This is a genomic window from Propionispora vibrioides (assembly GCF_900110485.1).
Lineage (GTDB): Bacteria > Bacillota > Negativicutes > Propionisporales > Propionisporaceae > Propionispora > Propionispora vibrioides.
The window spans coordinates 57,672-115,342 of record NZ_FODY01000012.1 but is presented as its reverse complement, the minus strand read 5'-3'; the positions used below and the strand labels follow the sequence as shown (position 1 = coordinate 115,342).

At 45.7% G+C, this 57,671-nt stretch carries 55 protein-coding genes and 2 CRISPR repeat arrays (2 of these 57 cut by a window edge); of the genes, 43 read left to right on the top strand and 12 right to left on the bottom strand.

Going from position 1 to position 57,671, the window contains the following annotated elements:
* Both BMW43_RS11340 and BMW43_RS11335 read left to right on the top strand, forming a co-directional pair.
* A protein-coding gene (locus tag BMW43_RS11340; protein WP_091747260.1) for a M48 family metallopeptidase crosses the window boundary here: on the top strand, positions 1-1,267 show its 3' portion. Its footprint begins 194 nt before the window's first position; only the last 1,267 of its 1,461 coding nucleotides appear in the window; the start codon falls outside the window, past its left edge; it ends in the stop codon at positions 1,265-1,267.
* A gap of 168 nt (positions 1,268-1,435) precedes the next feature.
* Entirely contained in the window at positions 1,436-1,978 is a 543-nt protein-coding gene (locus BMW43_RS11335) for a PsbP-related protein (protein ID WP_091747257.1), read from the top strand.
* A 434-nt stretch (positions 1,979-2,412) separates the two neighbouring features.
* Here BMW43_RS11335 and BMW43_RS11330 read toward each other — a convergent pair whose 3' ends face one another.
* Positions 2,413-3,309 carry an AraC family transcriptional regulator gene (locus BMW43_RS11330; RefSeq protein WP_177173563.1) on the bottom strand — a complete coding sequence of 299 codons (897 nt, stop codon included), beginning with the start codon at positions 3,307-3,309 and terminating at the stop codon, positions 2,413-2,415.
* Positions 3,310-3,429: 120 nt separating this feature from the next.
* Between BMW43_RS11330 and BMW43_RS11325 the strand changes: the two genes are divergently transcribed.
* The 3 genes from BMW43_RS11325 (at position 3,430) to ytaF (ending at position 7,491) form a co-directional block, all read left to right on the top strand.
* Positions 3,430-4,398: an ROK family protein gene (locus tag BMW43_RS11325; RefSeq protein WP_177173562.1), complete on the top strand. Its 969-nt coding sequence runs from the start codon at positions 3,430-3,432 to the stop codon at positions 4,396-4,398.
* Positions 4,399-4,890: 492 nt separating this feature from the next.
* Entirely contained in the window at positions 4,891-6,450 is a 1,560-nt protein-coding gene (locus BMW43_RS11320) for a DUF4127 family protein (RefSeq protein WP_245732376.1), read from the top strand.
* A gap of 396 nt (positions 6,451-6,846) precedes the next feature.
* Complete coding sequence (ytaF, locus tag BMW43_RS11315) at positions 6,847-7,491, top strand: sporulation membrane protein YtaF (protein ID WP_218140658.1); 645 nt, start codon at positions 6,847-6,849, stop codon at positions 7,489-7,491.
* Between the two features lie 270 nt (positions 7,492-7,761).
* On the opposite strand, the gene BMW43_RS11310 is transcribed toward ytaF, so the two are convergent.
* Positions 7,762-8,031: a hypothetical protein gene (locus BMW43_RS11310; protein WP_091747245.1), complete on the bottom strand. Its 270-nt coding sequence runs from the start codon at positions 8,029-8,031 to the stop codon at positions 7,762-7,764.
* A 309-nt stretch (positions 8,032-8,340) separates the two neighbouring features.
* Between BMW43_RS11310 and BMW43_RS11305 the strand changes: the two genes are divergently transcribed.
* From BMW43_RS11305 to BMW43_RS21150, 13 genes are all read left to right on the top strand, one after another.
* Positions 8,341-9,003 carry a class I SAM-dependent methyltransferase gene (locus tag BMW43_RS11305; RefSeq protein ID WP_091747242.1) on the top strand — a complete coding sequence of 221 codons (663 nt, stop codon included), beginning with the start codon at positions 8,341-8,343 and terminating at the stop codon, positions 9,001-9,003.
* A gap of 315 nt (positions 9,004-9,318) precedes the next feature.
* Positions 9,319-10,677 (top strand): cytochrome ubiquinol oxidase subunit I, encoded by a 1,359-nt coding sequence (locus tag BMW43_RS11300; protein WP_091747239.1) that lies wholly within the window; start codon positions 9,319-9,321, stop codon positions 10,675-10,677.
* A 4-nt stretch (positions 10,678-10,681) separates the two neighbouring features.
* Positions 10,682-11,920 (top strand): cytochrome d ubiquinol oxidase subunit II, encoded by a 1,239-nt coding sequence (cydB, locus tag BMW43_RS11295; protein WP_091747236.1) that lies wholly within the window; start codon positions 10,682-10,684, stop codon positions 11,918-11,920.
* A 291-nt stretch (positions 11,921-12,211) separates the two neighbouring features.
* Positions 12,212-12,991: a Fe-S cluster assembly ATPase SufC gene (gene sufC / locus BMW43_RS11290; protein ID WP_091747233.1), complete on the top strand. Its 780-nt coding sequence runs from the start codon at positions 12,212-12,214 to the stop codon at positions 12,989-12,991.
* Between the two features lie 24 nt (positions 12,992-13,015).
* Complete coding sequence (gene sufB / locus BMW43_RS11285) at positions 13,016-14,422, top strand: Fe-S cluster assembly protein SufB (protein ID WP_091747230.1); 1,407 nt, start codon at positions 13,016-13,018, stop codon at positions 14,420-14,422.
* A gap of 11 nt (positions 14,423-14,433) precedes the next feature.
* Complete coding sequence (gene sufD / locus BMW43_RS11280) at positions 14,434-15,540, top strand: Fe-S cluster assembly protein SufD (protein ID WP_091747227.1); 1,107 nt, start codon at positions 14,434-14,436, stop codon at positions 15,538-15,540.
* Complete coding sequence (locus BMW43_RS11275) at positions 15,530-16,759, top strand: cysteine desulfurase (protein WP_091747224.1); 1,230 nt, start codon at positions 15,530-15,532, stop codon at positions 16,757-16,759. The genes sufD and BMW43_RS11275 overlap by 11 nt, the downstream gene beginning before the upstream one ends.
* Complete coding sequence (gene sufU, locus BMW43_RS11270; RefSeq protein WP_091747221.1) at positions 16,749-17,180, top strand: Fe-S cluster assembly sulfur transfer protein SufU; 432 nt, start codon at positions 16,749-16,751, stop codon at positions 17,178-17,180. The genes BMW43_RS11275 and sufU overlap by 11 nt, the downstream gene beginning before the upstream one ends.
* Before the next feature lie 347 nt (positions 17,181-17,527).
* A CRISPR array of direct repeats spans positions 17,528-18,854; the repeat unit is 29 nt; unit sequence CTTTAGCCTCAACATGGATGTATTGAAAC.
* 247 nt (positions 18,855-19,101) lie between these two features.
* The gene (locus tag BMW43_RS11265; RefSeq protein WP_091747218.1) at positions 19,102-19,434 is read left to right on the top strand and encodes a nucleotidyltransferase domain-containing protein; all 333 of its coding nucleotides are present in this window, start codon (positions 19,102-19,104) and stop codon (positions 19,432-19,434) included.
* On the top strand, positions 19,424-19,813 hold the full coding sequence (locus BMW43_RS11260; protein ID WP_091747215.1) for a HEPN domain-containing protein: 390 nt from the start codon (positions 19,424-19,426) through the stop codon (positions 19,811-19,813). Before BMW43_RS11265 ends, BMW43_RS11260 begins: the two co-directional genes overlap by 11 nt.
* Positions 19,814-19,875: 62 nt before the next feature.
* Positions 19,876-20,964 (top strand): plasmid pRiA4b ORF-3 family protein, encoded by a 1,089-nt coding sequence (locus BMW43_RS11255; protein ID WP_091747213.1) that lies wholly within the window; start codon positions 19,876-19,878, stop codon positions 20,962-20,964.
* Between the two features lie 159 nt (positions 20,965-21,123).
* Positions 21,124-21,297: a hypothetical protein gene (locus BMW43_RS21155; protein WP_177173561.1), complete on the top strand. Its 174-nt coding sequence runs from the start codon at positions 21,124-21,126 to the stop codon at positions 21,295-21,297.
* Positions 21,298-21,441: 144 nt separating this feature from the next.
* Positions 21,442-21,606 (top strand): hypothetical protein, encoded by a 165-nt coding sequence (locus BMW43_RS21150; protein WP_177173560.1) that lies wholly within the window; start codon positions 21,442-21,444, stop codon positions 21,604-21,606.
* Positions 21,607-21,693: 87 nt separating this feature from the next.
* Here BMW43_RS21150 and BMW43_RS11250 read toward each other — a convergent pair whose 3' ends face one another.
* Complete coding sequence (locus BMW43_RS11250; RefSeq protein ID WP_143050608.1) at positions 21,694-22,374, bottom strand: LemA family protein; 681 nt, start codon at positions 22,372-22,374, stop codon at positions 21,694-21,696.
* A 957-nt stretch (positions 22,375-23,331) separates the two neighbouring features.
* Here BMW43_RS11250 and BMW43_RS11245 point away from each other — a divergent pair.
* The 22 genes from BMW43_RS11245 (at position 23,332) to BMW43_RS11140 (ending at position 47,699) form a co-directional block, all read left to right on the top strand.
* Positions 23,332-24,033, top strand: a complete 702-nt coding sequence (locus BMW43_RS11245; RefSeq protein ID WP_091747207.1) for a CRISPR-associated protein Cas6 — start codon at positions 23,332-23,334, stop codon at positions 24,031-24,033.
* Between the two features lie 18 nt (positions 24,034-24,051).
* Positions 24,052-25,896 carry a hypothetical protein gene (locus tag BMW43_RS11240; RefSeq protein WP_091747204.1) on the top strand — a complete coding sequence of 615 codons (1,845 nt, stop codon included), beginning with the start codon at positions 24,052-24,054 and terminating at the stop codon, positions 25,894-25,896.
* A 1-nt stretch (position 25,897) separates the two neighbouring features.
* The gene (locus tag BMW43_RS11235) at positions 25,898-26,848 is read left to right on the top strand and encodes a type I CRISPR-associated protein Cas7 (protein ID WP_091747201.1); all 951 of its coding nucleotides are present in this window, start codon (positions 25,898-25,900) and stop codon (positions 26,846-26,848) included.
* Between the two features lie 2 nt (positions 26,849-26,850).
* Positions 26,851-27,645, top strand: coding sequence for a type I-B CRISPR-associated protein Cas5b (gene cas5b, locus BMW43_RS11230; RefSeq protein WP_091747198.1), 795 nt, complete (start codon positions 26,851-26,853; stop codon positions 27,643-27,645).
* Positions 27,646-27,704: 59 nt separating this feature from the next.
* Positions 27,705-30,362 carry a CRISPR-associated helicase/endonuclease Cas3 gene (locus tag BMW43_RS11225; protein ID WP_091747195.1) on the top strand — a complete coding sequence of 886 codons (2,658 nt, stop codon included), beginning with the start codon at positions 27,705-27,707 and terminating at the stop codon, positions 30,360-30,362.
* Positions 30,359-30,853 (top strand): CRISPR-associated protein Cas4, encoded by a 495-nt coding sequence (locus BMW43_RS11220; protein ID WP_091747192.1) that lies wholly within the window; start codon positions 30,359-30,361, stop codon positions 30,851-30,853. Before BMW43_RS11225 ends, BMW43_RS11220 begins: the two co-directional genes overlap by 4 nt.
* 12 nt (positions 30,854-30,865) lie before the next feature.
* Positions 30,866-31,876, top strand: coding sequence for a type I-B CRISPR-associated endonuclease Cas1b (gene cas1b / locus BMW43_RS11215; protein WP_091747190.1), 1,011 nt, complete (start codon positions 30,866-30,868; stop codon positions 31,874-31,876).
* Positions 31,877-31,881: 5 nt separating this feature from the next.
* Positions 31,882-32,163 (top strand): CRISPR-associated endonuclease Cas2, encoded by a 282-nt coding sequence (cas2, locus tag BMW43_RS11210; RefSeq protein WP_091747187.1) that lies wholly within the window; start codon positions 31,882-31,884, stop codon positions 32,161-32,163.
* 173 nt (positions 32,164-32,336) lie between these two features.
* A CRISPR array of direct repeats spans positions 32,337-32,690; the repeat unit is 29 nt; unit sequence CTTTAGCCTCAACATAGATGTATTGAAAC.
* A 362-nt stretch (positions 32,691-33,052) separates the two neighbouring features.
* On the top strand, positions 33,053-34,246 hold the full coding sequence (fabV, locus tag BMW43_RS11205) for an enoyl-ACP reductase FabV (protein ID WP_091747184.1): 1,194 nt from the start codon (positions 33,053-33,055) through the stop codon (positions 34,244-34,246).
* Positions 34,247-34,928: 682 nt separating this feature from the next.
* The gene (locus BMW43_RS11200) at positions 34,929-35,384 is read left to right on the top strand and encodes a MarR family winged helix-turn-helix transcriptional regulator (RefSeq protein WP_091747291.1); all 456 of its coding nucleotides are present in this window, start codon (positions 34,929-34,931) and stop codon (positions 35,382-35,384) included.
* A gap of 164 nt (positions 35,385-35,548) precedes the next feature.
* Positions 35,549-36,367: a nitroreductase family protein gene (locus BMW43_RS11195; protein ID WP_091747182.1), complete on the top strand. Its 819-nt coding sequence runs from the start codon at positions 35,549-35,551 to the stop codon at positions 36,365-36,367.
* A gap of 77 nt (positions 36,368-36,444) precedes the next feature.
* The gene (locus BMW43_RS11190) at positions 36,445-37,608 is read left to right on the top strand and encodes an ABC transporter substrate-binding protein (protein WP_177173559.1); all 1,164 of its coding nucleotides are present in this window, start codon (positions 36,445-36,447) and stop codon (positions 37,606-37,608) included.
* Between the two features lie 29 nt (positions 37,609-37,637).
* On the top strand, positions 37,638-38,510 hold the full coding sequence (locus tag BMW43_RS11185) for a branched-chain amino acid ABC transporter permease (protein WP_091747176.1): 873 nt from the start codon (positions 37,638-37,640) through the stop codon (positions 38,508-38,510).
* Positions 38,507-39,484: a branched-chain amino acid ABC transporter permease gene (locus tag BMW43_RS11180; RefSeq protein WP_091747173.1), complete on the top strand. Its 978-nt coding sequence runs from the start codon at positions 38,507-38,509 to the stop codon at positions 39,482-39,484. The genes BMW43_RS11185 and BMW43_RS11180 overlap by 4 nt, the downstream gene beginning before the upstream one ends.
* Positions 39,485-39,487: 3 nt before the next feature.
* On the top strand, positions 39,488-40,249 hold the full coding sequence (locus BMW43_RS11175) for an ABC transporter ATP-binding protein (RefSeq protein WP_091747170.1): 762 nt from the start codon (positions 39,488-39,490) through the stop codon (positions 40,247-40,249).
* Between the two features lies 1 nt (position 40,250).
* On the top strand, positions 40,251-40,976 hold the full coding sequence (locus BMW43_RS11170) for an ABC transporter ATP-binding protein (protein ID WP_091747167.1): 726 nt from the start codon (positions 40,251-40,253) through the stop codon (positions 40,974-40,976).
* Complete coding sequence (locus BMW43_RS11165; RefSeq protein ID WP_091747164.1) at positions 40,977-41,480, top strand: L-2-amino-thiazoline-4-carboxylic acid hydrolase; 504 nt, start codon at positions 40,977-40,979, stop codon at positions 41,478-41,480. It abuts the gene before it with no gap.
* 118 nt (positions 41,481-41,598) lie between these two features.
* Complete coding sequence (locus BMW43_RS11160) at positions 41,599-42,069, top strand: L-2-amino-thiazoline-4-carboxylic acid hydrolase (protein WP_218140656.1); 471 nt, start codon at positions 41,599-41,601, stop codon at positions 42,067-42,069.
* Between the two features lie 253 nt (positions 42,070-42,322).
* Positions 42,323-42,961 carry an MBL fold metallo-hydrolase gene (locus BMW43_RS11155; RefSeq protein ID WP_091747158.1) on the top strand — a complete coding sequence of 213 codons (639 nt, stop codon included), beginning with the start codon at positions 42,323-42,325 and terminating at the stop codon, positions 42,959-42,961.
* Between the two features lie 71 nt (positions 42,962-43,032).
* Positions 43,033-43,896, top strand: a complete 864-nt coding sequence (locus BMW43_RS11150; RefSeq protein ID WP_245732374.1) for a MurR/RpiR family transcriptional regulator — start codon at positions 43,033-43,035, stop codon at positions 43,894-43,896.
* Positions 43,897-44,080: 184 nt separating this feature from the next.
* Positions 44,081-45,406, top strand: coding sequence for a 6-phospho-alpha-glucosidase (locus BMW43_RS11145; RefSeq protein WP_091747152.1), 1,326 nt, complete (start codon positions 44,081-44,083; stop codon positions 45,404-45,406).
* Positions 45,407-45,614: 208 nt separating this feature from the next.
* Positions 45,615-47,699, top strand: a complete 2,085-nt coding sequence (locus BMW43_RS11140; RefSeq protein ID WP_091747149.1) for an alpha-glucoside-specific PTS transporter subunit IIBC — start codon at positions 45,615-45,617, stop codon at positions 47,697-47,699.
* Positions 47,700-47,876: 177 nt separating this feature from the next.
* Here BMW43_RS11140 and BMW43_RS11135 read toward each other — a convergent pair whose 3' ends face one another.
* Together BMW43_RS11135 and BMW43_RS11130 are read right to left on the bottom strand one after the other, a co-directional pair.
* Complete coding sequence (locus BMW43_RS11135) at positions 47,877-48,302, bottom strand: ferritin-like domain-containing protein (protein ID WP_091747145.1); 426 nt, start codon at positions 48,300-48,302, stop codon at positions 47,877-47,879.
* A gap of 16 nt (positions 48,303-48,318) precedes the next feature.
* A complete protein-coding gene (locus tag BMW43_RS11130) occupies positions 48,319-48,741 on the bottom strand; it encodes a hypothetical protein (RefSeq protein WP_218140655.1) in 423 nt (140 codons plus the stop codon).
* A 515-nt stretch (positions 48,742-49,256) separates the two neighbouring features.
* Here BMW43_RS11130 and BMW43_RS11125 point away from each other — a divergent pair.
* From BMW43_RS11125 to BMW43_RS11115, 3 genes are read left to right on the top strand one after another with little or no spacing between them, the layout of a single operon-like run.
* Entirely contained in the window at positions 49,257-51,413 is a 2,157-nt protein-coding gene (locus BMW43_RS11125) for a PAS domain-containing sensor histidine kinase (RefSeq protein WP_177173558.1), read from the top strand.
* Between the two features lie 22 nt (positions 51,414-51,435).
* Entirely contained in the window at positions 51,436-52,146 is a 711-nt protein-coding gene (locus BMW43_RS11120) for a GNAT family N-acetyltransferase (protein ID WP_177173557.1), read from the top strand.
* Positions 52,143-52,901, top strand: a complete 759-nt coding sequence (locus BMW43_RS11115) for an aspartate/glutamate racemase family protein (RefSeq protein ID WP_091747136.1) — start codon at positions 52,143-52,145, stop codon at positions 52,899-52,901. The genes BMW43_RS11120 and BMW43_RS11115 overlap by 4 nt, the downstream gene beginning before the upstream one ends.
* A 60-nt stretch (positions 52,902-52,961) precedes the next feature.
* Here the strand turns inward: BMW43_RS11115 and BMW43_RS11110 are convergent, their stop codons facing one another.
* The 7 genes from BMW43_RS11110 to BMW43_RS11080 all read right to left on the bottom strand — a co-directional run.
* Positions 52,962-53,465: a hypothetical protein gene (locus BMW43_RS11110; protein ID WP_091747133.1), complete on the bottom strand. Its 504-nt coding sequence runs from the start codon at positions 53,463-53,465 to the stop codon at positions 52,962-52,964.
* Between the two features lie 303 nt (positions 53,466-53,768).
* Complete coding sequence (locus BMW43_RS11105) at positions 53,769-54,443, bottom strand: energy transducer TonB (protein ID WP_218140654.1); 675 nt, start codon at positions 54,441-54,443, stop codon at positions 53,769-53,771.
* A 4-nt stretch (positions 54,444-54,447) separates the two neighbouring features.
* Positions 54,448-54,855 carry an ExbD/TolR family protein gene (locus BMW43_RS11100; RefSeq protein ID WP_091747130.1) on the bottom strand — a complete coding sequence of 136 codons (408 nt, stop codon included), beginning with the start codon at positions 54,853-54,855 and terminating at the stop codon, positions 54,448-54,450.
* Positions 54,842-55,489 carry a MotA/TolQ/ExbB proton channel family protein gene (locus BMW43_RS11095; protein WP_091747127.1) on the bottom strand — a complete coding sequence of 216 codons (648 nt, stop codon included), beginning with the start codon at positions 55,487-55,489 and terminating at the stop codon, positions 54,842-54,844. Before BMW43_RS11095 ends, BMW43_RS11100 begins: the two co-directional genes overlap by 14 nt.
* An 11-nt stretch (positions 55,490-55,500) precedes the next feature.
* Complete coding sequence (locus BMW43_RS11090) at positions 55,501-57,060, bottom strand: PepSY-associated TM helix domain-containing protein (protein WP_091747124.1); 1,560 nt, start codon at positions 57,058-57,060, stop codon at positions 55,501-55,503.
* Between the two features lie 12 nt (positions 57,061-57,072).
* Positions 57,073-57,411 (bottom strand): hypothetical protein, encoded by a 339-nt coding sequence (locus BMW43_RS11085; protein ID WP_245732372.1) that lies wholly within the window; start codon positions 57,409-57,411, stop codon positions 57,073-57,075.
* 2 nt (positions 57,412-57,413) lie between these two features.
* Positions 57,414-57,671 carry the 3' portion of a TonB-dependent receptor gene (locus BMW43_RS11080; protein WP_091747121.1) on the bottom strand. Its footprint extends 1,977 nt past the window's final position, so only the last 258 of its 2,235 coding nucleotides appear in the window; its start codon lies off the right edge, out of view — the gene reads right to left on this strand; it ends in the stop codon at positions 57,414-57,416.

The following is a 57,671-nucleotide window of genomic DNA, read 5'->3' as shown; positions in this document are numbered from 1 at the left end:
GTGGAGTGCCATTCCACGCTTTGGTCGTTTTTTACCACCAGGGTTGCGTTTAACTCAGGAGAAGCATCCTAAGTTGTTTGAACAAATTGCATCGGTCGCGCAAGCAGTTAACCAACGACCTCCTAAAGAAGTGTATCTTATCCCTAATGTGAATGCTTGGGTAGGAGAGAGAGGCGGGATTATGGGAATTGGGAGTCGCCGTATCATGGGAATCGGCATGCCGTTACTTCAAACACTTTCGGTTTCTGAGTTCAGGGCTGTTTTGGCTCATGAATTTGGTCATTACTATGGCGGCGATACTAAGCTTACTCCGTGGATATACAAAACAAGGACCTCCATTGCTAGAACTATTCAATCCTTGGAGGAAGGGATTCTTCACATTGTTTTCCAAGTATATGGAAAATTGTTTCTTCGTATTACTCATGCAATATCTCGTTATCAGGAATACGTAGCGGATGAGGTGGCGGCTCGAGTAGAGAGCGCCCAAGCATTAGCATCTGGACTGCAAAAAATCCATGCGGCAAGTTTAGCTTATAATCCTTTTTGGCAGAATGAATTTCTTCCAGCTTTAAACGCAGGATACCTTCCACCTTATGCTGAGGGATTTAAATGCTTTATGAGCAATGATAATATTCATAATGCCATGATGACTAGTGTGGAAAAGGAGTTGGCGGCAACTTCAACTTCACCTTATGATACTCACCCTTCATTGCGGGAACGACTACAAGCTCTGGGCAGTAATCTGATTTTAGAAGAGGAAATTCCAGCAATCACACTGTTGGATGAAATACCTCTTGTTGAAAAAGAGCTTTTTGTGGCGTTGAATGAAGAAGCCGGAAAGAATCTGCAAGTAGTTCACTGGGCTAGTATAGGTGAATCAGTCTATTTACCAATGTGGAAGGGTATGGAAAAAAGATATAAATCAATTTTAGAGGGAATTGCTTTAGCGGATATTCCCGATATTGCTGGAGCACCAAGAGAGTTTATAAGGAAGATTGAGTTGGTGGAAAATCGGCAATTGTCTGTTAATAGCGGTTATTTATATGCAAAACAAATAATAGCAGCAGCAATTAGCGTAAAATTGGTTCATAAGGGGTGGTGCATTAGCGCAATGCCAGGGGAAGCAGTTAAACTAACCAATCAAGATAATGAATTTGAACCATTTAAAGCGATAAATGATTTATTTGAAAAGAAGATAACAATTGTAGCTTGGCGGGAAATGTGCCAGCAAGCAGGGATATATGAAATGGTACTGGGGAATCAGTGAGTTAATGTTTGTAAAAGATAATTTAAGATTGTAATTTTGGTTAAGTTAGAGTAAAAACTACCATTATTATAACAAGCAGGCTAAAAATCGCCAATTATATGATGATATAATCAAATCCTTTGAGATCCTATTTTGAAGATGTGCAATAATCTCACCAAAGGAGGCAATATGCGGAAAAGGATTTTATTTTTGTTAATATTGCTTTTATTTGCCACTTCTACAGCCTTTGCCATTGAAGGCAAACTTTTTGAGAATAAAGACGATAAATACCAAATTACATATCCTGAAGACTGGAGTCCGTTAGGTTATTATAAATCGAGAATGGATGCTATAGTAGTCGCGTTTATTTCCCCGGATTCAAATGCCTCAGTAAGTATTCAATCAAGCAAATCTAACAGGAAAAGGGTGGAAGAGCTTTCTAAAGAAGAAGTTAAAGAGGTTGTAGAAGAAACGTTCAATGATGCTCGCAGTTCATCGCCTAATATCAAGTTAAAATGTTATTCTATTGAAAATTTCAAAAACCAAAAAGCAATCAAGATCACCACAATCAATCCACCTTCTTTGCACTTACACGAATCTGTAGACATTGTTTTTGTTGTTTTTAATAATTCCTTCAGATATGAGATTTGTTATGGAGGTTTTCTTCCAGAAATGAAACAATACCAAAGATTGATTAACGAAAGCATCAATTCGTTTGAGTACATGGATTGAAACTACTTACTATTAGTGGACTGATGAAGGCTAGTTGTTATCGTAATCGCTTTGTGCACGATCAAAAGAAAAGGAACGTACTTTTTGTTTCCTAATGGGAAGAAATGATAAAATAGAGTAAAGTAAAAAACAAAGAGAAGAATATGGTAAGATGCGTGAGAGAAAAGAGTGCTAGTGGAATATATTATGTTATGATGCGGGGGATAAACCGGCAGGATTTTTTTAAGCGTTGCTCATCCGTAGTTCCAAGTTGCTTATTTATCTTTCTGATTGTTAATCCATCCTTTAGCCGCATTAGTACGGCTTGCTCTTTCAATTCCGCTGGATATTTTTCCATTCCCTTTTTCTTGCATTTTGGGGAGCTAATTCACGGAACCCATTAGAGCGGTTCTTTTGTTCCCGGAACATTGTTTTATTTGAAATAGTCTCCAATGCTACTGATACATCGACTTTTTCCTATACTCCGTTGGTGAACACAGCATATAGCGCCGGAAGATTTCTGCGTAGTAACTGGAGTTGGAGAAACCAACCGCTTCGGAAATTTCCGTGATATTTTGTACATTACCCAATAATAACGGAATACTTTTCTGAATGCGATAGCGGAGAAGATATTCAAAACAAGTCTGCCGCATCATCCTTTTGAAGAAGCGGCAAACTTCACTTTTACTGATATTACATGCTGCAGCAATATCCTCTAGTGTAAGATTTTCTCGGTAATTGCTGTGAATATAGTTTAGTGCTTCTTTCAAACGGGGAACGCCCTTGGAGCTGGACGGGCTTTTTCCCTGCATTAATTGAATTTCTTGATACAAAGCAGCCCAAAGCTCACACAATTTGCTCTTGATTTGTAGTTCATAGCAAGTGGGTCGTTCCTGATGAAGGTTGCTAATATCCCACAAAAAGTTGATAATCTGTTTTTGTCTGTCGTTTTCCGGATTTAAATACAGAGAAGAAAACTGTGGTGATTGGGCTATTGGATCCACATATATATTTTTGATGGCACTAGTTTCATGACCAAAAATCAGGACCGGATGAAATATCACTGCGAAATAAGAACAGTCCTGTCCTTTATAGGCTCTTGCCGTATGAAGGCTGTTGGAGTTGGCAAATATACCGCAACCCTTTTTTGCGGTATATACGGTATCGTTTACTTGGTATTCCATCATCCCGTCCAAGATGACAGAGAACTCAAATTCCGGATGCCAGTGACAGTCCAAAAAACCATGCTCAAACATGGACAGGGAATCGTAGCTTGTTTCTAAGGGAAAACCGTAATTGCCATGGGGTGTTTCCTCGAAAAGATTCTCTCCTATTTTTAGCTTCTTTTTCATAAAAACCTCCATTTGGCAATATTGTTATTACTATAGAGAATATTCTTATGGATAGCAGGCTTTAATGCTATTATACTTATGCTAATACAAATTGAAAACATTTTTCTGAAGGGGATTGTTATGAGCGAAGACTTGCACGAACGTAATAAAAACCGGATTAAAAAGTTCTTACTTAATTTTCTGTCTTGTACCCAAAAAGACGTTGCCGACGGATTGGAGATGAATCTTTCCCTGGTTGGTAAGATTATCGACGAAATGCAGAAGAACGGTGAAGTGGTTCAGGCCGGACAAGACATATCTCGTGGAGGCTGGTTAATAAATCGATATCGTCTAAATGAAGATTCTTCCTATGCAATGATTATTTGCCTGACAATGAAAACTATAAAAATTCAGGTTATCAACCTCTTTAAGAAAGTAAAAGAAGAACAAACATTTGAGGTGGCAGGAGAGAAGCATATTGATTGTCTAAATAAAGCCATCCTTGATGTAAAGTCGAGATATCCGGCTCTGCGGAGCATTGCCATGAGTGTGCCGGGAAATGTACAGGAGGGGAAAATCATGTATGTTTCCCAGCCTAATTATCTTGTAGGGACAGATATAGCTCAGATCCTGTCTCAAAAATGTGAGTTACCGGTTTTTACTTTTAATGATGCTAATGTTATGGCATTAGGATACTATACAAAACACATCGAAATTTCTTTAAAAAACAATAGTATGGTCTATCTTTGCTGTACTGAAACCGGCCCTGGCGCAGGAGTCATTGTTGATTCGAAAATTGTAAACGGATTCTCCGGGTTTGCAGGTGAGGTATATGCAATTTGGCCCAGGCAGGAAAATGAAACCTTACAAATACAAAATTATATTTCAGCGATTATTTCAGTTATTAATCCTCGATATCTTGTTTTAAGTCCTCAGACAAATAAAAAAATAGATGAAGATGCCATAAAAGAATTTGTCTGTGCGAATTTTCCCGAGCATAGCATACCGGAACTACGCTTTTCTTCCGAAACTGAGATAAACCTAACAGATGGATTGGCTGCGTTGGCTATTGCCAATCTATTTCCCAATCGATTTTTATTAAATTGGTAGATAGTTTTTATATAGTAAAATCATAACAGAAGCGACTTACCGCGGGGACAAGGGGCAGGTTCGCTGTCACAATTATGAAATTAAAACGACGAGGTCAACGGACCTAAAAATCCGCTGACCTCAGGGAATGCTTCGCAAACGAGGAATCTCTAGGGACGGTACTTCTGAATCTGAAAATATGATATGTTAAAAGAAGTTTGGGGAATCTCTGGGGACGGTACTTTTGAATCTAAAAATGTGATATGTTAAAGAAGTTTGAAGTTCTAAAGATGCGTAAAATGACGATATTTAAATCAGGAAAACCGTCCTGGGAGTTTTAGATGACATACTAGTCCAGTGTTAAGGTGATTAAATATCGGGACAAGCTTTTGCTTGGTAATATGTGTAATACCTGTCAACGGGCAGGACATATGTCCGGAGTTGGCGAAATACATAAAGCATTGTTTCGCTATAGAATCAATCCTTATATTGCATTACTAAATGGAGGAATTAATGAGAACGAGAAATTTTACAACCTTTTTGTTTCTGATTGTTTTGGTGCTGCAGTTGTCTGTAGCTCAGGCTGCTACTATTTTATATGTCCCTCAGGATGATCGTCCGGTAAGTCTAGATAATGTGGTGGATACGGCGGAAGCAGCCAAGTTAACAGTTTTGACACCACCGGCTGAATTGATTGCCAGCCGGGATAAGAAGGGAGATCCCGATAAGCTGTGGGAATGGGTCGACGAGCATGCCGGCCAGGCGAATGCTCTGGTATTATCAGGCGATTCGTTAATTTACGGCGGTCTGGTCGATTCGCGCACCCATGATTTTAGTGAAACTGTGCTCACGGAGCGTTTGGCCCGGTTTAATGAACTGCGTAAAGCACATCCTTTCGTTAAGGTATACGTATATTCGACGGTTCTCCGTACTCCGCAGGGGACGGCCGGCGGCGTAGAACCGGCCTATTATGAGCAGTATGGCTGGAATATCTTCCAGCTTACCGCGCTGCGCGATAAAGAGGAACTGGAAGGCCTGAACAAAAAAGAACAGGAACTGCTTAAAAATAATCTGGCTATTATCCCGCCGGAAGCACTAAGCGACTGGATGCAGCGCCGGCAGAAAAATTTTGCCATCAACTCCGGCTTGATCGAACTGGACCGGCAGGGCGCGCTGGATTACTTTTTATTAGGACGGGACGATACCGCTCCTTATTCCCAAAGCCATAAGGAAGGACGGGAACTTAGCGCTCTGGCGGCTGATATACCGCAATCGAAGTTTCAGTCCTTTCCGGGCGCCGACCAACTGGGGATGGTGATGCTGGCCAGAGCCTACAATGATATGATGTCTCGCATTCCTATCGTAAAAGTGCAGTATGCTCCCGGCGCGGGCAAAGACAGTGTGCCGAGCTATGAAGATCAAAAGGTAGGTCAATCGCTTACCGCCCATATCGTGGCCGCCGGCGGTATTGTGCTGAATAATCCGTTAAAACCGGATTTTGTCGTCAATGTAAATACGCCGCCTACAGGCAAAACACCTGAGGCCGGGTCAGCTAAAAACACAACCAAACTGACCCCGGAATTACGGCGTTTTGTCGATGGTATTCAGGCTCAGGTTGAAGCGGGCCAAAAGGTTTCTGTCGCCGATATTTCTTTTGCCAACGGCTCCGATAATGCCTTTATGACCGAATTGTCCCGCCGCAACCTGCTGGACAAGCTAAATTCCTATTCCGGCTGGAACACGGCAGGCAATACGATGGGCTATACCATTGGACAGGGAATGTTGGCCGGTGCGGCTGACGATAAAGACCGGAAGCGGCTGCTGGCTATCCGTTATCTGGATGACTGGGCTTACCAGGCCAATATCCGGCAGGAATTGCAGGAAAAGATCGTATATCCCAATAAAGGCAGCCTGGTCTATCTTAATGAATTAAAACCGCTGCTGACGGAACAAGCACTGGAACAGGAGCGGCAATTTGCCCGGCAGCACTTATGGCTGTCGCCAGAACGGGTTACTGTAGAGTTTCCCTGGAACCGGATGTTTGAGCTGAACGTGATGATTGCTCCCGAATAAAAACGATTTCCATTAGTTCAAACGCCTGACGGCCTCATGACCGGCAGGCGTTTGAACTAGTTATGGGGACAAGAGAACAGGTTGTGCTTCAAAAACACACTAAAACTTGCCGCACAAGTCCGAAACCTCAGATAGTCCTCATTCAAAAAAGAGGCTGAGTCAGAAAACTGACTCAGCCTCTTTTTTGAACAAATGAATAGTGTCAAAGAATCGAACCCGTCGAATCAATTTGAAATCAAGGCAAAGGAGAAGGCCACTCAGTGGCCCCGCCGATAAATGGATGATGCACCCGGAACGTCCCTGTAGAATATTATGAGTTGGGCCAATAAGAATGAGAAAAATCTCTATGACTTCTCATATTGGTACATACTTTCAATTCAGAAAGGGCGCGTAACTATGATGGAGTGGTTCCTGATAGTAGGCTTTGCGATCTCTTCCAGTATAGACAATTTAGGGGTGGGAATGTCTTATGGAATTCGCGATATCCGCATTAACTGGCTTTCTAACCTGGTGATTGCTACGATCTGCTTCCTCTTTAGTGAAGGGGGGATCCTATTTGGAAATTGGTTATCTGCTGTGATCCCTGGTGTTCTCCCGGATTTGATTGCTGCCTTCATTTTGTTTGCTGTGGGGGTTCGGATCATTTTATTAGCCCTGCCTCGCACAAAACATAGTAAAGAATTGTCTGCAAACGCAAAGCTTATGAAACCACAGCAGGGTAAGTTTGCGGCCATATTAGAAAATCCGGAAATGGCAGATATGGATCATTCGCAGGAAATCGGCTTCGGTGAAGCTATTCTGTTAGGAATAGTATTATCCGCTAATGCACTTACCAACGGCCTGAGTGCCGGGCTTATCGGTCTATCGCCCTTAGCCATTTCACTGGTATCTGCCGTCGGCAGTTTTATCGCGGTTTGGGCCGGTGTTTATTTGGGGCACAAAGTCGTGGATTTTCGAATCGGTTCATTCACTTTGGGGCAGTTTGGAACTATTCTAAGTGGAATCATCTTGCTGCTTATCGCGGCGCATGCGCTGTGGTAGGAGTTGAACGGTTTGAGTTTTAGAGTCCATTTGTCCGCCAACTGTGTCATAGTTTGCTGGGGAACTACTGATTTATTCACACTGTGCAGCCTGACGGAGCTTTTTTGCGGGGTTGCGCCGGCAGAAGCTTGAAATAGCCTGACTATTCCTGAGATCTTACTTTCTTATCCAGCGAAAAAATCTCGTCAGAGCGATAGGTTCATTAAATCAATGGGTTCCCCTGGAATTACTTCAAGCTATTAATGACAAAAGCGAACATAAAATTAAAAATCATTTGTGTTTGATTTTTCGAACTAGCCACTCGACGATACTGCTGTCATACTCCGGCAGTTGGCTGCGATATTTTTTTAGTTTTTCTGCGTCTAAGTTCTGCAGTTCAAGTTTCGGCTCATCTAACTCACCAACAGTCAGATAGGTATGAAAATAATCAAATACATAATTTACGCATATTTTTGTATTCTCATTTCTTTCATCCATATTAAGTTCATTTAGTCTGTCTTCTTTCTTTCGTTGGGCAATATATTCCTCAATTGTCAGCACAAGATCACCTTTACAATAGAATTTGTTATTTTTAAGATTATATTGGTTACTATTCTTTGAATTTTATTTATTCTTTTTTATAATTGGATAATACCTAATTTTTATTAAAATTTAATTATAGAATCGGCATGTATTGTTATAAATTCAATATAATCTTGACATTGCAGAAAATCTGAGCGACGATATTTTTGAATCTAGATTTAACGGTGTATTAAAAATAAATCGCAGGAGTATCAAATAAACCATCCCTGATAGGTTCAAAGAGCTTGAATAAAGCTTCAATAAGCTTCATTGTAAGGTTGTGAAAATATGGATAACAACAATATTAAAAAGGCATATGCGTGTTCGAAAAATATTTATGATGATATGCTGACCAGAAAAAAATGGTGGTCTAAATTGTATATATGGTTTTTTTGGAGCAATGTAAATGATATAGAAATGGCTAACAGGGTTTTAACTATGATACCAAGTGATTTTTCAGGAAAGATGCTAGATGTACCAGTTGGTACGGGCGTATTTACATTGGATAAATATAGAGTGCTGCCCAATGCTGAAATCACGTGTGTAGATTATTCCGAGGATATGCTGCTGCAAGCCCGGGAAAGATTCTCTGCTAGTAAACTTAGCAATGTTACTTGTATTCAGGGAGATGTTGGTGATCTGAATTTCGGCGATGAAACCTTTGATATTGTCCTTTCCATGAACGGATTCCATGCTTTCCCTGATAAAGAGAAAGCATTTTTTGAAACTGCGCGCGTTCTAAAGAAAGACGGTATCTTTTGCGGGTGTTTTTATATTAAAGGACAATGTAAACGCACAGATTTTATCGTCAATTTTCTGTTAGCAAAAAAAGGCTGGTTTACGCCACCGTTTCAGTCGCTTGAGGAATTAAGGATAAAGTTATTGACCATGTACTCGCAAGTAGAAATAGACAATGAAAAATCAATGGTTTATTTTAAGTGTGTCAAATAGTCATAAACATTGTAGTCCGTTATCAGCTGGATATAGTCTGACCAGATTAACATTCTTTCAACAAAATCTGAGGGACGGTACTTTAATTTGATTTGATGGTGTATTAAAACAACAAATCACAGGAGAATCGAAGCAACCGTTCCGGGAAGTTAAAATGATGATGGTCATTAATCCAAATGCCTGCCGGCTTTATGCCTGGCAGGCATTTGACAGTTTCAGACGTTCCCTGTAGAGGCCTAGCGGAGAGGCCATGCCTGATAAAAAATGCCAAGGGAGTAAATACTTGAAAGAGACGTCTTATTGTAAGAGGACAAAATGGACAATACCGCATTGATATTAGCAAGAATACAGTTTGGCCTTACGCTGACATGCCATTTCTGGTTTGTGGGACTTACCCTTGGGTTATCCATCTTAATAGCCTTAATGGAAAGCTGTTATGTGCGCGTGGGAGACCAAATTTACAAGTGGATGGCAAAATTTTGGGGCAAGTTGTTTTTGGTCAGCTATGCTGGCGGTATCGTAACCGGTCTTGTCAACGAGTTTCAGTTCGGCATGAACTGGTCAGAATACTCCAGGTTTGCCGGCAGTGCATTTGGGCCGCCTTTGGCATTTGAAGCCTTAACTGCGTTCTTCGTGGAATCAATTTCGATTGGAGTATGGGCGTACGGCTGGGACAAGGTTTCCCGGCGTGTCCACCTTAGCTTTATCTGGCTTGTGGCGTTAGCTGCCAACTATTCGGCGTTCTGGATCTTATCGGCCAATTCCTTCATGCAGCATCCTGTGGGCTATGCATTGAACAACGGACGCCTGGAGCTAAACGATCTCGCATCGTTTATAACCAATTCGTATCTTTTCTATCAGTATTCCCACACCGTTCTATCCGGGCTGGTGTTATCCGGATATTTTGTTATGGCTGTGAGCGCATACTACCTGCTCCGCAAGGAGCAGGTGAATTTATTCATGCGGTCTTACAAGATAGGTCTGGTATGCGCCATGATAGCTACCGTTTCGGTGATTGGTACCGGCCATTTTTACAATCAGTATCTTGCGGATACCCAGCCCATGAAAATGGCGGCTTCTGAGGCGTTGTGGGAAACGGCTGAACCGGCGCCGTTCGTTTTCTTCGCCAGGATTGATGAAGAGAACAGGCGGAATACTTATCAATTAGCGCTGCCGGCGGGACTCTCCGTCCTGGCTTACAATAGTTTGAACACTCCCGTGACCGGGATGAATGACCTGCAAGCCGAGTTCGTAGAAAGGTATGGTTCAGAGGACTATATCCCGGCGGTGACGATTTTGTTCTGGAGTTTCCGGGGCATGGTTGGGATCGGCTTCTGGCTGGTTTTCCTTGCCGTTCTCAATTTATGGTATTGGTGGAAGAGGCAGCTTGCCGGCAGTCCGGCTTTGTTGAAAGCTACCATGTGGAGCCTGCCTTTGCCGTACCTGGCTATCACCATGGGGTGGACGATGACCGAGATGGGCAGGCAGCCGTGGCTTGTCTACGGTTTGCAGTTGACGAAGAAGGGTGTCTCCCCAGTTGTGTCTTGGGCAAATGTAGGGATCTCTTTAATGGTATACGCGGCGGTATACGCCGTCATCATTTTGTCAGTCCTTTATATTGCCTGTACCATTATCCGTAAAGGCCCTGCCAATACACAGGAGGGGGGCAGATAACCCGATGGATTTAAACACGGTATGTTTTATCATGTTCAGTTTTCTGCTTCTCGGTTATCTTTTATTGGAGGGTTTTGATTACGGTGTCGGCATGCTGCTTCCTTTTCTTGGCGAATCAGATAGAGAAAAGCAAGCCATAATCCAAACCATAGCTCCGGTTTGGGAAGGAAACGAAGTCTGGCTCATTGCCGCCGGAGCAGTTCTGTTTGCCGGCTTTCCTCACGTCTATGCCACTTTATTCTCCGGGATATATCTGGCGCTGGTTCTTATGCTCGTGACGTTGATTCTGCGTGGTGTAGCATTTGAATTTCGTGATCAAAACAACAATCCAAAGTGGCGGAGGTTTTGGGATTGGGCCATATTTTCCGGCAGTATAATACCTTCTTTGCTCTGGGGAATCGTATTCGCCAACCTTCTTGCCGGATTACCCATAGACGGTGAAAAGCAGTATGCAGGTACTTTGGGCGATTTGCTAAGTGTATATTCACTGACCGGCGGCCTGTTTTTTGCTCTCCTGTTCTTACTTCATGGAACCGTTTTTCTCACATTGCGGTTGGATTGCCGTTTTATGCTGCAGATCGGAAAGCTCGGACTCGCTACCAGCAAGTACGCATTGCTTTTGTCTGTAGGATTTATCCTCCTATCATTCCTGTATACCGACCTGGCAGCAAGGCTTGTGCCTGCCTTGGCCCTGGCTGTACTATTTCTAGCGTTGCTTTTTTGCTACCGGCGTTTGCAGGAGCAGCAATATGCACTTAGTTTTATGTTTAGTGCCGCTGCGATTATTTCTGCTGTTTCTGCCATTTTTACCGGGCTGTTTCCCAGGTTGATTGTGTCCAGTTTGGACCCTGATTGGAGTCTCACGGTTTATAACTCGGCTTCTAACCCTTTAACCTTAAAGCTTATGGCTGTCACAATGGCAATCACGTTACCTGCTGTGCTGACACTCGAGGTTTGGAAATATCACATCTTCCGGGAAAGGGTAGCTGTCAACACTTCTGATATTGAGTCGCTATTATGGGAACAATTGCATTGTCAATTGCAGAAAATAAGAACTCATTTAGGCAATCTCCTTACTGTTATCAGTAAAGGAAAGAAAGTGTTAGACAGCAATGTGTTAAGGCTCGATAAAGCTCCGGCAACAGCGATGGCAAAGGAGCTACAGGAATTTCGCGGGTTAATACGATACGGCCATCAAATGGCAAACCTAATCGCCAGAATAATAAGTATGTTGAGAAAGTAATATTTCTTTTCTCTGTTGCTTTTTGTTCTCATAATAGCCGTTTCTGAACGTTAATTCTTTGCTCTCCTACCGGTTGATTAGGTCCGGGAACAATAAATACGGAATGTATCACAAGGTTAAACCGAGACCGCCGGTTCAGCTTGACAGGACATAGAAAAGGCAATAAAATAAAGTTAAATCCGAGTAATTCGGTATGAATAGTGTGGATTATTGTGAATTGTGTTACAAATTATAGTAAGGAACTGCTGATTAACTCATTGTTCCTGATAATCATGATTATGAGGTGAAAAAATGGCGGAAAAACTTTTGTCTATTCATGGTCTGCGAGCGACTGTTGACGGTAAGGAAATTTTAAAGGGTTTGGACCTGGAGATTAACAAGGGTGAGGTCCATGTGATTATGGGGCCTAACGGCTCCGGTAAGACTACGCTGGTTAACCTGATTATGGGGCAGCCGCGCTATGAAAAGACGGCCGGCTCCATTTTATTTGAAGGCGAAGATATTGGCGAACTGAAAATCCATGAACGGGCTCGCAAGGGGATTTTTCTTTCTTTTCAAAACCCGGAGGAGATTCCCGGCATTACCGTGGAAAACCTGATCCGGACCGCTCAGAGCGCTGTAACCGGGGAAACGGTCCGAGTCATGGCGTTTAAGAAAAAACTACATAAGACGATGGAAGCCCTGCAGATGGATGCCAGCTATGCGTCGCGCCATGTGAATGTGGGATTTTCCGGCGGGGAAAAGAAGCGCAATGAGATTTTGCAAATGATGATGCTCAATCCCAAACTGGCCTTGCTGGATGAAACCGATTCCGGTCTGGATGTCGATGCCGTACGTATTGTTTCTGCCGGTGTGCGTCAGTTTAAAAATGAGCAGAATGCCGTTCTGATTATTACCCATAACACCAAAATTTTGGAACAATTGCAGGTTGACCGGGTGCATGTACTCTTAAACGGTCAGATTATCCGGACCGGCGATGCCAGTTTGGTGGAACAGATCAATGAACAGGGCTATGCGCCGTTGGTTGAAGCGCGATGTAGGAACGAGGAAACGGAAAAGGACTACGCGTAATGTGGAGAGCGGGGTGAAACTTCTATGGATAAGCAAAAGACAGCCGTCGCCGACATTGAGCGGGGGCTATACGATATAAAAAATGAGGACCGGGCTCGTTACAAAGCGGCTAAGGGTCTGACGGCCGAAATCGTCCTGGATATTTCCCGCGAGAAGCGGGACCCGGAATGGATGCGCGATTTCCGGCTGCAGGCGCTGGAGATTTACGCGAAGACGCCGCTGCCGTCCTGGGGGCCGTCCTTACAGGAACTGGACATGGACAACATTGTGACTTATGTTCGTCCCGATACGGAGATGAAGGGGAATTGGCGGGAGGTTCCCGACGATATTAAAAATACCTTTGAACGGTTGGGTATCCCTCAGGCTGAGCAGGAATCGCTGGCCGGTGTCGGTGCCCAGTACGATTCCGAGGTGGTATACCATAACGTGAAGCAGGAACTGGTGAAGCAAGGGGTCGTGTATACCGATATGGAAAGCGCCCTGCGGGAACACGAGGATTTGGTGAAAAAGCATTTTATGAAGCTGGTTACGCCCCGGGATCATAAGTTTGTCGCCCTTCACGGCGCCGTATGGTCAGGCGGTTCCTTTGTTTATGTGCCGCCGGGGGTTGAAGTCGATATTCCCCTCCAGTCCTATTTCCGTCTGAATGCCCCGGGGGCGGGGCAGTTCGAGCATACCCTGATTATTGTGGATAAAGGGGCCAAGCTGCATTTTATCGAAGGCTGTTCGGCACCCAAATATAACGTGACCAACCTGCATGCCGGCTGTGTGGAGCTCTATGTCAGTGAAGGTGCCAGCCTGCGCTATTCGACCATCGAAAACTGGTCGCGCAATATGCTGAATTTGAATACCAAGCGGGCCGTTGTTGAGAAAAACGGTTTAATCGAATGGGTATCAGGTTCTTTCGGTTCTAAGATTTCCATGCTCTATCCCCGCAGCATTTTGAAGGGGGAAGGAGCCAGGGCGGAATTCAACGGAGTTACCTTTGCCGCCGAAGGCCAGCATCTGGATACCGGCGCGGCTGTGATTCACGCCGCCCCTTATACGTCTTCCAATATCAGTTCCCGTTCCATTGCCAAGGGTGGCGGCGTTGCCACTTACCGCGGCGCCATCAAGGTGGCTCCGCAGGCCCACCACGTCAAGTCGTCGGTCAACTGTGAATCGCTGATGCTGGACGATTTGTCCCGGTCGGACACACTGCCGGTGATTGATATCCAGCAGGATGAGGTGGATATCGGCCATGAGGCAAAAATCGGCCGGATCAGCGAGGAGGCCGTCTTTTATCTTATGAGTCGCGGCATCAGCGAGGAAGAAGCCAAGGCCATGATTGTGCGGGGCTTTGTGGAACCGGTCGCCAAGGAACTGCCTTTGGAATATGCCGTGGAAATGAACAATTTGATCAATATGGAACTGGAAGGGGCCATTGGCTAAGAGGTGAGGACATGGAAAAACATAATGAGATAGTAAATGCGATTCCGGTGCGGACCTGGAATTGGCTGGGTGTCAATGAAACAGCGATGCCTGTTGCTTTTCCGGTCGTCAAGGCCTATCGCAAGCAGCCGCTGGTTCTGACCGGGGAAAAATCGGTAACCATTACATCCCTCAAAGACAGTCAGATTCAACTGCAACAGTTGGGACCACTGCCCAAGGCCGGTGTTAGTGATACCATGAACCGCCTGGTGGCGGAGCACGCCAATAATGGATATTTTATTGAAACGACGGCAGGACAAAAGTGTCAGACCCCGTTGCTTCTGCACTATCATTTGGATGAGGCCGATCCGGTTCTGGTGGACCGGCAGGTCATCCTGGCCCGGGAAAATAGTGAAATCACGGTGGTCATTCGTTATACCTCCCAGGCCGGTACGGCCGCCTATCATAGTGGTATAACTCAGGTAGTTGCCCAGGCCGGTGCGGTAGTGCATCTGGTCAAGGTTCAGCTTCTTGCCGATGATGCTTACCAAATGGATGCCGTAGGTGTTGTCAGCGGCGACAACGGGCAGGTGGACTGTACACTGGTCGAACTGGGAGCCTGCCAGACCATTACCAATTGCCAGACTCAGCTGGTTGGTGCCCGCAGCGCCGGCAGCATTCAGTCCATCTATTTTGGCGATAAAGACCGCAGCATTGATATCAATCATGTCCTGACCCATCAGGCCCGGCAGTCGGTGGGCGAGATCAAGGCCCGCGGGGCGCTGCTGGATCGGAGCCGGAAGATATTCCGTGGTACGCTGGACTTTCTGAAGGGGGCCCGCGGTGCCAAGGGGAAAGAAGAAGAATATGCCGTGTTACTCAGTCCCGATGTACGCAACTGGTCGGTGCCGCTGATGCTGTGCGGTGAAGAGTCGGTAGAAGGCCAGCACGCCGCCAGTGCCGGCAAAGTAGATGAAAACAAGCTGTTTTATCTGATGAGCCGGGGTCTTAGCGAAAATGAAGCGAAAAAGCTGATTATTGAGGCCTCCTTTGAACCCATCCTGGCCCGGATACCGGTTGAGCAGTTAAAAGAAGAAATTTCGTCCTATGTGAAAGGGAGGCTAGCCTATGTCCAGTAATTATCTTAAAGACTTTCCCCTGCTCAAGCAGCCTACGGCAAACGGCAAGCGCTTGGTTTATCTCGACAACGGAGCCACAACCCAAAAGCCTTTGTCTGTCATTAAAGCGCTGGAAGGCTATTATGGCACGTCTAATGCCAATCCTCACCGGGGCGCCTATGGACTGAGTGTGAAGGCGACCGAACTGTATGAAAATGCCCGGGAGAAAGTGCGTCATTTTTTGGGGGCAGCCAAAACCGAGGAGATTATTTTTACTAAGAACGCCACCGAATCGCTTAATCTGATTGCCTACAGCTATGGCCTGCAGTTTATCGAAGCAGGCGATGAAATTGTGCTGTCCATTGCCGAGCATCACAGCAATCTGGTACCCTGGCAACAGGTGGCCAAAGCGCGCGGCGCTGTGTTGAAATACATGTACGTCAATGCCGACGGCGTGCTGCCGGAAGAGGAGATCGAGGCTAAAATCACGGCGAAAACCAAGCTGGTAGCGGTGACTCATGTATCCAATGTGCTGGGTATTGTCAACCCGATCCGGCGGATTGCCGCTAAGGCTCACTCGGTTGGCGCCGTGATTGTGGTGGATGGTGCGCAGAGTGTGCCCCATCTGGCAGTGAATGTCCGGGAGCTGGACGTGGACTTTTTTGTTTTCTCAGGTCATAAAATGCTGGCACCCATGGGGATCGGCGTTTTATACGGCCGGGAGGAACTGTTGGAAGCTATGCCGCCTTTTCTCTGCGGCGGCGATATGATTGAGTATGTGGAAGAGCAGGATACCACCTTTGCGCCTTTGCCGGCCAAGTTTGAGGCGGGGACGCAGAATGTGGGCGGCGCCGTAGGATTGACGGCCGCCATTGAGTATCTGGAGCAAACCGGTCTGGATGTCATCGAAAGGGAAGAACGGGAACTGGTTCGCTATGCGGTGGAAAGACTGCAGCAATTGCCCTATATTACACTGTACGGCTGTGGTGATCTGACGAATAAAACCGGGGTGATTTCCTTTAATGTCAAGGATGTACATCCCCATGATGTGTCCACCATTTTAGATGCCGATGGGATTGCTATCCGGGCCGGACATCACTGTGCCCATCCCCTGATGCATTACCTGGGCGTCAATGCCACCTGCCGGGCCAGCCTTTATTTCTATAATACCCGCGAAGATGTAGACGCATTGCTTGACAGCCTGAGCCGGGTGAGAGGAGTGCTGGGCTATGGAGCTTAATGAAATTTATACGGAGATTATTGCCGAGCACAGCAAGTCGCTCCGCAATAAAAAGCATATGGACAATCCGACGGTAACGTTAAAGGGACGCAATCCGAGCTGTGGCGATGAGATTGAACTGGAGCTTAAGCTGGAGAACGGAGTCATCCGGGATGCCCTGTTTACCGGCGTGGGCTGTGCCATATCCCAGGCTTCGACTTCAATGATGATTGATCTGATCCGGGGCCAGACGGTAGAAAAAGCGCAGGAGCTGATCGACACCTTCCTGGGCATGATCAAACGGGATATTACCGACGACGAGCAACTGGAAGTACTGGACGAAGCGGCGGCGCTGAAAAATATCTCCAACATGCCGGCCCGCGTCAAGTGTGCCGTGCTGTCCTGGCATACCCTGGAAGATGGTATTAAAAAGTACCGCTGATAGACTGGACGGAAGTAGAAGATAAAAGAATAAGCCAGAGAAGGCTGACAGCTATCTTAGGGTCTGTCAGCCTTCTCTGGCTTATTCAATTTGTGCGACAGTAATAAAAATAGTTTATTATAGACAGTCCACTTTATATGATTTTACTATTTGGACTAATTGCCACTGAAATTTCCCAACCTTTATTTTTTTGCTGAGTCTTATAAAGTGAGATAATACAAGGACTGGCGGGGATTTTACAGCGAAGCAAATAAAAAGTAGAGTATGGTTGGGAAAATATTGCGAAACCCTTATAAATACTGTATTCTATGGCTATAGGCATATTTGAAAAGCTTAATTTTACTGCCCTTTAGCCTCAACATGGATGTATTGAAACAATTTTGCCAAGCGTCAACTTACCTGGTATCGCAGAACTTTAGCCTCAACATGGATGTATTGAAACTATTAAAATAATTGACATGATCAACAGGGGTAAAATCTTTAGCCTCAACATGGATGTATTGAAACCTTGCACCCCGGCAGCAAGCAACATATTTGCTACGGCTTTAGCCTCAACATGGATGTATTGAAACTAATAAGCGGTTTGTTTGATAAAAAGGCTGGTATAGCTTTAGCCTCAACATGGATGTATTGAAACTTTGCTCGTAGCTTGATACGTTGTTAAAGGAGATACTTTAGCCTCAACATGGATGTATTGAAACTAGCTCACGCTGACCACGCTGCACCGGGGATCGTCCTTTAGCCTCAACATGGATGTATTGAAACTCGGGATTCGTCTGCGAATTACACAAGGTCGGCAAATCTTTAGCCTCAACATGGATGTATTGAAACAGGCGACAGACAGCCACAGCAGCCAGCGACCCTGTTCTTTAGCCTCAACATGGATGTATTGAAACATCGGGGGACGGAGAAGTGGATGATGAAGAAGCCGACTTTAGCCTCAACATGGATGTATTGAAACAGTTGGACCGGTTGTAGGTCATCCGGTATAAATTCTTTAGCCTCAACATGGATGTATTGAAACTTTCTAAATGTGTTCCATTAGGTGCAGCGGATTGTATCTTTAGCCTCAACATGGATGTATTGAAACGAATTAGCTAGGTTCCACATCGGCGGCGCGCATGAACTTTAGCCTCAACATGGATGTATTGAAACTTTCTAAATGTGTTCCATTAGGTGCAGCGGATTGTATCTTTAGCCTCAACATGGATGTATTGAAACGAATTAGCTAGGTTCCACATCGGCGGCGCGCATGAACTTTAGCCTCAACATGGATGTATTGAAACACAAAACAGAAATGATCATAACCTGCGTAAATGGTTACTTTAGCCTCAACATGGATGTATTGAAACTTGTAATAGGTCAGATGGGCATATACATCCAGCAGGCTTTAGCCTCAACATGGATGTATTGAAACATCCAAGCATCCATTTCACCCTCGGACTGAGTGACTTTAGCCTCAACATGGATGTATTGAAACTTGTAATAGGTCAGATGGGCATATACATCCAGCAGGCTTTAGCCTCAACATGGATGTATTGAAACATCCAAGCATCCATTTCACCCTCGGACTGAGTGACTTTAGCCTCAACATGGATGTATTGAAACTACCTGATCATGTTAGCTGTTTCACGGGCCTTCACATCTTTAGCCTCAACATGGATGTATTGAAACTAATTAAATGCAACGTCGCTGACTGCGCTTATAGCTCTTTAGCCTCAACATGGATGTATTGAAACCAGGGAAACCTTTAGCCTCAACATGGATGTATTGAAACATGCCATTGGTGCCAGGTTCATTAAAGTAACAGGTAATCCGACTAGTTTAGCATTATTTTAGAACTGGCCGGATTATTTTTAATTGGAATTTATAAACAATTTATAGCTGTGTTATAATATAAACATGGAAGGGAGTGACGGGCGTGAGTAAGCAGACCAATGTCAGAGAAAATCTTGAAAGCGTAATTAGTGTTATTCAAAATAGTATAGATGTGAAAAAGATATATTTATTCGGTTCTTATACAGATAATACGTATACTGATGATAGTGATCTTGACTTATGTATCGTCGCTTCTTTAGCCGGTTTACGCAAAATTGATATTTTACGTAAGATAAGAAAAGCGATGATGCAGGATGTAGACATGCCGGTTGATTTGCTAGTATATGATGATGATGAATTCAATGAACGCGTAGTTTCAGCAGCAACCATGGAGCATAAAATTGCCCATGAGGGAGTACTCTTATATGAACAATAATTTGGTTGCGCAAGAATGGTTTCGCTATGCTAAGCAGGATTTAGATTCGGCTATTTATTTGCAAGAAATGCAGCCAGTTCCGGTTGAAATTATTTGTTATCATTGTCAGCAGAGTGCGGAAAAATATTTAAAAGGATTTATTGCTTTTCATGGTGGAGCAATTCAGCGGGTTCATGATTTAGTGGCCTTAAACAAGACCTGCATGAAATATGACGAAAATTTCATGCAGATCAGGGAAGACTGTTTAAACTTAACTGATTATGGAGTGCAGGCAAGATATCCATTTAGCTTGGAACTAAACGAGGCCGATGCTCATTTAGCTGTTAAAAGTGCAGAGCAAGTACAGGCATTTTTAAAGGGAAAGATAAATATGACATAAAGAAATAGGTTCTAATCTTGCTAGTGGATTAGGGCTTATTTCTTTATTTGATGGAGGTTAGAATGCTAATTCAATGTACAAAAAAACTTCTTGAAGAATTAAAAATAGAACCTGTACTAGTAAATACCAGTGAGCCGGCATTGTTTTCATGGCATGCTAACTTAATTACTGTCAATCGTAAAAAAACAGTGGTATTAGTGAACGACAGCAATCATTATGTCATAGTACTCTATGGGATACAAGCGAGAAACTTTAAAAATCTTGATGAGCTTATAATCTTTAGTATTAGGGAAACCTTATTAGCTGAGTGTATGAAACCTGAGCTGGTTGAGAATTTTACTCAACATTCGCCGGTAGTTACTTATGCCAAAACAAAAGACCGGTCAAGTGTTGCCAAAATGAACAAGGCTTGTGAAATGGTATATTGGCATGCAGATGAATTACAGAGTAATATGGTTATTCAAAGCTCTGTTAATCGACGGGTGAGTACTCATCTTGTAGGCATTGGCAAAGGGGCTTATAAACATCCTAATGAATGCTTATATAAAGATCTGGAAAATTTTACGGGAACTTCAATTTTTGACTGTCAGGCAGTGGAGCTAATGATTACCCTTGAACTTACCGACTATAAAGTTTGGCGCAAGGTGGTTGTTCCGCTACATTTTACTTTTCTGCAGTTACATCATATATTACAGATACTCTTTACTTGGCAGGATTGTCATTTGCATGATTTTAATGTTATTGACAAGGATAAGGCAATCACCAATATCGTGTGCGGGGAAGATGCCTTTGAATATCCTAAGGACATTCCCATGATCAAGGAAGCGGATTGTAAATTATCCGAATACATTCCTAAATATTTAACAATACAATATACTTATGATTTTGGTGATGAGTGGCGACATTGGATTGAAGTGGGTAATGTAATCGAAAGCTATCCACATAATTATTCGGTTTGCGTAGAAGGGGAGGGAAATGCCCCACCCGAGGACGTGGGCGGAGAACCGGGATATTACGATTTTTTGGAAATAATAGCTGATCCCAAACATCCGGACCATAAGGAGATGATAAACTGGTCTCAAATGCAGGGATATCAGGATTTCAATATTGAGCTTATAAATCACAAACTTAAAGGTTATGGAAATCTGTAATCGACTAGGAAGCGCCCATTGTAATAGGACATAGGTAAAATTTCTGATTCACGCTTATTAATGGACATTGATCAAATTCATTGACTAAGGTTTATATAAATGTATTGTGGCATGTTCTAATAATAGCAGTGATGTGCCTAGGAGGAAGGAGGGGTATAGATGGCTACATCGTCATTTACCAAAGATTTCACATTAAATAGTAAAAAGGTGGTAGCTTCATTTGAAAAAATAATGTCTACCCCTACTAACAAGGTGAGAATAGATCGCACTTTAACATCGCCTGAGCGCAAAAGGCGATGTGAGATTCGATTAAAACAAATATTATCTCGCTAAAAGATTTGATAGAAATGAGTGATGAGTCAAAAGCTCAAGAACTCATTTCTATTTTTGTGTGCAGTAAAGATATTGATTTGGAGATTTTGGACACAAACAAACAGAGAAAGTCTCTTCCCACTCCCCTGAAAAGGGGGGAGGCCTATGACTACCTATGAAGCGTTATCATTTGCTCATGGTTTTGGTCATGAAAAGCAAATAACCGCTCCCCTGAAGGTGTGGCGGTTATTTTCACGACTTAACTTTGAGTCAACCGTTTCCGGTTGCAGCCTAGGGTTGGCATGTTTGCAGCATGCCGACTCTTTTTAAGTATTATAATCTATTTTAAAAAGAATATGCAATATAGTAGGGAATACTCATGGAGACAAATACCCGATCCCCGTGTTTTTCTGATTTTTACTTGATTTCGTTTTCACAATCATTTATGTCATTTTCTGTTTTCTTTTGCAACTTAGTCTGAACTTTATCTAGTCCTTTTTGTGTCACGTCCATAGCCCTGGACGAAGCTGTAGCAAGCATTTCCTTGAGCAGCTGCCCGTCATCGGTCTTGAATTCTTTAATTTCCTGCAAATTATCAAAGTCAAAGTATGGGGCCTCATTAAACCCTAATACTCCGGAAAATAGTACGGTAGGAATTTGTAATCTCTCGGAGTTATACGTCTGTGCCACATGATTATACTGTTCTCGCTTATGTTGTAACTCCGTCTCGACTGCATTAATTTGATTCATAAGCTGTTGATAGGCACCATTCGCCTTCAATTCCGGATAGGTTGCTGCCATTGCGTTCAGATTAGCCATCGCTGCCGAAGCTTCTTTAAATGTATCAACGAGATTATTGGATAAGGTTATATGTACTAATTTCTCATGATTACCATACTCTCTGGCTATATCCATTAGTTTATTTACTAAATCAGCTCTTTTTTGAATCACCGTTAAAACGGTTGCATTTGCAGACTTAACACCTTGCCCAAATCTTTGAAGTTTATTGTATGAATAAATTCCAAAACCAGCAACGATGACTGCAATAAAGATGACCATCCTGATCATTGACCCAATACCACTTAGCAGACTATCCAAACATATCACCACTTTCCCTAAATAATGTTTTCATATCCGATACCTCCAAATTTCTACAATAATTACCATAATATACATTCTATTTAATAATTTACATATCCTGCTCATTGTTTAATTTGGGTAATATTTAGAAAAGAATTTATGCTAAAGATTTTCACTAGATAAATTAGAGCTATGAATATGGATATATGAGGAAATTATGGAAAATAAGAAACTGGATTCTTCCGTAATTCACATAAATAAGATATAATGGATAAAGAAAATGTTTTACCTATTGAATTAATATAGTAAACGATATGGGCCTAAAGTAAATTACTGCCAATACAAAAAGTAAGATTATAAAACCCGTAAAGATTCGCAACATATCTCCACCTCCTTGTATTCTTTTAGGACAAGCATATTTATTGCGAAAGCTTAACCGTAACGCTAAAGAGGCGTATTGAAAATTGTACGTGCATTTTGGCAGGGCAATATTATTGTTTTACTTATAACCGTAACACCTAGTGTATTCTATATCTATATTTACTAGATGGGGAGCATTTTAATTTAAATCAAAAATATTCCCTTCTAATTGCCAATACAATGAAAGAGTTAGCTTTAACTTATTCAGAGTTATACTATCTACTTATTCAAACCTATGTCAGTAATAGAGAAAAAATAACTTGTGCAAAAAAATGTATTCTTAAATGCAGAGCAGATGCCAAAAGCAACTGCTTTTTCTATTTTCTTTGATGGAAAGATTGTAGTTTGCATAGCCCCGTCGAACCTTGAAAGGAATTTATTGCTAAATTTGTTAATTTAGCAGGAATTTTATGTTTTTATAAAGAATCAAAATATCATAGTTTAATTTCCATATTTTTCATAAGGATACCTGTTGATATTGGTGACGACTTTTAAGAATCAACTGTGTGTAGGACCTTATTATACTTGCCGGATTCGGGATGAGGGGGAATCTTATTGTTTTTTGAATTGAAACTGACGGTATTGCTTAAAAAGTCAACACATCATCTGCAGATTCTGGAACCGATCGGGAACTGGCTTAGTCAGGCCCAGTTAGGTGATCCGCTTTTAAAACAGACTCATTACGAAAAAAGTTATAAACATTTTGTGTTTAGCAATCTGTATCCGGTTGAAAAAGACGGGCTTTATCAGGAAGGACGAATCTATGTCATTACTGTTCGCAGTTCGCTGGAGGATATAGCTGCCCGTTTGCAGCAGTGCTTGAAATCATGCCGGGAGAGTGATTATTTTCAACTGATTGCCAGTGAACTAAAACCCCGTCGCCTTGGTCATATTACGGAACTGCTGACGGTAACTCCGACGGTTGTTACTATTGATGGCAAGCCCTGGCTGCCGGACGATAGCCTCGAACTATTAATCGAGCGGCTTCATGCCAATGCGGAGAAGAAATATAAATCCTTGAAGCCCGATGCTGTAGAGTCGATGAAGCAGCCTTTTATTCAGGGTGCTTTCATTGAAAATCGCAAGCCCCTGGCGATGGTCTACAAAGGACGTAAGCTGCTGGGCAATAAACTGCATTTGCTGATTCAGGAGGATGCCTATTCGCAAAAGCTGGCTAATGTGGTGATGGGCTCCGGGCTGGCGGAAAAAGGCTCCATCCTTGGCGCCGGTTTCTGCCTGGCAAAGTACCTCAAATAAGGTGAGGAGGTAAGGCTTTTGATCAGAGATTTGGCGGGGGGCTTCCAACAGGCCCAACAGCAGTTCCCCAAGATCATCCAGGATAACTATCGCTTAAAAGAAGGTCTGTATATCCGGTTGGAACTGGGAAAGAGCTGGGCTGAACAAGCGGCGGATTTTGAAAAAAATCATCTAATCGTTGCCCGTAAGGAGGAACCGGCAGCCAGTGAGTTGCTTCCTTGGTTTATTTGTCAGGAGTACGCAAGCTCGCTTATTGATATGAATAAGCCGGTTGATCCTAAGAAACAGGTGCATGGCAATAACCCTTTTACCCTTTTTATGAAACGGGATGTTTTTCTGGGAGAAAAAGAAGCGGCTAAGTTCTCCGTACGGGAAAATATAGAGCGCTTTCTGATAGCAGCCGGCAGGGAAGCGGTACGTCAGAAGTGGTTGGAATTGCTGCCGCAGGATAAAAGTAAGAGCAGCCAGGGGTTGGATTTCTTCCAAGACTCGGACTATGCCAGAGCCCTGGCGTATCTGGATAGTGAGGAGCGGAACGGGCTGATTGACCAGGTTGCCCAGTGGTATGACACTTACCTGGAAGAATTGACTGCTTTTATCAGGCCATTGCCTTTTAAAAACTATGTGAAACTGTTTTTTACGGTTCCGCCGGTATATCAAAATCTGCCCAGCGAAGAGTTATATGAGCTTGAATACCTCCTCTATACCATACCCAAGATCTTTAACAGCAATGACTATAACCAGATCGGAACGGCTGGCCTTATTGGGCTGCCCAGCTTTGATATGTCCATGAACAGCAAGAAGCCTTTTCTGGCGCACAAAACCATGCGGGTCGAGGCGCCTGACCGGGTGCCGTTACAGCAGGCGCTGCTGGCCAGAAAGACTACGGAATGGCTGGCTGCGGCCAAGCCGGTCTATGTGATGAACAAGCTTGGCTATGGGTCGGGCTTTGTTCCGCCCGCTGGACCAGTGCCGCCGGAAGGCACCTTCCATATTTATCTGGATGGCAAATACAACGAGATCTACGGTTATGAGAATGTGCCATTCCCGCCGCAGACAAAGCTGGCGGTGGATTGGGGCAACTTCCTGCAGGTAAGGAATAGCGATGGAGAAGAAAGATATTATGATGCACTAGCTGATACAGCGGCTGTTCACAAGGCTATCAGCAACCGGTTTTTCCGGGGACGGCTGGGACAGTCCTTTTTGACCAATGAACCGGAGGTGAGAGCCGGGGATTTTACGGCTCAGATGGTAGCCCTATATATGCAAAGCAGGCAGGCTTTGCATGATTGGCTCTATAAAGGGACAAGCATCTCTTTGCAAGGGTTATTCGCCAAGATTACGCTGCGGCTGCTGGTAGAGCAATTGCTGCAGGTAGAAACGGTGCGCTTGGCAGACCTTGCCGATGCGTTTAATTTGCGTTTATCCATTCAAATGGTATTGGATGAAAAAGGGGGACAGATGATGGCAGACCGTATTAAGGATACCGTAGATTCTCTGCGAGCTAAACTGGTGTCAACCGGGCTGGCTGTTTGTGAAAGTGATGAGGAGTTTTATTTTACGGCCGGTCAATTAGCTTACTATCTGGTGAGTCAGTCGCGGGCACAAAAACTCACGGGCGACAAATATGAGCCATTTTTGCGGGCTAAGAATGGGAAGCAGTTGAAGCAGCGGCTCCAGGAGATTTACATGCTGTATAAGCACGAAATCTGGGTGAACCATGTCCGGTTTAACCAGGCGTTTTCCATGGTGATGGGCTATCTGCCGGAAACGGATAACCGGGGCGATGCCCGTGAAATGCTACTGGCAGGCATCTTTGCTTATAATTTGCTGTTTGAAAAAACAGATAAAGGGGCGGAATAATATGGCGAAAATGAAGCAGCGCGTGATCGGTTTGATTGGCATTGTCAGCCGGATGGCCAACTGGAATGCCGACTTTAGCGGATTGCCGAAGACAACCAGTGACGGAAATATTTTTGGCAGCGACAAAGCCTTAAAGTATAGCATGAAACGGTTGTGGGAGTTGAATGGTGAAAAGGTGCTGTACATTCGTTCCTATAAAGTGGGCAAGGGCAAAGAGGGCGAAAAGCTGCAGCCCAGGGATTTGCAGGAACGGTATCAGTATTTGTTTGAGGAAAGTGTCGCCAAGGATTCGGTGACCGTATTAAAGCGCTTGTTTTCCTGCGTGGATGTTATGAATTTTGGTGCGACCTTTGCGGTGGAAGGGCAGAACATCGGTCTGACCGGCGCCGTGCAGATCGGCCAGGGCTTCAATAAGTATGAAGATGCCAATGTGGAGGTGCAGGATATTCTGTCGCCTTTCCGCAATTCCAATGAAAAAAGCCAGGGAAACGATGCCACGTCCATTGGCAAAAAGATTATGGTCGACGAAGCGCATTACGTATATCCTTTTACGGTGAATCCCAACCACTATGACCATTATGCCGGGCTGCCCGGACTGACCGAGTTTGAGGGTTATACCACCGAAGCTTACGCCGTTTTTAAAGAAGGCGCTTTGCTGGGAGCTACCGCGTTGCAAACCAACAGCAAGTCGGGCAGCGAAAACGCCTTTAGCCTGTTTATTGTGATGAAGGCAGGTTCGCTGGCTTATCTGCCCAACCTGGACCCCTATGTGACGGTATATAAGCAGGACAATAAGACGGTATATGACCTTTCGGCGCTGGAACCGATTCTGGCAGGCAGCCGGGAGCAGATTGAACAAATTGAGCTGTACCTGAATCCTTATACGACCGAAGTGCGTCTGGCAGCCGAGGGTCTTAGACGCTACAATCTGATTACGAGAGCGGTTTTATAGCGATGCGGGCGCTTCGTTTCGAGCTAAAGGGAGAAACGGCCTTTTTCAAGAAGCCTGATGTCAACAGCTATGCCTATTTTACCTACAGCCATATTCACAAAATAGCGCTGTTGGGTCTGCTCGGGGCGGTGCTTGGCCTGGGCGGCTATCTGCAGCAATATGATGCCAATTTTCCCTTAGCCGCCAATCGCAAGAAGGCCAGGGAACTCCAAGTATTTCCCGAGTTTTATGCCGTATTACAGCAGGCCCGGATCAGCATTGTGCCTCACGGCGACCGGGGGTACTTTGCCAAGAAAATTCAAATCTTCAATAATACGGTCGGCTATGCCAGCCAGGAGGAAGGCAATGTGCTGAATGTCCGGGAACAGTGGCTGGAAAAGCCGCATTGGACGATTTACATCGCTGAGGACGGGCTGGAGGCCGCTGTGTTCGACCGATTGTCGGACGCCTTTCTGCGGTCGCAGTGCGTATATATGCCGTATCTGGGTAAGAATGACCATCCGGCGGCGATCAGTGAACCGGCGCTAGTGACCTTGGCAGCGCCCCAAGCGGTTTCGTTTATAGATTCGCTCCATCCGGGTGATACCATGCGTTGCAAGCTGCGGGGAAAGTCTAAGCCAGGTCAGGATAAATACTTCTTTAAAGAGTATATGCCGGTTGCGTTGAATGCCGAAAACAACGGCTATGTGTTCCAGCCCTTGGCGTTGACCAACCATGAAGTTGATCTGGCTTCGATTCAAGAGGCGGATGCCGGGCGGCTGTATAGTGACGGTGAGCGGGTGTTGTATTTTATATAATCGATATCCGGGATGGTTGAATATCCCGGATATTTCTATATTGAGAGAGGGGGGATAGCTTGCGTATTGAGGATTATCTGATCGAGGGGCCTGAAGAGCTACTGGCCCACACGGCCCAAAGCGGCAGCGGTAAGGCACCGGAAGCTCTGGCAGGCCACTCTGACCTGGTGTTTCATTACATGGACAAGCTGGCAAAACACAATGGATTATATGAAGCGCTGCAACGGGCGATAGATAGCCTTACGGTTGACGGACAGCCGCTCAGTGCAGCGGCGAAGGCGCTGATTGTGAAGTGGTTTAAAGCAGCCGTGTATTTGCATGACTTGGGGAAAATGAATCCCGCTTTTCAAAAGAAAAGGATGAAGAGTTTATCTATGGGAAAGCTGCGCTGTTCAGGTGATTCTTCCCATGCTCTCCTGTCAGCTTTACTATACCTGGATATTCAGCTTGACGATCTGGAGGCGACCGTTTCTGCTGTGCAGGCTGAAGAAGTGGGTTTCTTAAAGCAAATCATCTATGCTTTTGCCTATGTTATTTCGCGGCACCATACCTATTTGGGCAATGCAGAGGAAGAGAATGGTGAACATACTGATTTTGAAATGCAACTGGACAAGCTATATAAAAGTATCATAGCGAGAAAGCCGACGGTACCGGATTATGTGTATTATTACCGTTATCAGGAGCGTTTGCGTTCTAGGAATCCGATTGAACAAGTGCTGAAAAGCAGGTGTGAACGGGTAGCGGACAGTCATGGCCCGTTTCCTTTTTACATACTGACCAAACTACTTTATTCCACGTTGGCCGCCTGTGATTTTTATGCCACTCACGCGTATGACACCGGAGAAGAATTGGACTTTTTCTATTTTGGCGGGGACCGGCCTTTGCTGCCGGTATGGGAGGCTTTTCAAAATACGAGAATTTGCCGCGGCATAGCTAAGTTCCGTAATGATCCGGCTACCGCCGGTCTGAGCGGGATTAATAGACTGCGGTCTTCCTTATTTATCGACACAGAGCGGGAGCTCCTACAGAATCTGGATAAACAGCTTTATTATCTGGAAGCCCCCACCGGGGCCGGCAAGACCTATATGTCGGTCAATCTGGCCTTAACCTTGCTGAAACGTAAGCCGGAGCTTAATAAGATTGTTTATGTGTTTCCGTTTAACGCGCTGGTCGAACAGACGAAGCAAGCGTTGGATAGGATTTTCCCGCAAGCACTGCGCCAAGAGTATCCGGTGCAAGTGATCAACTCGATTACGCCCATCGTCAGCGCCAAGGAAGTGACAGTTCAAGCTAAGCAAGCAGATACCGAAGAGCCTGGCTTTGACTTCAAGGCAGTCCTGCTGCAGCGGCAAATGCTGCAGTATCCGTTGACATTAACTTCCCATGTCAACTTTTTTAACTACTTGTTTGGTATTGGCCGGGAATCCAATCTGGCCTTAACCCATTTATGCAACAGCGTGATTATCCTGGATGAGATTCAAAGTTATAAAAACTCTATCTGGAAAGAGATCATTCACTTTTTGCAGTCTTTTGCCAAGCTGCTCAATCTAAAGATCATTGTGATGTCCGCCACGCTGCCCAACTTAGACTTGCTGGTGGGGGAAGAAAACTGTACCTGCCCATTAGTTACCCAGCGGGACTTGTACTTTCAGCATCCCTTGTTTCGTGACCGGGTGGACCTGCATTTTGAACTGCTTTCGCGCTACCAGGTTATCACGGGGGACGAACTCTTAACAGAGGTGCAGCAGCAATTGGCCCAGCGGCGCGAACAGGGAAAACCTACCCGTTTGCTTATTGAATTTATCTCCAAAGGTTCGGCTCGAAGCTTTTACCGGCGGCTGCAGGCAATGAATTTGGAAATGCCCCTATTTGAATTAACCGGGGATGACAGCAATTTGGTGCGGAAAAAAGTACTGCAGCAATTGGGTACCAATGACGACGGGGAATTCTTGCTGCCTAATGCCATAGTGGTTGCTACTCAAGTGATTGAGGCTGGCGTGGATATTGACATGGACATCGGGTTTAAAGACATTTCCATTTTGGATGGTGAGGAGCAGTTTTTAGGCCGGATAAACCGGTCCTGTTTGCGGGAGGATTGCCATGCCTTCTTCTTTAACCTGGTCAAGGCCACTGGTATTTATCGCGATGATCTGCGCACACTCCAGGACCTGCAGGTTGAAGACTGCCGGCGGATGTTGCGGGATAAAAGCTTTGGCAGTTTCTATCAACTCATATTGGAGCGGATGAATGACGAACGGCAAAAAGCTAACCCGAAACACTGGAACTACTTTATTAAAAAAGTGCAGCAGTTGCAGTTTAAAGATGTGGAAAAAGACATGAGGTTAATCACAGAAAAACACTATACCTTATTTATTGCCCATCAGGTTACCTGTATAGATGAGAACGGTACGGAAGTAACGTTAGACGGAACGCAGGTCTGGGCGGAATTCAATACTTTGTTGGCCGACAGGGAAATGGAGTATTCCGAGAAACAGGTGAAACTGTCGCAACTGAGAGAAAAGATGGCTTATTTTACATTCAATTTTGGTAATCAGACTGATTCGCGATCCATAACGCCTCAGATTTATACAGAGATTGTAGGCGATATGTACTATATTGCTGATGGGGAGCGATTTATGGAGCTTGATAACCTGACCGGCGCGAAGAAATTTAATCGGGAAGGCTATATTAAAGAGGAGATGGCGTTACTGTTATGAGGTTAACAGGAACTATCGTCAACTATTACATCCATTGCAAACGCCAATGCTGGTTATTTGCCCATAAACTGAATTTTGAAGATGACAGTGAGGATGTGCGGATCGGACGTATTTTACATGAAATCCGCAGTGAGGGACGCAATAACACGGAAATCCAGCTAGAAGGTATTAAGGTGGATAAACTGACCGATGAATTTGTTGTGGAGCTGAAAAAATCCGATGCCGATGTGGCGGCAACTACCTGGCAGACCATGTACTATCTGTACATTCTTAGGCAAAAAGGGCTGGAGCGAAGGGGGCGGCTCGAGTTCCTGGAGCGTAATAAGCAAACCTATAAAACAGTGGAAGTGGAACTGAATGAGGCTTCGGAACAGAAGCTAAAAGGTCTGCTGGCGGAAATCGAGACATATTTGGCGCAGGATAAGCCGCTGCCTGCCCTACATAGCAAGAAATGTGACCGCTGTGCTTACTACGCCTATTGCTTTATTTAAGGAGAGATGAAGATGGCTAAATCGGCTCCCGTCACCCGCTATATCCGAACGCCGGGGACATTAGGGCGGGAAGACAATTCCTTAACGTTTCGCAATGAAAGAGGAATTACTCATATTCCCATCCAGGGTCTGAAGGAACTGTATTTGTTAAACGAGATTTCTTTGAATAGCAAATTGTTTTCCTTTTTGTCCATGGCGAATATTACGGTGCATTTTTTCGATTACTACGGGCAATTCCGCGGGACCTTCTATCCGAAAGAGGCACGGGTGAGCGGTAAGGTCATGCTTTTGCAGGCGAAAGCTTGCTGGGAGAATCGCCTGCCCATTGCCGCTGCTATCGTTGGTGCCATTGCGGCCAATATCCATGAGGTGCTGTATCACTATTTCAAACACGGCAACAAAGAAATAAAGCCCTATCTAGACTGGTTAAAGAAAGAGGTTCCAGAGCTATTGCCCAGGATTACCAATGTACCGATGCTGCTCAGTCTGGAAGGGGAAATATGGCGTCGCTTTTATGAGACCTTTCCTTCCATTTTGCCTGATGATTTCGTCATGAACCGCAGAGTAAAACGGCCGCCGGACAATCCGATGAATGCCCTGGTCAGCTTTGGCAATACCATATTGTATACGAAGACTATATCGCAGCTATATCATACTCATCTGGATCAGACGATTAGTTTTCTGCATGAACCAAGCGACCGGCGCTTTTCATTAAGCCTTGATTTATCGGAGCATTTTAAACCGGTCATTGTATTTAGGACTATTTTTGATTTGGTAAATAACCGCAGAATTCAAGTAGGAAAACACTTCAATAAAAAATACAACTATTGCTTATTGAATGATCCAGGTCGTGATATTTTTATTACTGCTTTGGAGGAGCGATTTCAGCAAGTTTTTGACCATAGTACCATGAAAAGAAAGGTTAGCTATCTAACAGCAATCAAATATGACGCTTATAAGTTGAAAAAGCATGTGGTCGAAGGGACACCGTTTATTCCTTTTCTGGAAAAAGAGCGGAGGTAATCGGGATGGCTAAGAATTATAACTATGTGATTCTGGTATATGACATCGGTGAAAAGCGGGTGGGTAAAGTATTTAAAATCTGTAAAAAGTATCTGGTGCCATTCCAAAAGTCGGTATTTCGGGGCGAAATCACTCCGGCTGATTTAATCAAGCTAAAAAGTGAACTGGAGAAAAAGATTGATAAAGAAGTGGATTTTGTTGCTTTGTTTAAAATGACCGGTGACTATGTATTTGATGAAGAAATTATCGGAGTCCGGCTTCATAATCAGGAAGCAATGCTACTTTAATTTTCCCAACCGTTTATTTTCCTCGAATCGTGCAAATCGAGAAGGGATAAGGCTTATAGGTGATTTTGTAACAAAGTGTCAGCGCACGCTAGGCGGCTGGAAAAATTGCGAAACTCTTATTAATGCTATATTCTAGGGCTACAGGTACTTTAGAAAAGCCTGATTTTACTGCCCTTTAGCCTCAACATAGATGTATTGAAACAGAGAAAAGCCGGGAAGCATTTCAAGCTTCTCGGCCTTTAGCCTCAACATAGATGTATTGAAACATCAAATGCTTTGCATGTTCAAACTGCCAAGTGCCACTTTAGCCTCAACATAGATGTATTGAAACTTTCATCCGAGATGTGTAGGAGTTGTGTCTCAAAGACCTTTAGCCTCAACATAGATGTATTGAAACTAGTAACGCGGTTAAAGGCAAATTGGTGAACTGGGTCCTTTAGCCTCAACATAGATGTATTGAAACTGTCGAAGGCGGCGGCACCAGACACCGGCGCGGCGCTTTAGCCTCAACATGGATGTATTGAAACTGTACGAGGCGATCAACACTAGAACTGATGAATACACTTTAGCCGTAACCTCGATGTATTGTTACATAGTTTGCAGATTTTGGTCGTGCTGTGTGTTACAATGTAAAGGTAAAAGTTTTGCCTTATAGGGACAAACTATACCATGGGTGACTTGAAGAACTTAGTGATCTGCCCACTCTGAAATCATAATGACTTTACGGGCCTTTTCCCGCAATGCTTTGTTGCCATCGGCTTATCTGTGTCCGATCGTGCGCCCCCCCTCCGCCTTGCTTTGCGAAAAAATTCCCGCGAATTCTTTTACGCTTTCAAAGTAGACAGACCACTGGCCCTGTGATTTTCCAAGACAAGGAGTCGATCTTCATATGATAATCAAACCAAAATTCCGCGGATTTGTTTGTGCTACAGCACATCCCGAGGGTTGTGCATACCTGGTAAAAAAGCAAATACAATATGTGAAAGCAGAGCAGCAGCTCGAGGGGCCTAAACGGGTTCTGGTAATTGGTGCGTCCACTGGCTATGGTCTGGCGTCAAGAATTGTGGCTGCTTTTGGTTGTGGAGCCAGTACCATCGGCGTTTCTTTGGAGAAGAATGCACTTCATAACACTACGGCAACCGCCGGGTGGTATAACACGGTCACCTTTGAGAAGGAAGCGGCGGCAGCCGGGCTGTATTCAAGAAGTATCAACGGTGATGCCTTTTCTAATGAGATTAAGGAAAAAACGATTGAACTAATCAAACAGGATTTGAAAAAAATTGATTTGGTTGTATATAGTATTGCAGCTCCCCGCCGAACCGATCCTGCTACCGGTGAAATGAGTTCTTCCGTTATTAAACCTATTGGTAAACCTTTTACCAGCAAAACGATTAATCTGAATTCCCACGACCTTTATGATGTTACCCTGGAGCCGGCCAGTGAAGAGGAAATCAGGCAGACCGTAAAGGTCATGGGGGGCGAGGACTGGCAGCTTTGGCTGGAGACGCTGGAAAATGCCGGAGTTTTGGCCGAGGGAGTAAAGACCGTCAGTTATTCTTATATCGGGCCTGAATTGACCTATCCGATTTATACAGGCGGAACCATCGGCAAGGCTAAGGAACATCTGGTGGCAACGGCAAAATTGCTGAATGATCAGCTTGAATCGGTAGGGGGCCAAGCCTTTGTTTCCGTAAACAAGGCTCTAGTCACTCAGGCCAGTGCGGCCATTCCTGTTGTACCGTTATATTTGATGCTGCTCACGAAAGTCATGGAGAGTAAAAACATAAATGAAGACTGTATAGAGCAGATCTATCGTCTATTTGCCGACAGATTGTATGCGGCGGGTGGGCGTTTCGATGAGACAACCGTAATCAGGATTGATGACCGGGAACTGCGGGAAGATGTCCAGGCGGAAGTGCTGCAGCTATGGGAGCAGGTCTGTTCGGGGAATCAGGATGTTAGCGGTGCTGTCGAGCGATTCCGCAGGGAGTTTCTAAATCTTTTTGGATTTGAATATGAGAATATAGATTATGAACAGGAAAGCGAAGCGGAGCAAGGGCATCCGCATATTCTAACTTTATAAAGCTATGTTATTTCATAACGCAGCCGAATTAAATTTTTGACGATTATAGCATTAATGTTTAATAGGTAGAAAATAGGTAATGCAGTTCATTCTTGTAATGTTAACCTGCGCGTCTGACATGAAACAGGTCAGTTCGCGCAGGTTTGATTTTTATGGAGAATATGAAAACTAATCAACTAAAATGCCGGCTGTACCGGATGCGTAAGTGTTGGGCAATATACAAAACTCTTAAAAAATTTTGATACTTCTGTTTCGATTAAAATTAACCAAAGTATAACCTGAAGTTAACATCAGAAGAAAAAGAAACATGGTACGCTAAAACAGAGGGTGAGGCGTATGTCGGATAAATTGATCAACGGTTTATTCCTGTTAGTGGCGATTGGCTATATCATTATGTGCTTCTTGCAATGGAGTATTTTTTCTGAGCCTGGTGGCATGTTTGATTTACCTGCGTCATAAAAGTGCGGTAAAGCAAGTTAAGCTATGGTGAGGGTACTTTTTGTGTTTTTTTGCCTGAAGATAGAGATGATTTTGGAGCAAATGAAGGGCTTTGTTGGAGATAGGATATCTGTGCCGTCCAACGGGCCCCTTTTGCGGAAATAGGAGAAGCAAGTCGCCAGGCAGGGAGATTATTTTTCGACATGACTTGACAAGAGTGTATAGCAGCTATACAATATTGCATATGATAGATGACAAACTAGAAATCAGTCAATTACTTCTCAACATAATAGCTGGATTTTATGAAAAAGACGCTAAAGTGAATTATTTCGATACCGATACGCTGTTATATCATTCAGAGATACATATGGTTCAGTTTATTAAAGAAAACGAAAACCTGCATCTTTCGGCAATTGCCCGCAACCTGGGTGTGACCCGTGGCGCGGTATCGCAAATGATTATGCGCCTGGAGAAGAAAGGTGTCGTGATTAAAGATTCCGATCCGAATAACAGCCGGAAGATTGTCTTGCGGCTTACTCCGAAGGGGGAAATGGCGTACCAAGGCCACAAGCGCAATCATGATTCTTATAACGCAGTTGTTAGTAAGCTATTAGAAAAGGCAGATCAAGACAACCTGGATTTTTTAAAGGATTTCCTGGAAAAATACGAAAAATCACTACACAAAACGTCTTCGCATTAAATGAGTTGAATACTATGATAATTTCCCAATGCTAATCAGAAAACTGAAGGCTGGGCAGAGATTACTCTGCGCAGCTTTTTTGTATGTATGCAGAAAGCTGCAGGGATTAGAGAAAAGGCTCATGGCGCAGATGGAACAATTAAAATAACTGGAGGGGTTAGAGTATGGGGACAATCACCAGACAAGATTATGTAACAATGGATGAAACGGAATTTAGGGCAAGATTCCGGGAAAGGGTGCATCACACGCTGGAAATTCAAACCTATTCGGCGCTGTATTACGGGAAAAAACTGTCGCCCAGACAGACCGAAACAGTAAAGGAACTGCTTGAAATCTGGCAGGAGCGGGGATTGCCGATTGATGCGGCTGATTATTCCTGGGGCCGGCAGGTGCTGCAATTCGCTGAACAGGCTCAGGCTGGAGCCACGGTTGATTTAGCTGAATTTGCGCCCCACTGGCCGGCACTGCAGGAAATCAAGAGTTTTGAGAATATCCTGTATGAACGCCGGTCGGTGCGGCACTGGACGGACCAGGAGGTGCCGGATGAGGTTATTGATAAACTTTTGAACGCCGGTTTATGGGCTGCTCACTCCTGCAACCTGCAGTCCATTCGTTACCTGGTTATACGGGAGAAAAATGAACCAGGATTATTTAAAGGCAGTGATATTCCCGGCGGACCGGTCCATATTGTTTTGCTGCAGGATGAACGGGTTTACCGGGCCAATGCACTGATGCCGGTAAAAAACCGCTTGCTTGATTGCGGGGCGGCAGCGCAGAATATTGTGCTGGCAGCCCACGCTTATGGTCTGGGCGGTGTCTGGCTCACTTTCAATACAGAAGATATGATCGAGCGCCTTAATGAACGTTTTAACCTGCCGGAATACATAAAGGTAGTAACCTATGTCGATGTCGGCTATCCCGATCAGAATCCGGCACCACCGAAACGATTGAGTCTGCCGGAAGTAGTCTTTGCCAGGATATAAATATAAGAGTAATACGGTTCCCAGTCAATAGACGGAAAAAGCCTCAAGAGAAAAATAAATAAAAAAGGATGATAGACATGAAACGAGTTCGTTATGGTCTACTGGTTGTGCTGACAGTAATTATGGCGGTACTGATGGGCGGCTGCGGCGGTTCCCAAGATGCAAAAAGCGAAGCAGACAATGCTCTTTATGTGGGAGTTGCCGGTCCTTTCAGCGGTGACGGGGCCGAATACGGTGCTATGTGGAAAAAAGGTTTGGAAATTGCCGCAGAGGAGATTAATGCCAAGGGCGGGATTAAAGGACGGCCGATTAAATTGATTTACGAAGACAGCCAGGCCGATCCGAAGCAGGCAGCCAGCATCGCGCAAAAGTTTGTACAGGACGAACGGATCATCGCCGAGTTGGGTGATTTCTCCACCAATGCCACCTGGTCGGCTTCACCGATTTATCAAAAAGCCGGTTTGGTTCAGTTTGCCTTTAATCCATCCCACCCGGAACTGACGAAATACGGTGATTACGTATTCCAGCTTTGCCCGACCCAGGCTGATCAGGCCATTGCCATGGCTAACTTGGCTACGGACAAGCTAAAAGCGAAAAAAGTTGCTGTACTGTTCCTGAATACCGACTTTGGCAAGGCCGTAAAAGACAATGCCGTAAACGCTCTGCTTGCCAAACAGGCGGAAGTGGTGGCCACCGAGGCTTACTTGAGTACCGATAAAGACTTTAAAGCCCAACTGACCAAAGTAAAAGAATTGAATCCGGATGTGATCATTCTGGGATCTTACTACACCGATACGGCCTTGATTATGAAACAGGCCAGGGACCTGGGCGTAAAAGCTACTTTTATCGCCTCTTCCTCGGTACATTCCCCGGCGTTACTTTCCCTTGGCGGTGATGCCGTCAACGGACTGATAACTTTGTCGGTATTTAATATGGGTGCTCCTGGCGAGACATTGCAGCATTTTATCGCGAAATATCAGGAAAAGTACGGTATCAACGAACCGGATACTTTTGCCGTACAAGCGTATGATGCCTTGCGGCTGATTGCCAATGCCGCCGAAAAAAGTGCCGAACAGGGAGATATTACGCGAAAATCTATCCGCGAGGAATTAGCGAAGACCAAAGGTTTCCCGGCTGCGTCGCAGAGCCTGATCACGTATAGTCCGACGCGGCAGCTAAGTCAGCCGGAACTATTCCCTATTGTGGTAAAAGACGGGAAATTTGTTCCTTATAATTTATAAAGCTACAGAACAGGAAGGAGGGCCAGCGTATGCTATGGCAGCAAATCATTAACGGGTTAACGTTAGGCAGCATGTATGCGCTGCTGGCAGTAGGCTTTGCCCTAATCTGCGGCATACTGAAAATGATCACTTTTGCCCATGGTGAAGTTTTCATGGTTGGCGCTTTTGCCGGACTCACGGTAATTACGGCCTTTCATTTTGGGCCTCTGGGAGGGCTGATGGCTGCAATAGCAGCCGCCGTACTAGTAGGACTGCTGACGGAACGGATTGCTTTTCGTCCGTTCCGGAACGGGTCGCCGCTTTCACCGGCCTTGATAACCATCGGGCTTTCCATTATTCTACAGGCCGGCGTATTATTGCTGGCCGGTGCGGATACGAAGTCCTTTCCTTATGATATAGGTATCTATATGTTTAACATCGGGGGGACCGTGATCTCCGGGATTGAAATCATCGTGATTGGATTGACGTTGTTATTGATGGCGGCGCTGCAATTATTCATCCATAAAACCCGCTGGGGCTTGGCACTTCGCGCTACGTCCATGCATTTTGACGGGGCAAGCTTAATGGGCGTAAACACCAATCAGGTGGTTGCTTTATCCTTTGCTTTGGCCTCGGCCCTGGCCGGTATTGCCGGACTATTGGTTGGTGCCTACTATGGAGCCTTTTATCCGCGGATGGGAGTCATCCTTTCGCTTAAAGCACTGGCAGCCGCTACTTTAGGTGGTATTGGCAGCGTAAGCGGGGCGATGATCGGGTCGCTCTTATTGGGACTTATCGAAAGCTTAACTGTGGCGTATATTTCAGCCGGTTACCGGGATGTCATTGCTTTTGCCGTATTGATTGCGGTATTGCTGATTCGTCCGTCCGGCTTGGTTGGGCGCGTTGAGGAGGAAAAAGTATGATGAGACAGCCGGTTAGATTAACTTTATGGGCAACAGCCGGCATATTGGCTGTTATGCCGTTGCTGATGGATGATCAGTATGTCTTCCATGTGCTTACCCTGGCAGGCATTTATGCCATATTAGCGCTTAGTCTGAACTTATTGCTGGGCAGTACCGGGCTTTTTTCTCTGGGACATGCCGCCTTTTACGGCATAGGCGCCTATGCTTCGGCCCTACTGACGCTAAAATTGGATCTGCCGTTTAGCCTGGCTTTTGTGCTTAGCGGCGTGATTGCCGCATTGCTGGGCGGACTGATTGCTTACCCGGCTTTGCGGCTAAAAGGTATTTTTCTGGCGATTGGCACCATGGGCTTCAATGAAATTGTCCGCTTGCTGACGATCAATCTGGACTGGCTGACCGGCGGCCCGGCGGGACTGCCCGGTATCCCGGTTCCCGAAATTTTTGGTATTACCATAAGTCAGCCCAGAGATTACTATATCTGTATCCTGACTCTGGTTGCGATTACGTATGCTATTCTTCGAGCGTTGCTGGCCAGTCGGACCGGCCGGGCGCTGCTGGCCATTCGCGATGATGAAATCGCGGCCCGGTCGGTGGGCATTGATTTGACCAGTTATAAGGTAGGAGCCTTCGTCCTGGCAACTTTTTTTGCCGGACTGGCCGGCAGCTTTTTTGCCCACTATCTGACGTATATCAGTCCTGATAATTTTGGTCTGAATGAATCGTTTGCCATACTGGCCATGATTGCCTTTGGCGGGATCGGCAATTTTACCGGCTCGGTCATCGGAGCATTTTTGCTGGTGATCATTCCGGAAGCCTTTCGCTTTTTACAGGAATACCGGGAACTGATTTACGGCTTTACCATTGTAATTACCATGCTGTTGTTGCCGGCAGGTATTACCGGCTGGTATCCGTGGTCCAGGCCCGGGAAAAAGACACCGGGTAAAGAGGCGCTTGCTGCCAAGGGGGAGGATTAAGACATGGCATTAGTTGAAATACGGAAAATCACGAAAACCTTTGGCGGCCTTGTGGCGCTGCAGGACATTGATATGACGGTGGCCGCCGGCGAAATTCACGGCTTAATCGGACCCAACGGAGCAGGCAAGACAACGTTGTTTAATGTGCTGTCGGGAAATTATAAGGCTTCCTCCGGTAGTTTTGTGTTTGATGGACAGGAGGTCATTCAGCTTCGCAATGATGAACGGGTAGGGCTGGGGATTGTGCGGACCTTTCAGAATATCCGTTTGTTTACTTCCATGACCGTGCTGGACAATGTAAAACTAGGCTTTCACCGGCGGACATTTGCCAATTGGGTTACCTCCATTTTTAAAACCGGCAAGGTGCGCAGCGAAGAACAGTTTGTAAAGCAGCGCAGCCTGGAATTGCTCGAGCAGCTCGGGCTGCAAGACCTGGCGCAGGAGAAGGCGAGAAACCTGTCTTACGGTGATCAGCGGCGGCTGGAGATCGCCCGGGCTTTAGCTATGAAGCCACGACTACTGTTGTTGGATGAACCGGCAGCCGGTCTAAACGAGTCGGAAGTAAAAAAACTGCTGGAACGTATTCAGGAAATACGAAATATGGGAATTACCATTATTCTGGTTGAACATGACATGAGCCTGTTGATGTCGGTTTCAGACCGGATTACCGTACTGGCCCATGGACGAAAGATTGCCGAAGGAACCCCTAAGGAAGTACAGGTTAATCCCCGTGTGATTGCTGAGTATCTGGGGAAGGGGGCGTAACATGCTGCGCGTAGAAAACTTGCAGGCCTGGTACGGCCATGTGCAGGCCATCCACGGCATCAGCCTGGAGGTAGGCAAAGGCGAACTGGTTACCCTCATCGGCTCAAACGGGGCCGGCAAATCAACTACCTTAAAGAGTATTATAGGACTGATACAAAAACGGGAAGGCGTCATTTTCTTTGATGGCCGGGATATTTCCCGTTATATGCCGGCCAATAGTTTGGCCGCTGGGATTGCGCTGGTTCCGGAGGGACGATGGATATTCCCGGATCTTACTGTAGAAGAAAATCTCAAGATGGGGTCTTTCCTGCAGAAAAATGGCCGGGAGATTGCCGTGACGTTGGAAGAGCAGTTCGAACTCTTTCCGATTCTAAAAGAGCGGCGCAAACAAAAAGGAGGAACGCTAAGCGGCGGCGAGCAGCAAATGCTGGCCATTTCCCGGGCGTTGATGAGTAAGCCGTCCTTGCTGTTTCTGGATGAACCTTCTTTGGGGCTGGCACCGCAGCTGGTGCAAAGTATCTTTTCCTTAATAAAAAAACTCAACAAAGCAGGGGTTTCCATTCTGTTGGTAGAGCAAAATTCCACAATGGCCTTAGGTATTGCCGACAGGGGGTATGTAATCGGCTCAGGCAAAGTGCTTTTGACCGGAACGGCCCGGGACTTACTGAATGATCCCAAAGTACAACAGGCTTATCTTGGCTATAATGATGCAGGTGGAGGGATTTAAATGTCGGAAGATTTGATGTTCCGAAAGGAAGCGGCGGCGCAGGTCCGTCAGATGGGGCGGATGATGGCAGCGCTTTATTACCACATGAGCCGGGAAGTGGTAGCGGCAGTCGGAAAGGAACAGGCCAAGGAAATTATTAGTAAGGCCATTTGGGCCTTAGGGCGGGAACGGGGTGAGCAGCAAAAGGACAGAGTGCTGGCGGCAGGATATGAGCATCTACCGCAAAACTATGGAAAGCTGCCTGATTTACCTTCCTTAGGCTGGGATACGGAAAAAGCGGCAGAGGCGGAAAACGATACCCATATTCGAATTACCTATTGTCCTTTTGCCGAAGTCTGGCAGGAAAAAAACTTTGCCGAACTGGGACGGCTGTACTGTTATATTGATCAGGCCAAGTACCAGGGTTTTCATCCTGACAGCGATATGGTAACTCTGAAAAATGTGTTGGAGGGCGACGGGTATTGTGAAATGGTGTGCCGGACTAAAGTGCCGGATGGCAAATAGCTGGCAATATGACGTTGCACGGCGGTGCAAAAATCTACAAGCCGGCTCATTGAACCGATAGTTGGTTTCCTGTGGTAATACGGTTATGAGACGGGTTGGCAGGCAGGGAGGAAAGCCGGTGGACAGAAAAGAACCGGGAACGGTCTCTATCTATACTATTATGGCCGAATTGTTTGCGGCGCTGGCAGAAGAGGTAGTGACGCGTTTTGGCAGTGAGGGGGAACTGGCTGTACGGCAGGCAGTGCGGAACTTTGGTGAGATGCGTGGCCGGCGCATTGCCGAGAATGCCAGACAGTCCGGTAAAGACAATACTGTGGCTAATTATTTGCCCTTTTATGATATGGAACGTTCGCTGCTGTTTACTGCGGAGAGCCAGACAGGAGCAAACGAAGTCCGGCAATGTTTTAGCAAATGTATATTTGCCGATGCCTGGAAGAATTTACAGGCGGAACGGTATGGCCTGCTGTATTGCGAAGAAATCGATCCGGCTATTGCCAGAGGGTTTAATTCTTCCTTGCAGTGTGAGCATAAGGAGTATTTGCTAAAAGGAGATACTCAATGTACCTTTCGCTTTTTTCATGATGAATAAACGGGGTATGTTGATTTTTGCCCGTTAGGTACAAAAAAGGTTGTCAAAAACGCATTGGTTTTGACAACCTTTTTTGTTTTGGAATTTAAAAGGGATGAGAAGAGGGAACGATTTAGCTAGTAACAAATAAAACAGAAAAAAATATATTTGCCCGCCGGCATGATGATTCGCTTAAACCGGCAGGAATATGGACTTGTTTCTGGAAATTGGGTTATTATAAATAGGAAAAAATGCACGTAGGGAGGGGGATAAAATGAAAATTAAATGGTTGGGGCATTCCTGTTTTTTATTTACTTCCGGTAGTGGTGTGAAAGTTTTAACAGATCCTTTCGATAGTTCGGTAGGGTATAAAGTGCCGGCAGTTGCGGCGGATATTGTCACCACAAGTCATGAGCATTTTGACCATAACTATACACAAGCGGTGCAGGGAGAATTTTTTCATGTCCATGAGACGGGGCATGTAGCCCATAAGGAGATTGAAATTACCGGTATTGCCGCTTTTCATGATGGGGAAGGCGGTACTCAGCGTGGTAAGAACAGGATATATACCTTTGCTATTGATGGAATCCATATATGCCATTGCGGTGATTTGGGGCATGGCTTGACGCCGGAGCAGCTACGCGAAATTGGCCCTGTTGATATTTTATTGATTCCGGTAGGCGGATTTTATACCATCGGGCCGGCTGAGGCAGTGGAAGTTATCCATAGTCTGCAGCCTGCGGTTACTATCCCCATGCACTTTAAAACGGAAGCCGTTCAATTGCCGATTGGCGGGGTAGAAGCTTTCTTGCAACAGATCGGCGGCGGACAGCGTCTGGGTAAACAGGAAGTCGAGCTTACTAAGGAAAGCCTGGCTTCTATGCCTTCAGTACTGGTTTTGGAATATAAATAGAGCAGACTAAGCTAAGCAAGCCTGTGCGTCTGACAGTTGAAAAAGGTCAGGCTGCGCAGGTTTGATTTTACTTGTCGAAGGTAGCAGAAGTGGCCGGCCGGCGATGGTTTTCCTATAAAGGAGAGATGAACCCCGTGAGACTGGAGGAATTGATTAATCAATACCAGTACGAATTGAATCAAACCGACCATATTATCTGGAAGTATATCTATCATCATAAAAACGAATGCCGCAGAATGTCGGTACATCAACTGGCAGCGGCCTGCAATGTTTCCAGTACGACGGTTGTGCGGTTTGCGCAGAAATTATCCCTCGACGGTTTTAGTGATTTAAAAGCGCTGCTGAAAATGGAAAGAGAATATACGTTATGTACGGAAGAGGATGCGGTAAAAAAGATTATCGATCATTATCAGCGCGTCAGCCAGGATATGGCCAAGAAAAGTTTCCAGCGGATGAGTGAGCTTTTATATCGTGCAGAACGTATTATTGCTTATGGCTCCGGCTATGTGCAAAGCAATGTTGTTAAAGAGTTAAAGAGACTGTTTTTATTTGACAAAGTACTGATTTATGAAATACAAGGCAAGGATGAACTCACTTCGGTCGTGAAGATGCTGACACCGGACGACCTTGTTATTATTGTATCGTTAAGTGGCGAAACTCCCCTGGCGGTGGAAGTGGCACAACAGCTTAAACTGCAGGGAGTGCCGCTGGTTTCCATTACCCGCCTGCAGGAAAATTCCCTGGCGGCGCTGAGTACTGAGAACATTTATGTTGAAACGTCGGAGTTTCATCTTTATGCCGATCAAAGCCTTCCGACGTACAAATCCATGATGATTTATTTTCTGGTTATTGAGATATGGTTTATCCGATACCAGGCATATAAAAAAAGACAATTGCAATTGCAAGAAAAAGAATCGGAAGAAGAAGTTTTTTGAAAAAACCGGCAGGGACAACGTTCCTGCCGGCTTTTTTTGACTTGTAACAAAGTACGGAAAATGGAACAAAATCCAGAGTGGTAACGGATATCCGGAATGCGGCAAATCCATTGATGATCGCTGCGAAATACTTTATGATGAGGGAGAAATCCCGGGATGGATTACGTTGAAAGGATAAACAACCATGAAAAAATCATCTGTTGTTATAGCCGGTGGTGGCAGTACGTTTACCCCCGGTATTGTTTTAATGCTGCTTGAACATCTGGAACGGTTTCCAATCCGGCAAATCAAATTCTATGATAATGACGCTAAACGGCAGGAGATTATCGGCAAAGCCTGTGAGATTTTACTAAAGGAAAGAGCACCGGAAATTACTTTTAGTTATACCACCGATCCGGAGAAAGCCTTTACTGATGTGGATTTTGTTATGGCCCATATCCGGGTCGGCAAATATGCCATGCGGGAACAGGATGAGAAAATTCCAATGCGTTATAACGTGCTGGGGCAGGAAACCTGCGGTCCTGGCGGAATCGCTTATGGCATGCGTTCGATTGGCCCTATTATTGAAATCATTGATTTTATGGAGAAGTATTCGCCTGACGCCTGGATGCTTAACTACTCCAATCCGGCCGCCATTGTTGCCGAAGCTACCAGACGGCTTCGTCCAACCTCCCGAATTATCAATATTTGCGATATGCCTGTCGGCATAGAAGACCGGATGGCGGGGATACTCGGACTAAAAAGCCGCAAGGAGATGCAAGTGAAGTATTACGGCTTGAATCATTTTGGCTGGTGGAGCGATATCCGCGATCAAGCCGGCCATGATTTAATGCCCAGGCTGAAGGAGCATGTAGCAAAGCATGGCTATATTGTCAGACCGGAGGCTGAACAGGAAACCGAACCCAGTTGGAACGATACGTTTGCCAAAGCGAAGGATGTGTATGCGGTAGAGCCGGATACGCTGCCCAACACGTATTTAAAATATTATTTATTTCCCGACTATATTGTCAAGCATACCGATCCGAACCATTCCAGAGCCAATGAAGTCATGGAGCACAGAGAGAAAAATGTTTTTGCGGCAGCCCGTGCTGTGATTGAAAAAGGAACGGCCAAGGACTGTCGGTTTACCGCTGATGACCACGCGTCCTACATTGTTGATTTGGCCGACGCGATCGCGTCCAATACCAAGGCACGGATGCTGCTGATTGTTGAAAATGGCGGTTCCATTGAGAACTTTGACCCTACGGCCATGGTGGAAATTCCCTGTATCGTCGGCTCGGACGGCTATGAAAAAGTGTGTATCGGCAGAATTCCTCGCTTCCAGAAAGGATTAATGGAACAGCAGGTAGCTGTTGAAAAACTGGTGGTAGAAGCCTGGATTAACGGCAGTTATCAAAAGTTATGGCAGGCACTGACTTTATCCAAAACAGTGCCCAGTGCTGCTGTGGCTAAGCAAATTCTGGACGATTTAATGATTGCTAACCAGAGCTACTGGCCGGAATTAAAATAACAGGCTGAATGTTTGGATATTGGACTGGTATGACCAAAATACAGGAGGAAAAAGTCTTCCGGCCGCAGTTCAATATCCAATTATTTTTTGACATGTATTTTTAGAAATTTGATTCTATTTCGATAAGTTTTGCAGCCCAAAACAACGTAGAGCCACTTTCCATATTGTTTTTTTGCAGCAGTGTGTTTGATTTTAAAGGAGGGTTACTATGGCGATTAACCAGGATGTAATAATGCAAAAGGTGCAACGGTTTGGCGGTGCCATGTTTACACCGGTTTTGCTATTTTCTTTCTTCGGTATTATGGTTGCCTTGTCGATATTGTCCAAAAATCCCGATATTGTAGGCAGCCTGGCTCATAAAGGAACTCTATGGTATGATTTCTGGTTTATTGTGGAGCAAGGTGCGTGGACGGTTTTCAGTCAAATGCCGCTTTTATTTGTTATTGCCCTGCCAATCGGTTTAGCACAAAAGAATCACGCCCGAGCCTGTATGGAGTCCTTTGTTATTTACATAGTTTTTAACTATTATGTCTCGGCGATGCTGACACTGTGGGGTCCTGAGTTTGGTGTGGATTTTACCAAGGCAGCCGTCAGCGGTTCAGGCTTGGCGATGATCGCCAATATTAAAACACTGGATTTTGGCATGCTTGGCGCCATTTTTATTGCGGCTATAACGGTATATTTGCATAATCGTTTTTTTGATGTCAACCTGCCTGATTTTCTTGGCGTATTTAAAGGATCTTCGCTGGTAGTCATTGTCGGGTTCTTTGCTATGCTGCCGGTAGCATACCTCTTTTGTCTTGTTTGGCCCCATATTCAGATGGGAATTGCTTCTCTCCAGGAATTTCTTAAATTGAGCGGTGTTTTTGGAGTATGGCTGTATACTTTCCTGGAACGGATCCTGATACCAACAGGACTGCATCATTTTATCTACACGCCTTTCATTTTTGGACCGGCTGTTGTCGATGGCGGAATTAAGCAATATTTTTTCCAACATTTAAATGAGTTTTCTACAACAGCCCATTCATTAAAGGAAATGTTTCCGCAGGGTGGTTTTGCCCTGCACGGTTCTTCCAAAATGTTTGGTTCCATCGGGATTGCTCTGGCCATGTATGTCACAGCTAAACCGGCCAAGAAAAAAGCTATTGCCGGACTTTTGATCCCGGCTACCCTGACAGCCCTGCTTTGCGGCATTACCGAACCGCTGGAGTTTACTTTTTTGTTTGTTGCACCGTTATTGTTTGCCGTGCATGCCGTTTTAGCGGCGACGCTGGCTGCCGTTTCTTATTCCTTTGGCGTGGTCGGTGATTTTGGCAGCGGTCTTATTGAAAATGCCGTATTGAATTGGATACCGTTATTTAAGTACCATATGTCTACATATATTATCCAGTTTATTATTGGCTTTATTTTTACCGGTATCTATTTTGTCACGTTCCGGTTTTTAATTTTACATTTTGATTTCAAGACCCCGGGGCGTACGGATGAGGAAGAAGACAGATTATATACGAAGGCTGATTATAAGGCAAAACAGGCTATAGCAGCAGGATTTGACCTTGACGAAAGAGACAGGAAGGCAGCGGCCTTCTTGGCTGCCTTGGGCGGCAAAGAAAACATTGAGGAAGTCACAAACTGTGCAACACGGCTGAGGGTTACCGTTAAAAACGGTAAATTGGTGCAAGATACAAAGGTTTTTGTCGAGGGCGGCGCCCATGGGCTGGTATGCAAGGGCAATGCCGTACAAGTCATTGTCGGGCTTTCGGTACCGCAAGTACGGGAGCGGTTTGAAGCTTTGCTGATAACAACGCCACAGGACATGGACGCTCAGGGAAATAGGAACAAGAGTGCAACGCTAAAAGCCTTTGTTTCCGGCCAGGTGATTCCCATGACCGAAGTAAAGGATGAAATGTTTTCGCAAAAAATGATGGGGGACGGCGTGGCCATTTGGCCGGACAATCAGGTAGTAACCGCTCCGGCCGATGGTGAAATTACCATGGTTACCGGTCAATCCGGACATGCCATCGGCATGAAATTGAAAAACGGGCTGGAAATTCTGCTGCATGTCGGTCTTGATACGGTGAATATGTCCGGAGAAGGTTTTACAGTATTCGTTGAACCGGGACAAAAGGTGCAGGCCGGTACCGAACTGGTCCGGTTTGATCGTAAACGGATCGAGGAAAAAGGTTATTCGCCGGTTGTTATTATGGCAGTTACTAATTTTGACCAGTATCCGATGCTGAGTTTTTATTCCGGTGTGCGAGCCGAAGCCAATAAGACCGTAGTTGCGACTTATTAAAGACACCAACCCGTTGATGTAATGAATCTGCCTGCATGACAAGAGATTTTTTCGTCTGGCAAAGAAGTAAGACAATCATAGGTGCCTTTAAACGTAAAAACAGCCCAAGAGCCTTAAAGATAAGGCTCTTGGGCTGTTTATTCTACCACTGCTTGTTGTTTTATAGACTATGGTCTGTTATTTGGCAAAACGGGCTAGCATACCTTCCAGCATCCGGGCGTGGCGGGCTTCATCTTTAGCCGACTCATTGAAGTAATCTCTGGCCGTTTCAAGGCCCAGCTCCTGTGCTTTATCGGCTGCCTGTTTCTTGCCTTGGTTGGCGAAAGTTTCACCGTCCAGCATTTGACGGAGATTTTCAAATAAATCTTCCTGAATCATACCGTTAAACTCGGCAAAGCGGGCAGCATGCTCCGCTTCTTCCCAAGCAATTGTTTTTAACACTTCGGCAATTTCCGGATAACCCTGCCGCTGTGCCAATCTGGCAATAGCCAGATAAAGCCCGGCTTCGGAAGTTTCACCGGTGAAATTCTGTTTTACCATTCTTTCCAGTTCGGTTCCTTTTGTTTCGCCGATTATATTTTCAACAGTCAATTCTCTTTTCATTGTATTTGCCCCCTTTTTAGTGTCGGCGTTGAACGCTATGTAAAATTTTATCTGCCATTTCGGCGTTAACCTTTTGAATATCGTTTAAATACAAGAGCGTGCTTCCCCTGTATTCCTGGACTTCACCCAGCAAGATGATTTCCAGACTGGAGCGGATGATATTAATAATACAGTCTTCATCATGATAGACATTACAGTTGCGGCATTGATTTAGCAAAAAACCAATGGCGTTCACCACTGTGTCAGTATCATACAGCTTGGTGTCGTTATATGGGAGGGCCTGCATTCCGTTCGTAATAAAATCGTCTTTTTGTTTAAGCACTGTCAAAAGCGATTTTTTACAAAAGCCGATTAAGCAGTCCTCCTGCTTACATTGAAGGCAAAACTCTTCTCCCAAACAGCAATTGCCAATTTCGGTAATCAAAGCATCGACTTGCAATTGTATTACCTCCTTAATAAATTTAGGAAAATTTCCTATTATATTTAGAAAAACTTTCCATAAATATTTTATTACTAATAATTGTTTTCTACAAGTATTTTTTGTTGATTTTTGCATAAATGTCAGGAATGATGCGGTAACTTCGATTATATTGCATGTGGAGAAGGTTACTGAGCCCTACTATAAGTTTGAAAACCTTTTTAATCTATTAGCGAAGAATGGAAGGATTTTGAAATATTTTGGAGAATTTATGAAATAAAAACAAAATATGGTTATTTTTTGTCGAGCTGCCGAAATAAAAATATATTGCTGAGAGGTGAGTAGATGGCAAAACGGCTAAAGCGGGACATTCCTATTAGCATTACGGTACAGTGCATATGAGAATCTTACAGTACAGGCAGGTTGATCTCACAATGTGGAGAAATATAGCAGGATAAGTTGGAGTTTCTTCTAAAAACAATTGATTTTTTAGTACGGGAAAGCTAGGTTCTCATTTTAACTAAGGGATGGTATCGGTGAAGAAAAAGACATTGCGCGGTGAATTGCTGATATGGACGTTTATAGCAGGTATCGTTCCGTTTATTATTGGCAGCTTGTATATTGAAAAAACAGTTTCTAAACAGGTCCGGGAGGACTTTGGTGCTTACGCGCAGAGCGTGGTAAGCAAGGTGCATACCCGGATTAATGATGGTGCCATCAAACCGGCCTTCGAAGCGGTAACGCTTTTAGGGACTGATAATACTGTGGTGAAAATGGTAGGGGATATTGGCAGTAGGCAAATTACTGTTTCTGACAAGCTGGATCATAATTTTTCAAAATATGCCCGTATATTTTCCGAGATGATGGGGATTGGACTGGGGACAGAACAGGGTGGTTATTTTGAATATCCGAGCTATTTTACAGAGCCAGGCTATGATCCGAGAACCAGGCCTTGGTATCAGGAAGCCATGAAACATAACGGGGCTTATCTGACTGATCCGTACATTATGCATACAACCGGTGAAATGGTTATGTCGGTGGCCAAAGTGGTAGAAAAAGATGGAGTTCCCATAGGCGTGGTTGTTGCCGGATGGAATTTAATTGAGATTCAAAAAGAAGTGGAAGAGCTTAAAATCGGCCTGAGCGGCTATGTTATGGTTTTGAACAATAATAACAAGATTATCGTATCACCCAGAAATAAGGACTGGCTGATGAAAACACCGGACGAGCTGGGGTTGCCGGCCATTTTATCAAATGAGGCTAATGGCAATATTCAGAAGGTAACCCTGGAAGGAAAGCCCCAACTGATATGTGTAAATAAATCAGAAGAATCGGGCTGGAAAGTCATTGCGGTTATGGAGGAAGAGGAGTTGCATAAAAAGGTAAGCGCCATTGTATTTCCCGTTCTGCTCACTTATTTTGCCACACTGGTCAGTATTCTTGGCTTTATTTTTATAGTGACTCAAAGGTATGTAGTGGGACCCATCCGAAGCTTGCAGGAGGGGGCTGCCGCGATTGCTGACGGTAATTTAACAGCCCGGGTGAAGAATCAGGAGCACGATGAATTCGGGATTCTGGCAACGGCATTTAATCATATGGCCGGCGCTTTGCAGGATAGCTTTGCCAAAATACAGGAACAGAATGTCATGCTGTATAAAAGAGAAAAAGAGTTTCAGACCTTGGTGGAAAATGCCCAGGACATTATTTTGCGGATTGACCGTCAGGGAAGGATTACTTATATTAATCCGGTTTTTGGCCTGTATTCTTCGCAGCCGGTGGAAGCGCTGTTCGGTCAGAATTTTAAAATACTGGGCATGCCGGAGCTGTTTCAGAAAAAAGTGGAAGCTATGCTGCAACTGGATAAGGCGGGCTTCCAGGAACAGGTAGTGGAATTTGGGTTTACTGCTAGAGCGGGAAGCGTGTATTGGCTGCAGGCCCATATAATACCGGAGTTCTATGACCGGCAGCAGCCGGATACCATTCTTTCGGTTATTCGCAATATTACGCAGCAGCGGGAAATGGAAAAGCAGATAGCCCGTTTGGATAAATTGAGTCTTGTCGGTGAAATGGCTGCCGGTCTGGCTCATGAGGTGCGCAATCCAATGACCACGGTGAGAGGCTTTTTGCAGATGTTGGCTCGCAAAAATCCCGATTCGCCCAACCTTGCTTACTATGACATCATGATTGCCGAATTGGATCGTACCGATGGCATCATTAAAGAGTACTTGTCGTTAGCTAAAAATAAGGCGATTCACCGGGCGCCGGCCAATCTCAATGACATTATCCGGGCAATAGCGCCGCTTATGCAGGCCGATGCGACTATACATAATAAAGAGGTATGCCTGCAATTGGAAGAAATCCCGGATCTGTTGCTGGATAAGCAGGAAATCCATCAATTGTTGCTCAACATGGTTCGTAATGGTTTGGAGGCAATGTCGGAAAAGGGAACGGTATGTATCAAAACATATCGTGAAGGAATGGAAGTCGTGTTGTCGGTAGCCGATCAGGGTACAGGCATCAAAAAAGAGGTGTTGGAGCATCTGGGTATACCCTTTCATACCACAAAAGATAATGGCATTGGTCTGGGATTAGCTGTTTGCTATAGTATAGCAGCAAGGCACCAAGCCCAGATTCGTGTGGAAAGCAGTAACCAGGGAACCGAATTTTTTGTCCGTTTTCCTGTTTTAATATAAGCTTGGTGAAGGAGAGATGAGAATGGAGCCTCATTTTCACTACGAGATCAAGTTTTTGAAGCCACAACATTTGCCGGAAATTTTAACACTGCAGAATTTAGTCATAGAGAATTTGCCTGATAAAGAGTGTTATTACCAGGAGCCCTTGGCTTTTTTTGAAAAGGTACTGGCCGATGGGAAAAATTGTTTAGGCCTTTTTGAGGCAGGAGACTTGATTGGGTTTCATATGGCTTGCTTGCTGGAGGGAAACGAAGCCATCGGTGTGGATATCGGTCTTGGCGGCAGCGAGGTATCCCTAATTGTACAGTGGGGGCCTACCGCTATTCATCCGAAATATCGTCAACAGGGCTTACTGAAAATGCTGGCTGATCATCATTTGAAAATCTTCAGGGACAGAGGATACGAGCATATTTGTCTTACTATTGCGCCGCAGAACTATGCTTCTTTGTCTTCAGCCATACGACAAGGCTTTCTAATTAAACGTTTAACATATAAATTTGGTCATTTGCTCAGATATGTGCTGCATTTGGATTTGAAGCGTCCTTGTAAAGCACCGGTCTGTCAAGTCAGAGTGACTGGCTCCGATCTGGAATCTCAACAGTTTTTACTAAGCTTAGGCTTTTATGGTTCCGGTGTGCTGCGTAGCCAGGCGGAAACAGAACTTTTGTTCGGCCATGACGGCTTTAGTGGCGACAGCTTCCGGAAATCTGTTGTAAGGAGGCAATGTTCATGAAAACTTGCGGTATCATAGGTGGAATGGGACCGGATGCCACATCGCTGTTTTACATGAAATTGATAAGGAATTTTCAAAACCGGGAAAGTTATCCGCCGGTATTGCTGTATAGTGTACCGGAACCTTTTCAGGCTGCCGATGCCTGGATTAAAGAGAACCAGGGCGGTGACTATTTGCAAAAGCTGATTTTGGAAGGTGTCCGTTTATTGGGGCCGCGGGTGGACTTTATTGTAATACCCTGCAACACGGCCCATATGTTTATGCCCCACATCAGGCAGGTGGCGTCTGTCCCGGTGATCAACATGATTGAAGAAACCTGCGCTTATATTCAGCTTCGTAAAAGATGGAATAAAGTTGGCGTATTGGCTTCCACGGCAACGATTCAATCTGGCTTATATACCTATGAATTGCATCAACGCGATATCGAACCCGTTCTGCCGGACCAAAGTCAGCAAGAACTGTTGGCAGCCATTATTATGCACATTGTTAAAGGTCAGTTTTTGTCCAAGGATCGTACGGCCCTCCAGCGAATGGTTGCGTCATTGCTGGCCCGGGGAGCCGAGGGAGTCCTGCTGGCTTGTACCGATTTGCCGGTGCTGTTGCCGAATAGTTATGCTAATCCGGTGCTGCTGGATGCCATGGATGTATTGGCGGAAGTAGCCAGTGCCTGGGTTCTGGAGGAGTCCAACGGATTGTCTATAGCAGGTTATATTCCTGTGCCGGAGCACCGGAATCATTTGTTTCAGCGGCTATAGAAAGAAAAGAGCAGGTTGCCGGGTTTCAAGCCGGCAACCTGCTCTTTTTGGTTGCTTCGATTAGAATTTTTGCTTTAACATAATCTGATAATCGCTGTTGGAGTTGTCAGGATGGCGCTCAATTTCAAGTTGCTTATCTTTGTCCTTATCCATTTCGATCTGGACTGCCCCGCTTTTTACCTGTACGCCAGGCAGGATTTGGACTGCCCCGTCTTTTACCTGTATGCCGGGCAGGATTTGCACTCCCTTTTTCTCTTCTTTTTGCAGGTGGTAAGTCTGTTCGGACAGGTTTTCCTGTTTGCCGGCCGGAGTCAACACTTTCGTTGCGCCCAGCTGCTGTGAGCCTAGGCTGGCTTCCTTGCCGCTTGCCGGTACTGTTTCGGTTGATGGTTCGGCAGCTTTCTGACCGGTTGGTGCTGCCGGTGACGCAGCTTGACTGGCCGGTTCCTGTGAGCCGGCTGTTTGGTTGTCGGTGGCCGGTGGCGTAGAACGGTTGGAGTGGGTCAGCAGCCAGCCCAGCCAGATTACTAGCAAGGCGACTGTCAAGGCAAGCAGCTTTTTCATGGAAATCCTCCCAGAACTGGATTATGCTGCTTTGATTCGACGCAGAGCAGGCATTTTCCTTGTCTGCAGTTTTGAACTGTGAGATTAACCCCTAGTCCAGTGCATGCTGCTATATTCCGAGCGCTATGTTGTCGTCAATTGGCATACCGTCCAGGATGTCTCTTTCCTCCGCTGGTGTTACGAAATATAGTTACGCCAGCACTCTGCCATTTTAGAACTGCCAAGGTAACTAAAAAGTAAGGAATAAAAAATATAGGAATAACATTGTTATTCCTATATTTTTTAACGCTTTCAGGCGACAGCCTAGTGCAAACGGAACGAAACAGGTAACTTGGTTGTGCAGGTAATATTCTTGCCGGTTTGGAGATTTTTAGCCGGGATAAATTTCCACTGACGTACCGTTTGGACAGCCGCCTCATCCAGAGTGGGGTAGCCTGACGAACGGATAATATTGATCTCGCCAGTGCGTCCATTGGGCAAAATTTCGACCTGAAGCAGAGCCGTACCTTCCTGGCCAGCCTGACGGGCCACAGCCGGATAGGCTGGCGTGGTTCGTGATAGAACACTGGGGGCGGCGATTCCCTTGCTCTCGGCAGCAGGTATCGTAGCAGCTGGTGCTATACTGCCGCCGCTTGGGGCGGCGGCAGCCGGACCTGGGAGACCTGCTGCCGATGACGTGAGTTTTCTGCTGTTTGTCACCGGTGTATGGGTTATGGCAGCAACAGGCTGAACAGGAGCTTCTGCCTCGGCCGGACTATCGGGCAAGGCTGTGGCGTATTCCGGTTCCGACGTTTGTTCCGGCAAATCGGAAGCGGGCATCGCCGGTGCGCCGGGGGCCAATTCCATCTCCAACAGGCGTTCCTCGGGTAGTATGGGGGCAGCCAGTCCTGGGGCAAGATAGCCGGCGATGGTCAGTAAAACAAGATGCAGGCACAATGATAATGCCAGTGATTTAGGCCAGTGGTAGGAATAGCTCATGCGGTTACCTCGCTTTTTCCACGGCTACGGACACCCGGCGGGCACCTGACTGTTTAAGCTCGTCCAATACGGCAACGACCTGGCCGTAGGGCACGGCCTTATCACCTCGCAGGATGAAGACAATATCCGTTTGCTTGTTCAGTTCCAGACCGACTCGTTTTTTCAGTAATTCTAAGGGCACTTCCTCCTGGTCGAACAGAATTTTGCCTGTTTCCAACACGGTGATGGTGATGCTTTGTGGTTTATCCTGCTGGGCACTGGCCGCTTGCGGCAGATTGACTGGGACGGTATGCTGCTCCACCATGTACAGCGTGCTCATCATGAAAAATACTAAGAGAAAGAAGATAATATCAATCATGGGGATAATCATCAATTGCGGCTGGTTTTCCACCCGCAGACTACGCAATTTCATGGGCATCTCTCCGGCTGGCTTTTTTTATTAAGGTGGTGTCAATAACCAGGGCTGCCAGTTGCTCGATATCGGTGATCTGACGGTTGACCCAGCGGGAAAATAGCGCGTGGATCACCAGAGCCGCAGTTGCCACGCTAAGACCGGTGGCCGTGGCAATCAAAGCTTCACCGACACCGCCGGTGATAGCCATTGGCTGTCCGGTTTGGACATTCAGCACGCTGAACGACTGAATCATGCCGATGACCGTGCCTAACAAACCGAGCAAAGGAGCCAACGTAACGATCATGCTCAATTCATCCAAATGCTCTCGTAGACGGGCTGCTGCCAAAGTAGCGGCGCTTTCCAGGGAGTTATCAACCTGGCTGCCCCGTTGATGGGCCTGTAGGCCGGCCTGGGCGATTCGGGAGAACAGATTCTTGGTTTGATCGCAAAGCTGGAGGGCATCAGTGAAATGCTGCTTTTCCAGTAACGACTGCAATTTTTGCTGGAATAGGCGGCTGTTGACGGATATGCTGCGATAGTATAACAGTCGTTCTATGGCGATAGTTAGGGTAAATAACGAGCAGGCGGATAACACATACATGACAGGGCCACCTTTGTGAAACAGGTAAAGGGCTTGGTTTATTAGTTCCATCGGTTTACTCCTTAGAGATAAGTTTTGCAGGAAAATAAGCGTTCCTGCTTAGTCGCTGCAGAACCGGCGGGAGTGTTTCTAATGCGGACAGTTAATTGCCGGAATACGATAACACTCGCGAGACCAAGCGCAAGTGTGGTCAAATCAACGCCGGCTGTCAGCCAGTCACCGGCTGACAGGGACGGAATGAGGCCGACGTGACTGGTCAAGGCGTTTATGACCGGCAGGCCCAGGCAAAGCAGGGAAAAAACGCCGGTTTGTTCACGCCAGGCTTGAAGAGAGGGACGGAAGCAAGCGTGCAGCAGTGATAGGAACCACAGACTGAAGAATACGGTGATTTCCGTGCTGCTTCGGTCGGTCAGTGCTGTCGGCAGCAAGCGGTTGCCCCAGAGATAGCCGACGCAGGCAAGGGAGGAACCCAGAACGGCTGTGATATTGAGTGCTTCAATACTGCGGTAGGTTATGCGGGTTAATTCACTGCGCAGATAACGGCTGCGGCGTTTTACTGTAAAGAAAATAAGTCCGGTGGCGATCATAACGCAGCTTGCCAAACCGGCGATGAAATACAGCCAGGGGATGAGGTGGCCGCCGAAGCGGGCAACATGCAAGCCGACCAGTGTGCGGTAGATAGTGACGGCCGGTGTCCAGGTATGCTGGCTGCCCAAAAGCTGTCCGGTTACTCCGTCAAAGGAAACTTTTTCACTCATGGCGGTTACCGTATCGTCTACGGTACGGTAAAAGGTGACCACCGCCTGGCGGTCGCCGGGATGGGTCACCCGTACAAAGGCAATTTTGCCCTGACCCAATTCCTGTTCGGCCTGGGGCAACAGAGAAGTTAAGGAAATGAGTGTGCCCGGCTGTTTGACCGGGGGACGGTCAAAGTTCTGCGATGCAATGAGCGCCGGACCTTTCCAGGCACTACCATATAACACTTGCGGGACAGGCAGTAGCAGAAAAAGGACAATGGTCAGGCCGGTATAGGTGATCAGAGCCACGAAGGGCAGCGTCAGAACGCCGGTCATAGTATGGGCGCTGAACCAGTTTTTTCGCCAGTGAAAGGCAAAAAATTCTTTAAAAACCTGCTTGCGGATCACGATGCCCGATACCAAAGCGGCCAGCATGACCGCGGAGGCTAAACTGACCAGCCACAGGCCGGCCTTGCCGCTGTGCAGTTCATAATGGAAGTGGGCGAAAAATTCGCCGCCTTCGGTGTTTCTAACCGGCAGAATCCGTCCTGTGCCCGGATCAAGATGCCGTTCCAACTGGGTGTTGCCCTTTCGCCAGACTACTTCTAAATCAGGGTGGCGTTTTTGCGGCAGTTCGAGCATCCACATATCGGCGGTTGGGGCAAGCTGCCGGAGTGTTTTGTCGGCCGAAGCCACGCTTTGGAGCGGCGTGGCCGGAGCCTGCCTGATTTCAGGCTCCATCCAATAAGTCAGTTCCTGGGCAAAGATCGAGAGCGTGCCGGTCAGAAAGATGACGAACAGCAGCCAGCCGAAGACCAGGCCGAACCAGGTATGAAATTCGCTCATGCCCTGCCGGAACAGTGAGTTTGCTTTTAGTGATGTCATAGTAGGCCTCCTTCAGCGCAGCCAGACGGCGATGATAATAAGAATCGTGCAGCCCAGTGTGGCGCACAGCAGTCTGTGCCAGATAAACTGGGCGGTAGCGCCGGAAAAGGTCCAGATAAGCAAAGCCGGATAGAGTATGGCAGGCAGCAAAGAAGTGAAAAACAACGCATCGGCTTTAGGCAAAGGCAGCAGCAGCACCAAGGCCATAGTGGTGCTGAGCAGCAGGGTATAGCCGCCGGCCAGAGCTGCCAGTATACGCAATACGGTTTGGGTGGTTTTATCCTGCCCTGCGAGCCGGAGTTTAAGCTTGCGGGCCAGCAGGTGCAGGGAGTTTATTACCGGCTTAGTCATAGTTACAGGTTCCAGGTGGCCGATAACTTAAAGGTACGAGGGCCGCCTAGTGTTACATAACCATCGGAAAAGGCGCCAGACCAATAATGCTTATTGAAGATATTCTCTACATTGGCCCGGAAGGTGACCGGTGTGTGGTCGACTGTGGTTTTGTAACGGGCGCCCAGGTCGAAGCGGACCGAACTGGGGAGTTTGACGGTATTACCGCTGTCGGCGTATTGTGTGCCGGTATAGACTGCCAATAGGGACAGTGTTAGATC

Excerpts from the sequence above, each read along its gene's own strand:
- BMW43_RS11335 (WP_091747257.1), top strand. The coding sequence starts at position 1,436 with ATGCGGAAAAGGATTTTATTTTTGTTAATATTGCTTTTATTTGCCACT.
- BMW43_RS11330 (WP_177173563.1), bottom strand. The coding sequence starts at position 3,309 with ATGAAAAAGAAGCTAAAAATAGGAGAGAATCTTTTCGAGGAAACACCC.
- BMW43_RS11325 (WP_177173562.1), top strand. The coding sequence starts at position 3,430 with ATGAGCGAAGACTTGCACGAACGTAATAAAAACCGGATTAAAAAGTTC.
- BMW43_RS11320 (WP_245732376.1), top strand. The coding sequence starts at position 4,891 with ATGAGAACGAGAAATTTTACAACCTTTTTGTTTCTGATTGTTTTGGTG.
- ytaF (WP_218140658.1), top strand. The coding sequence starts at position 6,847 with ATGATGGAGTGGTTCCTGATAGTAGGCTTTGCGATCTCTTCCAGTATA.
- BMW43_RS11305 (WP_091747242.1), top strand. The coding sequence starts at position 8,341 with ATGGATAACAACAATATTAAAAAGGCATATGCGTGTTCGAAAAATATT.
- BMW43_RS11300 (WP_091747239.1), top strand. The coding sequence starts at position 9,319 with ATGGACAATACCGCATTGATATTAGCAAGAATACAGTTTGGCCTTACG.
- cydB (WP_091747236.1), top strand. The coding sequence starts at position 10,682 with ATGGATTTAAACACGGTATGTTTTATCATGTTCAGTTTTCTGCTTCTC.
- sufC (WP_091747233.1), top strand. The coding sequence starts at position 12,212 with ATGGCGGAAAAACTTTTGTCTATTCATGGTCTGCGAGCGACTGTTGAC.
- sufB (WP_091747230.1), top strand. The coding sequence starts at position 13,016 with ATGGATAAGCAAAAGACAGCCGTCGCCGACATTGAGCGGGGGCTATAC.
- sufD (WP_091747227.1), top strand. The coding sequence starts at position 14,434 with ATGGAAAAACATAATGAGATAGTAAATGCGATTCCGGTGCGGACCTGG.
- BMW43_RS11275 (WP_091747224.1), top strand. The coding sequence starts at position 15,530 with ATGTCCAGTAATTATCTTAAAGACTTTCCCCTGCTCAAGCAGCCTACG.
- sufU (WP_091747221.1), top strand. The coding sequence starts at position 16,749 with ATGGAGCTTAATGAAATTTATACGGAGATTATTGCCGAGCACAGCAAG.
- BMW43_RS11260 (WP_091747215.1), top strand. The coding sequence starts at position 19,424 with ATGAACAATAATTTGGTTGCGCAAGAATGGTTTCGCTATGCTAAGCAG.
- BMW43_RS11255 (WP_091747213.1), top strand. The coding sequence starts at position 19,876 with ATGCTAATTCAATGTACAAAAAAACTTCTTGAAGAATTAAAAATAGAA.
- BMW43_RS21155 (WP_177173561.1), top strand. The coding sequence starts at position 21,124 with ATGGCTACATCGTCATTTACCAAAGATTTCACATTAAATAGTAAAAAG.
- BMW43_RS21150 (WP_177173560.1), top strand. The coding sequence starts at position 21,442 with ATGACTACCTATGAAGCGTTATCATTTGCTCATGGTTTTGGTCATGAA.
- BMW43_RS11235 (WP_091747201.1), top strand. The coding sequence starts at position 25,898 with ATGGCGAAAATGAAGCAGCGCGTGATCGGTTTGATTGGCATTGTCAGC.
- cas5b (WP_091747198.1), top strand. The coding sequence starts at position 26,851 with ATGCGGGCGCTTCGTTTCGAGCTAAAGGGAGAAACGGCCTTTTTCAAG.
- BMW43_RS11220 (WP_091747192.1), top strand. The coding sequence starts at position 30,359 with ATGAGGTTAACAGGAACTATCGTCAACTATTACATCCATTGCAAACGC.
- cas1b (WP_091747190.1), top strand. The coding sequence starts at position 30,866 with ATGGCTAAATCGGCTCCCGTCACCCGCTATATCCGAACGCCGGGGACA.
- cas2 (WP_091747187.1), top strand. The coding sequence starts at position 31,882 with ATGGCTAAGAATTATAACTATGTGATTCTGGTATATGACATCGGTGAA.
- fabV (WP_091747184.1), top strand. The coding sequence starts at position 33,053 with ATGATAATCAAACCAAAATTCCGCGGATTTGTTTGTGCTACAGCACAT.
- BMW43_RS11200 (WP_091747291.1), top strand. The coding sequence starts at position 34,929 with ATGATAGATGACAAACTAGAAATCAGTCAATTACTTCTCAACATAATA.
- BMW43_RS11195 (WP_091747182.1), top strand. The coding sequence starts at position 35,549 with ATGGGGACAATCACCAGACAAGATTATGTAACAATGGATGAAACGGAA.
- BMW43_RS11190 (WP_177173559.1), top strand. The coding sequence starts at position 36,445 with ATGAAACGAGTTCGTTATGGTCTACTGGTTGTGCTGACAGTAATTATG.
- BMW43_RS11185 (WP_091747176.1), top strand. The coding sequence starts at position 37,638 with ATGCTATGGCAGCAAATCATTAACGGGTTAACGTTAGGCAGCATGTAT.
- BMW43_RS11180 (WP_091747173.1), top strand. The coding sequence starts at position 38,507 with ATGATGAGACAGCCGGTTAGATTAACTTTATGGGCAACAGCCGGCATA.
- BMW43_RS11175 (WP_091747170.1), top strand. The coding sequence starts at position 39,488 with ATGGCATTAGTTGAAATACGGAAAATCACGAAAACCTTTGGCGGCCTT.
- BMW43_RS11170 (WP_091747167.1), top strand. The coding sequence starts at position 40,251 with ATGCTGCGCGTAGAAAACTTGCAGGCCTGGTACGGCCATGTGCAGGCC.
- BMW43_RS11165 (WP_091747164.1), top strand. The coding sequence starts at position 40,977 with ATGTCGGAAGATTTGATGTTCCGAAAGGAAGCGGCGGCGCAGGTCCGT.
- BMW43_RS11155 (WP_091747158.1), top strand. The coding sequence starts at position 42,323 with ATGAAAATTAAATGGTTGGGGCATTCCTGTTTTTTATTTACTTCCGGT.
- BMW43_RS11145 (WP_091747152.1), top strand. The coding sequence starts at position 44,081 with ATGAAAAAATCATCTGTTGTTATAGCCGGTGGTGGCAGTACGTTTACC.
- BMW43_RS11140 (WP_091747149.1), top strand. The coding sequence starts at position 45,615 with ATGGCGATTAACCAGGATGTAATAATGCAAAAGGTGCAACGGTTTGGC.
- BMW43_RS11135 (WP_091747145.1), bottom strand. The coding sequence starts at position 48,302 with ATGAAAAGAGAATTGACTGTTGAAAATATAATCGGCGAAACAAAAGGA.
- BMW43_RS11120 (WP_177173557.1), top strand. The coding sequence starts at position 51,436 with ATGGAGCCTCATTTTCACTACGAGATCAAGTTTTTGAAGCCACAACAT.
- BMW43_RS11115 (WP_091747136.1), top strand. The coding sequence starts at position 52,143 with ATGAAAACTTGCGGTATCATAGGTGGAATGGGACCGGATGCCACATCG.
- BMW43_RS11110 (WP_091747133.1), bottom strand. The coding sequence starts at position 53,465 with ATGAAAAAGCTGCTTGCCTTGACAGTCGCCTTGCTAGTAATCTGGCTG.
- BMW43_RS11105 (WP_218140654.1), bottom strand. The coding sequence starts at position 54,443 with ATGAGCTATTCCTACCACTGGCCTAAATCACTGGCATTATCATTGTGC.
- BMW43_RS11100 (WP_091747130.1), bottom strand. The coding sequence starts at position 54,855 with ATGAAATTGCGTAGTCTGCGGGTGGAAAACCAGCCGCAATTGATGATT.
- BMW43_RS11095 (WP_091747127.1), bottom strand. The coding sequence starts at position 55,489 with ATGGAACTAATAAACCAAGCCCTTTACCTGTTTCACAAAGGTGGCCCT.
- BMW43_RS11090 (WP_091747124.1), bottom strand. The coding sequence starts at position 57,060 with ATGACATCACTAAAAGCAAACTCACTGTTCCGGCAGGGCATGAGCGAA.
- BMW43_RS11085 (WP_245732372.1), bottom strand. The coding sequence starts at position 57,411 with ATGACTAAGCCGGTAATAAACTCCCTGCACCTGCTGGCCCGCAAGCTT.